Below are 41181 nucleotides of genomic sequence, written 5' to 3'. Positions count from 1 at the left end.
GAAAGCTGACACCGGCATTGCTTTGAAACCTTGAGCTGACTTAAGGATGGGGGCTAGGCGTGTCAATCAAGGCGCGCGGCTGAGCGGCAAGCGGAAAGAGCTCGATCGCCCAATGCTGACAAGAAATCTGATGACTTTTGCCGGGCTGTGTCTGATTGCCGCGCTTGGCGCCTGCGGTCCCCAGCCGCGCGAGACCATCCCGGATGTCGCCGACGCACCGGCCTTCTCACCGGATGAAGACAATCCGGTACTGGCCCGCGTTAATGGTTCACCGATCCGCCAGGACGATGTGCTCCGCGAGGCCATGGCCCAGCGCGGGCCTGGTACCGAACAGCCCGATCCGGTCTATGGCGATGAGGAATTCATGCGCGTGCTCGGTGAGCTCATCGATCAGCGCCTGCTGGCCCAGGAAGCGCGCAATCGCGGCCTGCATCGTTCCGAGGAAGCGCGCCGGCGTCTGGCCGCAGCGGAGGAGCGGATACTCGGTACTGTGCTGATTGCCGAAGTGCTCGAGAACGCGACCTCGGAGGAAACCCTGCGCGCGATCTACGAGCAGCAGGTCCGGCTGCTGCGCCTCGATGAAGAAGTGCGGGCCCGTCATATCCTGGTGGAAACCGAGGAAGCTGCCCAAGCGGCCAAGGCCCTGCTCGATGCCGGTGAAGACTTCCGCGAGCTGGCCATCCGGATCTCCCAGGATTATGCCACCCGGCTGGATGGCGGAGATCTGGGCTATTTTACGCGCGAGGGTGTGCTGCCCGCCTTCGGTGCCATGGCCTTTGCGACCCCGGAAGGGGCGGTGTCCGAGCCTTTCCGGACGCAGTTTGGCTGGCATGTCCTGCTGGTCGTGGACCGCCGCCGCCAGCCGCCGCCCTCCTATGAGGAATTGCGCCCGCGTATCGGCCAGTATCACGGCTATGAGCAGCTCGAGGAGCTTCTCACCGAGCTGCGCGCCGGGGATGCGGTGACGCGCTATCAACCCCCGCCGGTCGAAGTTGAAGCGCTTGAAAATCAAGACGAAGAAACCGATTAGTCCGGGATTAACCACGCTTGTGCACGGCGCTTTAAGGGAGATCGCGCATTATGTCTGATAGCCGCACCAAACCGGTCGTCCATGTGGCGGCCTGTGCGTTGCTCGACGCGGATGGGCGCATTCTTCTGGCGCGCCGCCCGGCGGGTAAACCGATGGCGGGGCTATGGGAGTTTCCCGGTGGCAAAATCGAGCCGGGGGAGACGCCGGAGCAAGCGGTGATCCGCGAGTTGAGAGAGGAGCTGATGGTCGAGCCATGCGAACGCTGTCTGCACCCCTTTGCTTTCGTGTCTCACCCCTATGACGATTTCCATATCGTCATGCCGCTCTTTGTGTGCCGGACCTGGGATGGTTTCCCGACCCCGACCGAGGGGCAGGAGATTGCCTGGGTGCGCAAGGAAAGACTGCGTGATTATGCCATGCCGGCTGCCGACCTGCCGCTGGCGGCTGAGCTGAGGGACCGGTTATGAGCACATTTATCAAGAGCTTCCTGGCCGACACGCGCGGCTCCACGGCGGTCGAATACTCGATTATCGCGGTCATCATTTCGATTGCCGGGATCGGGGCCCTGATGATTATCGGGCCGGCCGTCATGGGCATGTTCACTGACGCCCAGGCGCCGTTCTAGACCCTAGCTGCCGGCTTTCTCGCCCGCAGAGATTTCCTTTACCCCGAGCGCGTCGGCCAGGCGGTGCGTCGCCGAGCCGGGCCGCTTCGGCTTGGGCTGATCGGGATGCGGGGCCCAGCCACCGAAATGTACAATCTCGAATGTGGCGCGGATCCGGCCATCACTGTCCGCGAAGCGCTCGCCATAGATCTGGGCGGCGCGCATGAACAGGCTGCGCGTGGCCGGTTTGCGCGGCCGGTCAGTGAGAATGCTGGTTTCGCCCATACCGCGCAGATCGCGCATCAGGGCAAAGGCATTGTCATAACGCACCGTGGCCCGGTCGATATCGGCCACTGGAAGAGCCAGGCCGGCGCGCTGCAGCAGCGCGGCCATGTCGAACGTCCCGGCATAGGGTGAAATGCGTGCAGCCGCACCACCGGTCAGTTCACTTTCCGCCGCCATCAGGCATTGGCGGAATTCCGTCAGCGTTGCCCCGCCAAACAGGGCGCCGGCAAAGAAACCGTCCGGCTTCAGGGCCTGGCGGATCTGGACCAGCGTGCCCGGCAAATCATTGGCCCAGTGCAGGCCAAGCGGTGCGAGGATGAGATCGAGGCTGTGATCGGCAAAGGGCAGGCGTTCTTCATCGAGAACACAGGCCCGCGGCCCCAGCTGTTTGGCGACGTTCTCGGCCAGGTCCGACTGCATCCACCAGCCGATCTTCTCGGCCGCGGGCGAACGCGCCAGATCACTCATTACATCGGGTCCGCCGCCGAGAATCGCCGCCGTGTCGAAATCGCGGGTAATGCTCGCCACACGGTCGCATAAATCTTCGAATGCACGTTTTGCGAGAAAATTATAGTCTTGCATCCCGGCCGCTGCGCGATTGCGGCGGCGTTGCAACAAGGAGCGATCGAAAAGCTGTGGCGGCAGATCGGACAACATACTCCGGATATAAAGGTTTGCAGGCCGGAAGGAAGGGGCTGTGATGCGCCCGGGCCTCATCGCTCGGGCCGCGGACTGGCTCTGGCCGCCGGAATGCCCGGTTTCGCGGGTGCGGGTCGATACCCATGGCCGTTTCGCGGCCGGCGCCTGGGGGCGGCTCAGCTTCATCGCCGATCCGCAATGTATCCGCTGCGGCCGGCCCTTTCCCTATCCCGGCGGCACGATGAGCGGCGCCCTCGATACCTGCGCGCCCTGCATCGCCAGGCCGCCGCGTTATGACCGGGCGCGGGCGCCGCTGGCCTATGATGAAGCGGTCAAGCCGCTCGTCCTGGCGCTGAAGAATAACGACCGGCGCGACATGCTGGCGGCCTGCGCCCGCTGGATGGCTGTGGCGGCAGGTGATCTGCTGCAGCCCGGCAGTCTGCTTGTCCCGGTCCCGTTGCATTGGCGCCGCCTGATGCAGCGCCGCTATAACCAGTCTGCCCTGCTGGCCCGGGCGTTGGGCAGGGAGACGGGGCTGGAGGTTGAAACCGGTGCGCTGAAACGTCTCCGGGCCACACCGAGCCAGGCCGGCCGCAGCGCCGATGGCCGCAAGCGTAATGTCGCCGGTGCCTTTCAGGTCGACCAAGTCGAGCGCGTCCGGGGACGGCATGTCGTCCTGGTTGATGATGTTCTTACGACCGGCGCGACGGTTTCCGCTTGCGTGCATCAGCTCCGGCGGGCGCGGGCAAGCGGAGTCGACGTCGTGACACTCTGCCGTGTTGTACGCGAGGAAGATGTGACTATTTAGGAGCCAAAGGAGAATCCCATGGCTCAAGTCACCATCTATACCCGCCCGATGTGCGGCTATTGCGCCCGCGCCGTTTCGCTGCTGAAGAAGAAGGGCGTGGCCTTCAACGAGATCGATGCCGGTTTCAGCCGCGAGAAGCGCGCCGAAATGGTCCAGCGCTCCAATGGCGGCAATACCTTCCCGCAGATCTTCATCAATGACGATCACATCGGCGGTTGCGACGACATGATGGCGCTGGAACGCGCCGGCAAGCTCGACGCCCTGCTGGCGGCGTGAGGACGAGCCTCGACATTGCCCTGATCCAGATGCGCTCGGGAACCGACCCGCAGCGCAATCTGGATGAGGCGGCGGCGTTGATCCGCCAGGCCGCCGCTGACGGCGCACGCCTGGTGGCGACGCCGGAGACCACGCATCTGGTGCAAAAAGATGCCGATCAGGCCTTTGCCGTAATGCAGACCCAGGAGGATGACCCGGCGATCGGGTTTTTCTCCGCCCTGGCTGATGAGCTGGGTATCGACCTCTTGATCGGGTCGCTGGCGATCCGGATCGGCGAACGCAAGGCCGCCAACCGGTCCTTCCTGTTTGGTCCGGATGGCGCCCTCAAGGCGACCTATGACAAGGCCCACATGTTCGATGTCGGGCTGGGGCAGGGCGAGACCTATCTGGAAAGCGCCAATTACCGGGCTGGGGATGAGCTGGTGGTCACCCAGGCCGGCGGCATCAAGCTGGGCCTGTCGATCTGCTATGATTTGCGCTTTGCCTATCTCTACCGCGCTCTGGCCCAGGCCGGGGCGCAGGTTCTGACCGTTCCCGCCGCCTTTACCCGTCCGACCGGCCGGGCCCACTGGGAGGTGTTGTTACGCGCCCGGGCCATTGAGACCGGTAGTTTCATCCTGGCCCCGGCCCAGGGTGGGCTGCACGAGGACGGCCGCCGCACCTGGGGGCGCTCCATGGTGGTCGGTCCCTGGGGCGAGGTCATCGCCCAGCTCGACCATGATCAGCCGGGGGTTTTGCCGGCGCGCCTGGATATGCGAAAATCGGACGAGGCCCGGCGCCGAGTGCCGGCTCTTGAGCATGACCGCGCGCTGGCCTTTGCCCCAACCGGGACGACGAAAACGACATGATCAAATACGCGTTGCTATGTGATGAGGAGCACAAGTTCGAGGCCTGGTTCTCCAGCTCGGACGGCTATGACGAACAGGTCAAGCGCGGCCTGGTCGAATGCCCCCATTGCGGCTCAACGCAGGTCCGCAAGGCCCTGATGGCCCCGGCCGTCTCGACCTCGCGCAAGAAAGAGGCGAGCCCGCAGGCCCAGATGCAGGCCATGGCCGCCAAGGTCCGTTCGCATATCCGGGAAAACTACGATTATGTCGGCGAGGATTTCGCGACTGAGGCCCGTGCCATGCATGAGGGCGAAAAGCCCGAACGCCTGATCTATGGCGAGACCTCAGCGGCCGAGAGCCAGTCGCTGCAGGAAGACGGCGTGCCGGTGACGCCGCTGCCGGATGCGCTGGCGCCAACGCCGCCGAAGAAGGCGAATTAGGGTGTGCCGTTAGGTCTAAAACGGCAACTCCATGTCCTGATCATTAGCTCCCAGCGCGGTCACTGGTAGCGGCATGTTGGCCGCCACAAACTGATCGAGGATTTCATCTCTATCCATGAAAAGGATTTGGCTGCGTTTGGTCGCGTCCAGTTTTCCTCCCAGCCAGTTGCGGGCCGCTTTGGTAATCTCGCCGCCAGCCACGATGAAAGCGTGGTCTACGAGGACTCTTTTGTTCGAATCTGGGTCAAAAACCTCATGGCCGAGCATCATCAGGGCCTGATCATATATCTCTGCAATGTTGGCGTTTGAGCCCTTGCTACGACCCGCAGCGTCCAGTTTGCCCTTCTTCACTTGAAGGCCGAAGTAGAGGATATGCTGGGTTGGTAGGGTAAAGCGCATCCAAACGTCTTTGCCATACTCTAGCGCCTTATCCTTATGGCCGGCGGCAGTAACGCGTTCGAACCCGAGTTGCCGAAATAGTGGCAAAAGGATCAATTCGATCAGCTCGTCTTCAGAGCACTCGTTGAGGAACTCCGCTAACGCAGCGCGCTTCTCGCGTTCCGCTTGTGTGAACGCTCGATGTGGTGATCCGGGATTGGAAACGACGCTGCTACCCAAGTGCCTGACATATAGGATATCGTCGTCCCCATAGAAGGCTTCAAAACCTTCGCGCCCAAGCGGCTTGTTCAGTTCTGCAAGGGCTTGGGTTCGATCTGGATCGCCGTCCACAGCGTCGCCTCGCTGCATGAGAACCCGTAAAACCTGTACGAACCGAGGCGGAAGTTGGTTTTGTGCTGAACGCGGTTCGCTCAGCAGCTCAGCCAAACGATCAGCGGTCCAAGACCAACGTGTCGAGCCGTCGTGAACAAAGCTCAGACCGCATTCATCGAAAAACTCCGTTATGTAGCTGCCTGATCGATATATGAACGGCCCTTCGTCCCCAACCACGATACGTGCGATGGCGCGAAGATTTCTTTCTCGGAACTTCATTCCGACAACGTATGAGTTATTGGTAGCGTTTTGAAGTGCTGCCAGTTGCGGTAATTTGGAGCGAAATCCCAGCCGACGAGTTTCAGCCCGGTATCTAGCGTTGCCTAGCCCGCCTTCTCCGCCACCATCATGTAGTTCACCGACGCGTCGGAGCCGATGCGCCACTGGTCGCTGAGCGGGTTGTAGCTGACGCCGACCGGCGGGCGGACATCCATGCCGCCTTCGCTCAGGGCCGCGCGCAGCTCGCTCGGTCTGACCAGTTTTTCGAACCGGTGCGTGCCGCGCGGCAGCCAGCCGAGCACATATTCGGCCCCAAAAATGGCCAAGGCGAAGGCTTTGGGCGTGCGGTTGATGGTGGCCCCGATCATCAGCCCGCCCGGTTTGACCAGCCGGGCGCAGTCAACGAGGAAGCTGTGCGGATCGGCGACATGCTCCATGACTTCCAGATTGAGCACGACGTCGAAGGGCGGCTCATTCTCTTCCAGCAATTGTTCGGCAACGCCATGGCGATAGTCGATCTCAAGACCTTGTTCCTGCGCATGCACGGTCGCGGTCTTGATATTGGCTTCCGCCGCATCGACACCGGTCACCGCGGCGCCGAGACGCGACATGGGTTCGGAGACGAGACCGCCGCCACAGCCGATATCCAGCACACGCAGGCCTTCAAACGGGCGCTCGCCGCTCCGGTTGAAATGGGCGCAGATCGTGTCGCGGATAAATCCGAGACGGACGGGATTGAATTTGTGCAGCGGTTTGAACTTGCTTTCCGGGTCCCACCATTCCGCCGCAATACGCGAAAACTTTTCAACTTCTTCCGGATCGATGGACGGGCGGCTCATCGTTTCGGGCGCAGCAGCGCTGGACATGGCGTCTCTCCAGACTTCTCGTCGGTCTTCTCTTGTCGCGCGAACGCTTTGGCGATTGCGTTCGGGCGTTGCGATCTTTTTGGCGCCCGCGTAGGACATGGCCCAACACAGCGCACTTTCGCGTCACAATATGGCCTCGCTGGCGCTGCTAATCGAGGCCGGTGCGACATCTAGCGCAGCCATTTGTCAGGGCGCAGCAGCGAGGGACCGCCGCAATGACGCGAGTCGTGGCGAAATTTGGGGGCACATCGGTCGGTTCGCCGGAGCGTATCCGCCATGCCACCAAGCTGATCAAGGCCTCTGCCGACAAGGGCGAACAGCCCATTGTCGTCGTCTCAGCCATGGCGGGGGAAACGGATCGTATTCTGGGCCTGGCGGGAGAATTCGGTGCCGGGCTGGGTGATGTCGAAACGGATGTGGCCCTGGCCGCTGGTGAGCAGGTTTCCGCCGCTCTCATGGCCCTGGCGCTGCGCGATGAAGGCCTCAAGGCGCAATCGGTGATGGGCTGGCAGGCGCCGGTCGTGACGACCGGACCGGCCGGTGCGGCCTCGATCGCCGATCTGGGCACGGAGGCCTTCGAGGCGTTGCTGGCGGACGGTGTGGTGCCGGTGTTGGCCGGCTATCAGGGAATTGATGAAACAGCGCGAATCCAGACGCTGGGGCGTGGCGGCACCGATTTGTCTGCGGCGGCGCTGGCTGCGGCCCTGGGCGCGCGCTGCGACATCTATACCGATGTTGACGGCGTCTACACGACCGATCCGCGTATCGAGCCCGCGGCCCGCCGGCTTGATGCGGTCAGCCATGATGAAATGCTCGAGCTGGCCGCGCAGGGCGCCAAGGTGCTGCAACCGCGCTCGGTCGAGTTCGCCAAGGCGCGCGGCGTGCCGATGCGGGTGCTGTCCAGCTTTGCCAAACCGGGCGAGGCGAACGGCACCGATGTTGTTGCTGCCGATCCGATCGCGGAAAAGCGCCTGGTCAGCGGTATCGCCTATGCCCGGGAGCAGGCGCGGATTGCGCTGTTGGGCCAGGCCGATACGGCGCGCGTCGCGCCTTCGGTTTTTGAAGCCCTGGCCGAGGCCGAGGTGGGCGTCGACATGATTGTCCAGGCGCAGGCCCGCACACCCGGTGTCGCCAATCTGGAGTTCTCCGTTGCACATCGCGACCTGCAGCGTGCGCTCGATGCCCTGATGGCCTTGCCGGGCCAGAGCGATATCCGCTCGGAAACCGGCCTCGCCAAGGTGTCCGTTGTCGGTGCCGGTCTTCGTCAGCGGGCCGATGTCGCCCGGTCATTGTTCGGGGTGCTGGCGGGAGCGGACATCGAGGTCAAGGTGCTGGCGACCTCGGAGATCAAAATCTCCGCACTGATCGAAAATGATGCCGTCGAGCGAGCCGTTCGCGCCTTGCATTCGGCCTATGGATTGGATCAGGTGTAGCCATGCTGGAATCGAATCCGCCCTCGGGCTCAGATCCGCGCAGACTGCTTTCCCGCATGCGTGCCTTGATGGCGGCGCAGGAAAACGCGCAGGAACGGCTCGACCACCTGACCGATCTGATCGCGGAAGAGGCAGGCTGGGACGTTTGCTCCATCTATCTGGCGCGCCCAAGCCAAGCGCTGGAATTGTGTGCCACGCACGGGCTCAAGCCCGAAGCGGTGCACAAGGTACGGCTGCAGCCGGGCGAGGGCCTGGTGGGTTTTGTTGCCGGTTCGGTTCGGCCGATGTGGACGGCGAATGCGCGCGAACATGAGAATTTCTCCTACAAGCCGGAGACCGGCGAGGAACCCTTCAATACCTTTGTGGGCGTGCCGATCCTGCGCGGTGGCCGGCTGGTCGGCGTCCTGACGGCGCAAACCGAGGCCGAACGCGCGGTTGCGGAAGAAGAAATCGAGACACTGCAGACTGTCGCCATGGTCCTGGCCGAGATCGTCGCCTCCGGCGATATCGCCGAAGCCGAGGAAATGGCCGAGCTCGAATTGCGCCAGTCCAAGCCGGAACGCTTCCAGGGCGGGGCGTATTCCGGTGGTCTCGCCATGGGCGTGGCGGTCGTGCTGGAGCCGCATGTCGGTTCCGAACACCTGATCGCCGATGACAGTGAGCGCGAGATTGAACGCCTTGATCTTGCCATTGCAGCGCTTCGCGCCGGCATTGACGACATGCTGGAGGGCGGGCGGATCCCGTTTGGCGGACCGACGCGCGACGTATTGCAGGCCTATCGCATGTTTGCCCATGACCGCGGCTGGCTGAACCGGTTACGCGAGGCGGTCCAGCTTGGCCTCACGGCGGATGCGGCGGTCGAGCGGGTGCGAAACGAGAACCGGGCCCGTTTGATGCGGTCCAATGACCAGCTTTTCCGCGAACGCCTGCACGATCTGGAAGACCTGGCAAACCGGCTCCTGCGCCATCTTGATGACGCCCAGAGCCAGATGATCGAGCATCTGCCGGACAATGCCGTCATCGTGGCCCGTAATATCGGTCCGGCTGAGCTGCTCGAGCTGGATCGCTCCAAGCTGCGCGGCATTGCGCTGGAAGAAGGTGCAGCCTCATCGCATGCAGCCATTGTCGCCAAGGCTCTGGGGATTCCCCTGGTTGGCGGTATTGAAGGTGCGCTCGACAAGACCGAAGCCGGTGACACGCTGATCATCGATGGCGAGTTCGGCCTGTTGCATATCCGCCCGACCGACGATGTCGTGGCGACCTACAAGGAACGCATGCAGGCCCTGTCCGACCGCAGGCAGGCCTATGCAGAACTGCGGGGCCCCTCGGTGACCCGAGACGGCAAGCGCATCCAGTTGTCGATGAATGCCGGCCTGCTCATTGAGATGACGCAGCTGGAGGAGACCGGGGCCGATGGTGTCGGGCTGTTCCGCACCGAATTCCAGTTCATGGTCGCTGATACCCTGCCGCGTCTCGACGCCCAGGCCACGGTGTACAAATCCGTGCTCGATGCGGCCGCCGGCAAACCGGTTGTTTTCCGCACGCTCGATCTGGGCGGGGACAAGGTGGCGCCGTTTGCCCCCTCGACGGTTGAGCCCAATCCGGCCCTGGGCTGGCGCGCCATCCGCATGGGCCTCGACCGGCCCGGCCTGCTGCGCTACCAGCTGCGCGCCCTGATCCAGGCGGCGGCCGGCAAGCCGCTGCACCTGATGTTCCCGATGATCGCTGCGCCGTGGGAGATGCGCGCCGCCCGCGACATGCTCGACCGGGAATTACGTCACGCCAAGCGGCGGGGACATGACATGCCGACCGAGGTCAAGGTGGGCATGATGCTGGAAACGCCCGGCATGGCCTGGGCCATCGGCGAAGTCCTCGATACGCTCGATTTCGTCGCGGTCGGGGCCAATGATCTGATGCAGTATTTCTTTGCGGCGGACCGCCAGAATGCCCGGGTCGCCGAGCGCTATGACGTGCTCAGCCCTCCCGCTTTGGGACTGTTCAAGCAAATCCGTGACGCTTGCGCGGCGAAGAATGTACCAGTTTCGGTCTGTGGCGAGATCGCGGCCAAACCCTTGGAGGCGGCGGTGCTCATTGCCCTGGGTTATGACAGCCTGTCGATGGCCGCGGCACATATTGGCCCATTGAAAAAAATCGTTGCTGGCCTCGATGCCGGCAAGCTTGGCACCTGGCTTGCTAGTCACTTGAACGATCCGGTTAATTCGCTGCGGCCCGCCTTAACAGCGGCAGGCGAAAACGCCGGATTGCCCAAGGAGGCTGTTGAAAACACGGTTAAGATTTGATCTTATAAGGCTAAGCGGTGTGGGAAACTTCCCGTAAATCGCGTATTTTGAGGGTGAGATCGCTCTAAAACCAAAGGGCGATAGGTGGTTATGTCGAGTCACGCAACGAGCGCAGGTTTTGTGCCGGTGGATGCAGTCTTTTCAGAAGACGCAGCGGATGTGCTGTCGCTAAGTGCGGGGGAGAAACTCCGCGAAGCCCGGGCGCGAGCCGGTCTGACCCTTGATGCTGCCGCGGACCGGACCCGCATCCGGCGTGATTATCTTGAAGCCCTTGAAACCATGGACCCGCGCGGCCTCCCGGCCCGGGCCTATGCGATTGGATATCTGCGCACTTATGCCTCGGCCCTGGGCCTTGATGGCGGTGCCATTGTCGAACAGTTCAAGCGAGAGGTCGATACCGAGACCGGCCGCGCCCAGCCCAGTGCTGCGGCCAAGATGCGCAAGGAAATCAAGCTGCCGCGCGGCGTTTTCGGTGCGGTCATGATCCTGGCCAGCGTCGCCGCTGTCGCCATGTGGTATGCCGACCAGTCTGGCCGCTCGCCGGCGCTGAACAATCTGCCGTCGCCGCCGGATGCGGCGCCGGAATGGGCCCGGGCGGATTTCCGCGTCGACAGCCCGCTGCCCGGCGTCGACCAGATCTGGAACGACCTGCCGCTCGGAGCCGCGCAGGAAAGTGCTGTCCTCCGGGCGATTTCACCGACTTGGCTGGAAGTGCGCGATGCCTCCGGACGCGTCCTCTTCGGGCGTGAACTCATGGCCGGTGAGACCTATACCCTGTCCGAGCCGGGGCTGACGGTTTCAGCGGAGAATGCCGGGCTGATCCAGGTCGAGCAGGCCGGTGAGCCGGTCCGTAGCCTGGGCGAAGCGGGTATTGCGGTCGAGGGCCTCGCTGTCCTGGCCCAGGCCGAGACTGTGGACGAGCCGCAATAAATCGCCGCAGCGGCTCGCAAGCCTTCCCAAGAGACGCTATATCCCGCTCGAACAAGCCGGAGCGCGTGATGTCTGACCTGTCCAAAGATCCCCGTTCGGTGCGCCCCTGGCGCATGATTGATCGCCGCAAGTCGCGCAAGATCAATGTCGGCGGTGTCGAGGTTGGCGGCGATGCCCCGATCACCGTACAGACCATGACCAATACGCCGACGGCGGACGCGGCTGCGACGATCGACCAGATCAAGCGCTGCGAAGAGGCCGGTGCGGATCTGGTCCGGGTGTCCTGCCCGGACGAGGACTCCACCGCGGCCTTCAAGACCATCGTCAAGGAAACCTCGGTGCCGCTCATTGCGGACATCCATTTCCATTATCAGCGCGGCATCGAGGCTGCTGTCGCGGGCGCGGCCTGCCTGCGCATCAATCCGGGCAATATCGGCTCGATGGACCGGGTCAAAGAGGTGGTGCAGGCGGCGCGCGATCATGGCTGTGCCATTCGCATCGGCGTCAATGCCGGTTCGCTGGAACGGCACCTTTTGGAAAAATATGGTGAGCCTTGCCCGGAGGCCATGGTCGAGAGCGCGCTGGACCATGCCCGAATTCTCGAAGATCTCGACTTCCAGAATTACAAGATCTCGGTGAAAGCGTCCGACGCCTTCCTGACTGTGGCAGCCTATCAGCAGCTCTCGGAAGCAACCGATGCGCCGCTGCATCTCGGCGTGACCGAAGCCGGCGGCCAGCGCATCGGTACGGTGAAATCCTCCATCGGTATGGGCTCGCTGCTATGGGCCGGGATTGGCGATACGATCCGGGTCTCGCTTTCCGCCGAGCCGGAGGAGGAAGTCCGGGTCGGGTTCGATATTCTCAAATCGCTCGGCCTGCGCACGCGCGGCGTCAACATCATCGCCTGCCCGTCCTGTGCCCGGCAGGGTTTTGACGTCATTCGCACGGTGGAAACGCTGGAAAACCGCCTGGCGCACATTTCCGAGCCGATTTCGCTGTCCATCATCGGCTGTGTCGTCAACGGCCCGGGCGAGGCCCTGATGACGGATCTCGGCTTCACTGGCGGCGGCGCCGGACGGGGCAAGATGTATGTCTCCGGCCGTCCTGACCACAATGTCTCCAATGAGGAGATGGTGGAGCATATCGTCGAGATGGTCGAAGCGCGCGCTGCCGAGCTCAAGGCCGAGCGGGAAAACGGCGTCGCAGCCGAGTAGGCGGCCTCCGGGACGCTTATAATCCCCGCGTCGGGTTCGATTGAGAGCGCGGCGAGTGACGGGGCCGGGCCTGCCTCATTGCAAAAGTGTGTGATGAATGAAGCCGTGAGTGGTCCGGCCATTCTCGGAGTATTCGACCCCCACCCAGACCTGGTCGGCCGTCACGCCGACGGTTCGCACCCGTGCACCGGCCGGCACGACCAGGACCCGCGCACCACTCAGGTTCGGGGTCTGGCGCATATTGGCATGGGTGCGCACGGTCATGACGGGGTCCAGTTCACGCATCGCCTGACTTGCGGGCTGGAGGCGAATGCCATTGACGCTGCCCATCTCCCGGCTGGCTGAACCGGTCGGCGGTGACGGGACCATGCCCCAGGCATCACCAATCGTGCGGTTGAGCACAATGTCCGAACAGATCAGCAGGAATGCGGCGATCAGGGTTGCGATCAGCACACGGGGATAAAACAGCACCATGGCGGCTGAAGCGATCAGGATCAGCGAGGAGGAGATAAACAGGACGATCCCGAGCATGAGATCGGGCCATGTCGTGTTCGCCTCAACGGTCTTGTTGATACCGGCGAGAATGTCGCTCAGTGCGAGCAGCGGGATCAGAACAATAAGCGCAATGCCAATACCCAGCAGGGTCGAATAGACGAGTCGCGTGCCAATCGTATCCGTCTCTTCGTTTCTAAGCTCCCGACCGCGCTTGCTGGACCAGTGGAAGATATCGTCGGCGCCGGTGAAAATACCGCGGATCAAAAGGCCCAGCGAAAGTACCAGGATCGTCATGTATTCCGCGATCATGCCGGGCAGGGGCAGGTTCAGGAAATCGAACCATAAAAGCCGCGCCAGAATATCGATATTGAAAGCGATGAAGGCGAAGAACGCCCAGTTCAGCGAATAGTTGAACGTGGCCAGAAAGCCGATAACGCCGATTATGGACAGAAACAGAAGCCACCCGTCGCTCCAGACGCGACCGATCTCTCGTATCACCAGCATAATCTGACCCCCCCAGGTCAAAGAATTACCGTGAATGATAATATACGCGGAGGTTGTGACAAGCCGTTGTCAGAGTTTAATGATGCGCCGCGCCCGGGTTTTACTGGGCGTCCGCCGTCGGCAGCGGCCCGCCCCAGCAGCTGGGATCTTCCGCCGGGGCCTCGCGCACACCGAGCGCTTCAAGCCGCGCCAGGACATTGTCGATCGCGTCTTTCTGGCGTTCATCATTCGCTTGCGAAGAACGATGGAGGTTGTGCAGATCTATCAGGGTATTGCGGATGCCCGGCTGCGCGCGCATGGCCTCAAAATCGACGCCACTGGCGACAAAGAAACCATTTTCCTCGCTCAGTGTCCGCTCGGTGAAGCCGTCAATGCGGGGCATGACCAGAAGAAAATCATGTATCTGGGACATGCTGGTAACGGTGCTGGTTGAGATGCTTTGCGCCGCCAGGATCAGCCCGCGCAATTGATCGTCCGAGATGGATTCGATCAGATCGCCGGCGACGAGAGCGCTCGTATTGCCCTCTAGGGGAAGTCCGGGCTGTGAGACCTGGCTCATAGTGATGGCGAACAGGGCCCGCTCGTACTCGCGCTCGGAGAGTTCGGCTCCGTCGACGGCATCGAGCAGGTGCACCAGGCCGCGGCGGATCTCTGCTTCCACGTCGATGCGGCAGATTATGATGTTCTGATAGATCGTGTAGTCCGTGGCGATACCTTGCAGATATTCCGCCTCGCGCGCCGCGACTTGCGCCTGGTCATAGCGCTGGGTCAGCTGGAAGCCGACCGCGACACCGATCACGACGATGAAGAATTCAAGCACGACGGCGAACCAGTTCTGTTCGCGGATGGCCTTGGTCAGACGGGACAGGATCATGGCGCCAATCTAGAGGCTGCGACGCGTATTGTAACCGGCCAATACACGCCCAGGGCGCAGGCCGGGACGATAAGCCGATTTTTCCCCCTATAATGTTGCGTGAACAAAAGCTCATTTGCGAGCGGTCCCAAATCCGTAGGAGAATTGGGACGGGTACACATTTGCGGGGACGCGGCGGCAAAGCGCTGCGACAGAAACATGCTAGAACTTTCCGGACTGACAAAGACTTACGGCAATAAGGTGCGCGCTCTTGATGGCGTCAGCCTGTCCATCCCGAAAGGGATGTTCGGATTGTTGGGGCCCAACGGGGCCGGCAAATCCTCGCTGATGCGCACCATCGCGACGCTGCAAGCCCCCGATCAGGGCAGTTTGACATTCGGTGATATCGATATCCTCAAGGACCCGCAGGCCCTGCGCGCGACGCTCGGCTATCTGCCGCAGGATTTCGGCGTCTATCCGCGCATGTCCGCCCGCGCCATGCTTGACCACCTCGCCGTCCTCAAAGGCCTGTCCAACACCAAGGAACGCAAGAATATCGTCGAGACCCTGCTGGAACAGACCAATCTGACCCAGCATGCCAACAAGGCCGTGGCCAGCTATTCCGGCGGTATGCGCCAGCGCTTCGGTATTGCCCAGGCGCTTCTGGGTGACCCGCAACTCATTATCGTCGACGAACCCACCGCCGGTCTCGACCCGGAAGAACGCAACCGTTTCCACAACCTGCTCTCGGAAATCGGCGAGAATGTCGTCGTCATTCTCTCCACCCATATCGTCGAGGATGTGTCCGACCTTTGCCCCAATATGGCGATCATGAATCGCGGTCGCATCGTCTCTCACGGCGCACCGGGTGACCTGATTGCCGAGCTGGAGGGCAAGGTCTGGGCAAGGATGATTGAAAAGTCCGAGCTCGCCGGTCTGCGCGACCGTTTCCAGATCATCTCCGAGCGTCTGACCATGGGCCGGGTTCGTATTCACGTCCTGTCCGACGAGAACCCGGGCGAGGGTTTTGAAAGCGTCACCCCGGATCTGGAAGACGTCTATTTCGCGACGATCCGTGGTGGCGTCGCCGAAGCCGCAGCAGCCTGATCCTCCAACCCGACAGAAAGGAGCACGTCATGCTCTCCAAAATTGCCGGGTTCGAGGTGCGCTATCAGCTCTTCTCACCCGTATTCATCGCGGTCTTCGCAATCTTCTTCCTGCTGGTATTCGCCGGTGTCACCATCGACAATGTCCAGGTCGGTGGCGGTGGCGCCACCAATATCAACTCGCCCAATGCACTGACGATCAATATCGCCATCTTCTCGCTGATCGGCGGATTGATCCCGGCGGCATTCCTGTCCTCCGGCGTGATCCGCGACCGGAGTTTCAAGACCGAGGAACTTTTCTTCTCCCGCCCGGTGAAGGAATTCGATTTTGTTCTCGGCCGCTTTATCGGCGGTTTCGTCGCCACGGCGCTGTGCTTTATCTCGGTGCCCCTGGCCTTCCTGCTCGGCTCATGGATGCCCTGGCTTGACCAGGAATTGATCGGGCCGACCAATCTGGGCTGGTATCTGTATCTCTACGCCTCGCTCGGCCTGGTGAATATGTGGGTCGTGGGCACGGTATTGTTCACCGTGGCCAACTTCACCCGTTCGCAGATCTTCGTCTGGGTCGCCTTCCTGGGCCTTCTGGTTCTGTATTTCGTCGGCAGCGCCATTGCCGGTCAGGAACCGGAATTGCGTGATGAACTGGCCCTGATCGATCCGTTCGGCTTCAACACTTTTGCCGAGGTGACGCGGTATTGGACCGCCTTCGAGGCCAATTCCCAGGTGATCCCGTTTGAAGGCCTGTACATGGCCAACCGTTTCATCTGGATCGGTGTCGGGCTTGCCCTTCTGGCGATCAACCTGGCGACTTTCCGCTTCCGCAAGGGTGGCTCGGCCGGTGCGTCCAAGAAGAGCAAGGCGCAGACCAGCACGGGGCCGAAAAGCGCGATTTCCGATCTCGACCTGCCGCGCATGACGCCGGTCCTGAACGGGGCATCCACCCGGCAGCAATTCTTCGCCCGCCTCAGCTTCGAGGTGAAAGGTGTGGTCCTAAATGTGGCCTTCTGGGTGATCCTGGCCTTTGGCCTGTTCAACACCGTGCCGGGCTTCTTCTTCGCCAACGGGCTCTATGGCACGGATAATTATCCGGTCACGCGGGTGATGATGGATATCATCGCCGGGGCGTATTCGATCATCCCGATTATCATCGTGATCTATTATGCCGCCGAGCTGATGTGGCGCGAACGCCGCTTCCGCTTCAACGAGATCACCGATTCAACGCCAACCGCGAGCTGGGTTTTCATCACCTCGAAATTCCTGGCGATGATGGTGGTGATTGTCTCCCTGGCCCTGGTCGCGGTTATCGCTGCTGCGGTGTCGCAGCTGATCATGGGCTACACCGTGTTTGAGTTCGACCAGTACACGATCCGCGCGATCATGGAGATCATTCTGCCGGCAGCCTTGCTGGCGGCGCTGGCGATCTTCCTTCAGGTGCTGATGAACAACCGCTGGCTCGGCATGGCGGCGATGCTGGTCTTCTTTGTCTTCTCGCTGGTCGCCAGCCAGATGGGCTTCGACCATAATCTCTACCAGTACGGTTCAGCACCAGGTGCGCCGTATTCCGACATGAACGGGTATGGCCATTTCCTGGGCATTTCGCTCTGGTTCTCGCTTTACTGGTCGTTCTGGGCGCTGTTGCTGATGGTCCTGGCCTATCAGCTCTGGTCGCGCGGAGCGCTGACGCCGATTACGACGCGTCTGCGCCGTCTCTTCGTCGGTTTCACCCCGGCGACGGCCAGCCTGGCGCTGGTCGCCCTGGTGGGCGCCGGTGCGACGGGAAGCTGGATTTTCTACAACACCAATATCCGCAATGAGTATATCTCGGGACCGGACCAGCGTGCGCTCGCAGCGGAGTATGAGCGGACCTATTGGCATCTTGTTGATGAGCCGCAGCCGACCGTCACCGATACCGCCTATGAGGTCGACATCTATCCCGATGAGCGCCGCTATACGGCCACTGGCCAGTATACGGTCCAGAACAAGACCGATGTCGCCATCGAGACGGTGTGGATCTCATACGGGCAGGGTACGGATGTGCTCTCGCACGCACTCTCCGGCGCGACCCTGGCGAGTGAGGACGAGCGTTTCCTGCTCTACAGCTTCGAGCTGGATCAGCCGCTGCAGCCGGGTGAGAGCCTCGTCTATGACTTCTCGGTCGAAAACGGCAATCCGGGTTTCCGTAATTCCGGCAATGTCACCACGACCAATTACAACGGCACCTTCTTCAACAATTTCCAGTCCATGCCGGTCATGGGGATCAATACCAATCTGCGCCTGACCGACCGGTCGCAGCGGCGGCAGCAAGATCTGGAACCGGTTGAACGGGCCTTCCCGCTGGAAGACGAACACCGGCATTTCGAGAATGGTATCTCCAATGCCGACTACGTCACTTTCCGCTCGATTGTCTCGACCAGTAGCGACCAGATCGCTATTGCGCCGGGTTATCTCGAGCGGGAATGGGAAGAGGGTGGCCGCCGCTATTTCGAGTATGTGATGGATCGTCCGATCCTGAACTTCTACTCGTGGATGTCGGCGGACTACAGCGTGGCGGAACGTGAAGTGGACGGGGTCAATCTCCAGGTCTTCTATCACGAGCCGCACCACTGGAATGTCGAACGCATGCTGGAGGCCTCGGCGGATTCGCTGGCTTACTTCTCGGAGAATCTGAGCCCCTACCAGTACCGCCAGTTCCGCATTCTGGAATTCCCGGCCTATCAGAGCTTCGCCCAGGCTTTCCCGAATACGATCCCGTACTCGGAGGGTATTGGTTTCATTGGTGACCTGCGTGACCCGGACGATATCGACTATGTCTACTACGTCACCGCGCACGAAGCGGCGCACCAGTGGTGGGCGCACCAGGTGATGGCGGCCAATGTCCAGGGTGGCACCATGCTGATCGAGACCTTCGCCCAGTATTCCGCCCTGATGGTGATGCGTGAGGAGTATGGCGAGGATGCCATGCGCCGCTTCCTCAAATACGAGCTCGACCGCTATCTCGGCGGTCGCGGTTCCGAGGCCATCGAGGAGCAGCCGCTCTACCGGGTCGAGAACCAGCAATACATCCACTACCGCAAGGGTTCAGTGATCATGTATGCGCTGCAGGACTATCTCGGCGAGGAAACGGTCAACCGCGCCATGCGCCGCCTGATCGATGACCGGGCCTTCTCCTCTGAACCTTACGCCACCACGCTGGATTTCCTGAATATCCTGCGTGAGGAAGCCGGTCCGGAATGGGAGACCATGATCCACGATTTCTTCGAGCGGATCGTGCTGTTCGACCTGCAGGTCACCGAGGCGACGGCGAGCGAGCGTGAAGACGGCCGCTGGGATGTCGCCATCGAGGTGGAGGCGCGTAAATTCTCCGCCGATGGTGAAGGCCAGCAAACCGAAGAGCCGATCGATTACATGATCGATATCGGCGTCTTCAATCGCGATCTCGAAGGCGCGATCTCCGGCTCTGACCACGTGCTCTACATGGACAAGCACCAGGTCAATGAGACCACGATGCGTTTCGAATTCACCGTCGACGAAGAGCCGCAATATGTCGGCATCGACCCCTATAACAAGCTGGTCGATCGTAATTCGGACGACAATCTTTCGCGCGTGACGATCCAGTAGATCACCCGCCGGAAGGCTTGAAATCGAGAAAGGGAGCGGGCCTAGTTCCGCTCCCTTTTGATTCCCGCAACGGAGCGCCCATGACCAAGCTGTTCGGCCTGAAAAACTGCGATGGCTGCAAGAAAGCGATGAAGGCGCTCGACGCTGCCGGCATCGCCTATGACTTTGTCGATATCCGCGCTGAGGCGGATCTTCCCGCCCGGCTCCCGCTCTGGCTCGACAAGGCCGGCGCCAAGGCCCTGGTCAATACGCGCTCGACCACCTGGCGCGGTCTCGATGAGGTACAGCGGGCCCGCGCCGAGAGCGATCCGGCCGGCCTGCTGGCGGAAAACCCGACCCTCATCAAGCGTCCGGTGGTGGAAACCGGCGAGCAGGTGTTTGCCGGCTGGTCGGACAAGGTTCTGGCGGCCTGTCAGCCATGACCAACCCGCTGCGCCGCGCCTGCACGGTCGATCTGGCTTACCCCTACCACCCGGCGGATACACCGGCCGGGCGCATGCGGGCGGTGGCTGAATTCATGGAGGCCGAAGGGCTTAATGACGACGCCTCACTTGCCGGCCCGGCCGCGCAGCGCCTGGAAGGCAAAATCGCTGAGCTGACCGGCATGGAGGCCGCGGCCTGGTTCCCCACCGGGGTGATGGCCCAGTGCGCGGCGGCGCAAATTCATGCCGAACGCACGGGCTCACGCACGATCCTGCTTCATCCCAGTTCCCACCTCGAACTGCACGAGGAGGGCGGCCCGCGCCATCTGCACCATCTCGACCCCCGGCAGATCGGTCGCTGGGGCAAGCCATTACAGGCGGAGGATCTGAGCGCGGATGCGGCCTGCGCCTTTGTCGAGCTGCCGCAGCGCCATGATGGCGGCGCCTTGCCGGACTGGGAGGCGTTGCAGGCGCTCAAGGCACGCGCAGCCGGGTTGGGGCTGGCGCTGCACATGGACGGTGCCAGGCTCTGGTCCTGCCGGCCCTTCTACGGCAATCGCAGCTACGCCGAGATCGCCGAGGGTTTTTCCTCGCTCTATGTCTCGCTCTACAAGGATATCGGGGCGCCGATCGGGGCAGTGCTGGCCGGCTCTGCGGATTTCATCCGGCAAGCGCGGATCTGGCGGGTACGCATGGGAGGCGCGCTGGTCGCGCCCTGGCCCGCTGTGCCCGACGCCCTGCGATTGCTGGACAAGCGGTTGGCGCAAATGCCCGGCTTTGTGGCCCGGGCCTGCGCCCTGTCGAAGCTGTTTTCAGGCATTGAAGGCATCACCGTGGAGCCGAGCCCGGCGCACACCAACATGATCAATCTGCGTCTCGATTGTACTGGCGACATGGCGCGGGAAGCGCGAGATGATGTCGCCCGTGTCCACGGTGTCTGGCTGGGCAATAATGTCTGGGATCTCGAGGGCGGCCGGTCGGTAGTGCTGGAGATTACCGTCGGGGAGTGCGCCCAGCTGGCCCGGGATGAGGTCTTGCTCGCCGCAGTGAAACACCTGGCTGACCAGATCGCCCGGGCTAGCTAAGAAACAGGCTGATAAGAGGAGGCCGATGTGAAATCTGTCTGTGTTTATTGCGGCTCCAATCCGGGCGAGAACCCGGCCTTTGTTGATGCGGCGCGGCATGTCGGCCGGCTCCTGGCCGAACGGGAGCTGACACTGGTTTATGGCGGTGGCCGGGTCGGGCTGATGGGTGAGGTCGCCGATGCGGCGCTCGCGGCCGGCGGCAGGGTGATCGGGGTCATCCCGCAATTCATGGCCGTCAAAGAAGTGGCTCATATGGGGTTGAGCGATCTGCATGTCGTGCAGTCCATGCATGCCCGCAAGGCCAAGATGGAAAAACTCTCCGACGCCTTTATCGCCTTGCCCGGCGGTATCGGGACGATGGAGGAATTGTTCGAGATCTGGACCTGGGGTCAGCTGGGCCAGCATGCAAAACCCGTCGGCCTGCTCGATGTCGACGGCTATTACGCCCACCTGGTGGCTTTCCTGGAGGAAATGACCGGTCAGGGCTTCCTGCAGCGCTCGCACCATAATGCGCTGCAGGTCTCCGACCGGGCCGAGAGTTTGCTCAGTGCCTTCGAGCGCTATCAGGCCCCGGAAGCCGATGTTCGCCTCAAGACGCAGCAGACCTGAGCGTCTTCACAGGTCCCGGGCGGCAATAGAAAAGCCTCGCCACAACTCCCCGAAACACCCTAGCGTCCCTGCCGATTAGAAGGGGAGGACGCTATGTCGTCGATTTTGACGCCGGTTCTGGCGCTGATCATCTGGACCATGATCATGTATCTGTGGATGTACGCGACGCGTATTCCGGCGATGCAGAAGGCGGGCATCAATGCCGCCAAGATGAAATCCAAGTCCGAAATGGATGTGCTGCCGCGTGAGGTCAGCCGCATCGCGGACAATTACAACCACCTGCACGAACAGCCGGTGATTTTCTACGCGCTGGTTTTCTACATCCAGCTCGCCGGCCAGGCCGACACGCTCGCTATTCAGCTGGCCTGGGGCTATGTCGCCCTGCGCATCATCCACAGCCTGATCCAGGCCCTGTGGAATTTCATCCCGGCGCGCTTCGGCGTCTTCGCCCTGTCCTCGATCGTGCTGATCGTGCTGGCGGTGAAGTCGGCGCTGGCGCTGGGCTAGCAGCGCTCAGGCATTTTCAAGGTTCGCGGCGGGTGATAGGTCAGGCATATGCACGCACCTGAAGCCCGCCTCGAACAAGTCATCGACCGTTTCGACCAGGTCGAAGCCCGTCTCGGCGCTGCCGCCGACGCGGATGAAATCGTCAAACTGTCCAAGGAGCACGCCGAGCTCAAACCGGTCGCCGACAAGGCCTCCGAGCTCAAGGCGGCGCGCCAGGAACTCCTCGATCTCGAGGAGATGATGAATTCCGACGATGCGGAAATGGCCGAGATGGCCAAGGACGAATTCTACGAGCTCAAGGAGCGCCTGCCGGGGCTCGAGCACGAGATGTCGCTCCTTCTCCTGCCCAAGGACAAGGATGACAGCGCCGACGCCCTGATCGAGATCCGGGCCGGTACCGGCGGGGATGAAGCCGCACTCTTTGCCGGCGATCTTTACCGCATGTATCAGCGCTACGCCCAGCTGCGGGGCTGGAGCTGGGAGCTCGACAGTGCCTCTGAAGGCGAGCATGGCGGCTATAAGGAAGTCATCGCCTCGGTCTCCGGTAATGGCGTGTTCGGGCGCATGAAGTTTGAAAGCGGCGTGCACCGGGTGCAGCGCGTTCCGGCAACGGAAAGCCAGGGGCGTATCCATACCTCCGCCGCCACCGTCGCCATCATGCCCAAGCCCGATGCGATCGAGGCCGGGCTGGACATGAGTGATGTCCGCGTCGACACGATGCGTGCCTCCGGCGCCGGCGGCCAGCACGTCAACAAGACCGAATCGGCTGTGCGCATGACCCATATCCCGACCGGGATCATGGTTGTCTGCGCTGAGAAGTCCCAGCACCAGAACCGCGCCAAGGCGCAGGAGCTGCTGGCGGCCAAGCTCTACGACATGAAGCGTGAGGCGGCGGCCGCTGAACGCGCGGCGGAACGCAAGGGTCAGATCGGGTCCGGTGACCGCTCCGAGCGCATCCGCACCTATAACTACCCCCAGGGCCGGGTCTCCGACCACCGCATCAATCTGACGCTCTACAAGCTTGAAAGCATTGTTGCCGGTGATGAGCTGGACGAGGTCATCCAGGCGCTGATCGCCGAAGACCAGGCCTCGCGCCTCGCTGCGCTGGAAGAAGGCTAGGGCGCGGCGAAGCCGTAAGCCACGCCCCTCTCGCCCAGACCGCTGGCCACCGCTATACCCACTCCATGTCCGACCCGTTCGAGAAAATGGTAGCCGACGCCCGCACGGTGTTTGAAGCCAGCGCGTCCAAGCCCTTGCGTGATGCCTGGGCCGGCCTGTCCTTGCCGCAAATACGGGCGGATCTGATCGAACGCCTTAGCGCGGCCGGGATTGAAGAGGCCGGCAGCGATACCCGTTTCCTGCTCGCCCATGTCCTCGCCCCGGCCAGCTATGCCGACGCTGTCGCCGACCCGGCGCTGTGTTCCTGGCAGCAGATGAGCTGGCTCGCGGATCTCGCCTGGCAGCGACTGGATCGCCGGCCGTTGTCGCAAGTCCTGGGCAGCCAGCCCTTCTGGACCCTGGACCTGCAGGTCACCGAAGACGTGCTCACTCCGCGTGCTGACAGTGAGACTTTGGTGGAGTTGGTGTTGGAAAAGTGCGGGCCTGCGGTGGCGAATCTGGCCGATCTCGGCACGGGTTCGGGGGCGCTTTTGTTGGCTCTGCTCAGTGAACGGACGCAATGGACCGGCACCGGTGTCGATATCAGCGCGGCCGCGCTGGACGTTGCCGGCCAGAATGCACGCCGTTGCGGGCTGGATGACCGGGCGCACTTTGTCGAGGGCAGCTGGGGCGCCGCCCTGGCTCCTGAAAGCGTGGATATCCTGGTCTCCAATCCGCCCTATATCCGCACCGATGTCTGGCGCGAACTGGCTCCGGAAGTGCGCCGGTTCGAACCGCGCCGAGCGCTGGATGGCGGGCCGGATGGTCTGCGCGATTACCGCGCCCTGTTGGCGGATGCGGTGCGCATTGTGCGTCCTGGTGGACTGGTGGCGGTGGAGATCGGATATGACCAAGGCGAGGTGGTGGCCGACTTGTTCGATCAGGCCGGCCTGGTCGAGACCGGTGTGAAACGCGATCTGGCCGGGCATGACCGTGTCGTTTTTGGCGCAGTGGTAAGCACAAACGGCTAAAAGGGCTTGGAAAGCCGGGGGTCTCGGTCTAGGTTCCGGCTATCAGGTGGATCGCGCCACTCTGGGGATGAGCGCGGCCGGATAGGCCACCTGATTGATCCGGCCAATTCAACACCTCCAGTGCGCAGGGCGCATAGATGAGTATCTGCACATTGGCAGCGAGGCTGCGGAGAATTGTCCGCAAGCCGGGAAAGCTGGACACAGGCTGGACACAGGGAAGACGAGATGAAGCGTCAGCGCGGTCGAGGTCGGAAATCGGGTGGTAATCCCGCAAACCGGTCTTACGAAAGCAATGGCCCGGAAGTGAAAATCCGCGGCAATGCCTCTCAGATCTACGAAAAATACCTGACCCTGGCGCGCGATGCGACGTCGTCGGGCGACCGGGTGCGGGCAGAAAATCTGTACCAGCACGCCGAGCACTATTTTCGCATCGTCCAGGCCAACCAGCCGAAGCGCGATCCGGAAGCCGAAGACGGCGCCGAGAATACCGAGGCGCAGGGCGAGGATGGCGAGGGCGAGCAGCAGCCGCAGCGCGAAGAGCGCGGCCGTGGCCGTGGCCGTAATAATCGCCGTCGCGGCGGTGACGCCCCGCAAGCCGATACGAGCTCCGAGGATGGCGCCGATCCGCTCGGCGTTGTAACCCCGGAAGGTGACGCCGCTTCCGACGGCGAAGCGCCCAGCGCTGAAGCCGGTGAGGGTGAGGAAAACGCCCCGCGCCGTCGCACCCGCCGCCCGCGCCGCCCGCGTCAGTCCAGCGATGAGGGCGCTGCCGAGGCATCGTCCGAGAACGCCGATGCGACGCCGTCGGAAGGATCCGATTCGGAAAACGAAGCGGCCTGAGCCCAAACTGGCAGGTAAATTGAAAGACCCGCGTGGTAGTCACCATGCGGGTTTTTTCATGCCTGCAAGGCAGGGTGCGAAATTGTCGCGGAATTTGCTTTCCCCGGCCCCTTGTGTGGCCTCTTCGCCACACCTACATGGCTCATGAAGGCGGCGCACCGTGCTTGATCAAGGCGGTAAGTCGCTCAAGTCTCGCCATTAATGGGAGATCGATATGGATTTTGAGACCTATACCGACCGCGCCCGCACGATTGTGCAAGCGGCCCAGGGGCTGGCGCTGAAGTCGAGCCATCAGCAATTCGCACCCGAACATATTCTCAGGGCGCTCCTGGATGATGAAACCGGCCTGGCCAGCAATCTGATCCAGGCCGCTGGCGGGCGTATCCGCCAGGTCAGCGATGCCGTGGACCAGGCGCTGGCTGCCCTGCCCAAGGTCGAGGGCGGCGAGGGCAAGCTCTATCTCGCTCCGGCCACCGCCCGTGTATTCCAGGCCGCTGAAGACGCGGCCAAGAAAGCGGGCGATCAATTCGTCTCCGCCGAACGCATATTGCAGGGCCTCAGCCTCACCCCTGACAACAAGGCCTTTGATGCGCTCAAAGCCTCCGGCGTGACGCCCCAGGCGCTGAACTCCGCCGTCAATGATCTGCGCGCCGGACGCACGGCTGACAGCCAGTCGGCGGAAGACAGTTATGAGGCGCTGAAGAAATATGCCCGCGACCTCACCGAGGTGGCGCGTGAGGGCAAGCTCGATCCGGTTATTGGCCGTGATGAGGAGATCCGCCGCGCCATCCAGGTGCTCTCGCGCCGGACCAAGAATAACCCGGTCCTGATCGGTGAACCGGGCGTCGGCAAGACCGCCATCGCCGAAGGTCTGGCCTTGCGCATCGTCAATGGCGATGTGCCTGAAAGCCTTAAGGACAAGCGCCTGCTTGCACTTGATATGGGCGCGCTGATCGCCGGTGCGAAATATCGCGGCGAGTTCGAGGAGCGCCTCAAGGCCGTGCTCGGCGAGGTCGAGAGCGCCAATGGCGAGATCATCCTCTTCATCGACGAGATGCATACCCTGGTCGGCGCCGGCAAGACCGATGGCGCCATGGATGCCTCCAATCTCTTGAAGCCGGCCCTGGCGCGCGGTGAGCTGCACTGTGTCGGCGCCACCACGCTGGATGAGTACCGCAAGCATGTCGAAAAAGACGCGGCCCTGGCCCGTCGCTTCCAGCCGGTCATGGTGGAAGAGCCGACCATTGAGGACACGGTCTCCATCCTGCGCGGTCTGAAGGAAAAGTATGAGGTGCACCACGGGGTGCGCATCGCCGACAGCGCCATCGTCTCGGCGGCCAACCTGTCCAACCGCTACATCACCGACCGTTTCTTACCGGACAAGGCCATCGACCTGATGGACGAGGCCGCTTCGCGTCTGCGCATGCAGGTCGACAGCAAGCCGGAAGAACTCGACGAGATCGATCGCCGCGCCATCCAGCTCAAGATCGAGGCGGAAGCGCTGAAGAAGGAAAGCGATGACGCCTCGAAAGAGCGGCTGGACAATCTCGGCAAGGAAATTGCCGAGCTGGAAAGCCGTTCCGCCGAGCTGACCGCGGCCTGGCGTGCCGAGAAGGACAAGCTGGCCTCGGCCACCACGATCAAGGAAAGCCTCGACCGTGTGCGTCAGGAATTGCTCGACGCGGAACGCCGCGGCGATCTCGCCCGGGCCTCCGAGTTGAAATACGGCCAGCTCCCGGAACTCGAGCGCAAGCTGGTGGAAGCGGAAAGCCAGGGCGATGCTGGCTCAATGGTGCAGGAAGTCGTCGACGAGGAGCAGATCGCCCATGTTGTTTCGCGCTGGACCGGGGTTCCGGTCGATAAAATGCTCGAGGGTGAACGCGAAAAACTCCTGCGCATGGAAGAGGCGTTGCGCGGCCGTGTTGTCGGGCAAGGCGAAGCGCTGGTCGCCGTCTCCGACGCTGTGCGCCGGGCGCGTGCCGGCCTGAAAGACCCCAATCGCCCAATCGGCTCTTTCCTCTTCCTCGGGCCCACCGGGGTCGGCAAGACCGAGCTGACCAAGGCGCTGGCGGAATTCCTGTTCGATGACGAGACGGCGGTGAGCCGGCTGGATATGTCGGAATATATGGAGAAACACTCCGTCGCCCGCATGATCGGCGCGCCTCCGGGCTATGTCGGTTATGAAGAGGGCGGGGCGCTGACCGAAGCGGTACGCCGCCGGCCCTACCAGGTCGTGCTGCTCGACGAGGTCGAGAAAGCCCATGCCGATGTCTTCAACGTGCTCCTGCAGGTGCTCGATGATGGCCGTCTCACTGACGGGCAGGGGCGCACAGTCGATTTCCGCAATACGATCATCATCATGACCTCCAATCTCGGTTCCGAGCATTTGCAGCTGGTTGAGGACGTCAATGAGGCCCGTGACGGGGTGATGGCCGTGGTGCGCGGTCACTTCCGGCCGGAATTCCTCAACCGGATCGATGAGACCATTCTCTTCTCCAAGCTCAAGCCGGAGCATATGGGCGCGATTGTCGACATCCAGCTCGGCCGTCTGGCCGGCCTGTTGGAAGACCGCCGCATGACGATCGAGCTCGACCAGGCCGCCCGCGACTGGCTCGCCACCAAGGGCTTCGACCCGGCCTATGGTGCGCGGCCCTTGAAGCGCGTGATCCAGAAAGAGGTCCAGGATCCGCTGGCCCGTCTGCTGCTGGAAGGTTCGATCAAGGATGGCGATGAAATCCGCGTCACCGCTGAAGCCGGCGTGCTGGTCATCAACGGCCTCGCCGTCGGTGAGAAAGTGCCGGAGAGCGCGGTGGTGAATTGAGGCTCTTGAGCCTTGCCAGATAAAAAAGGGGCCAGTTAAGACCGGCCCCTTTCTTGTTACAGATCCAGCTCGAGCACGGGTTGACCGTCACTGGTCTTGTCCCAGCTGGCGCCATTGCGTTCCAGCACGCCGGAGACCCGGCGGCGGTGGGAGGAGAAGTGCTCGGAGGCGACCACATCGATCGGTTGATCGAATTCGATCACAACCTGGCGCCGCTCGCCTTTCATCACCTGCAGACCCAGCAGGGTGCCGGTGAAAGCGTGGCCGAGATAATGACCGGTGACACGGCCGCCGACGCTGAGCGGGCGCGGAACGGTATGGTCGAGCCTGGCGCTGAGCGTATTCCAGTCGCGATAGCCAAACTGTTTCGCCGTCAGTTCGAGGGCTTCGCCATGGCTGACGAAATTGCCCTCGGCGACGAGGGATTGGCGCAAGCGCTTGGCCAGGGCTTTCGCCGTGGCACGATCGGGCAGGGTAAGGGTTTCAGACATCGTCTTCCTCATGCGTTACAGGGCATGCAGGTCTTCGTGACGGGGCTCGCCTTGCCATCATCTCCGCATGTCGCTGTCGCGATGAGAGAAGGATGTATCTCCGGGCTTTCACCATCGCCAAAAGGCGCGCGAGCGGCAGGCAGTCCGGGGCCGGGCGTCTATTTAGGGATCAGCGCGGGAAAGATCAATGGTGCGCTTTGTGCGTCGGTGAAGGATAAGGAATGCCGGCCTCCCCCGCGGGCGGGGGAGGTGTCCCGAAGGGGCGGAGGGGGGACGTGAGGGCAAGCGCTATACCTTGCCCTTCCCCCCTCAGACCTTGAGCCCTGAGGTCTGAAGCGCAGCTCCCCCGCCGCGGAGGAGCCCGGCGGTATGCGTAGGGTTGGTGCTTGGGCCAGGTACGGAACGGCGGTGCCGGACTTGTGTCAGTGACTACTGCGCGCCGCCGTTGGACGCGTCGGCCATGATCGGGGCCTCGCCCGAGCGGGCGTCGACGGCGCCGTCGCGGATCGCCAGGATACGGTCGCGTTCCGCTTCAAACAGCGGGATCTCGTCGGCATTGAGCTGGCGGCCGGTCGGCAGGTCCAGCGTCATCGGGTTCACCGGGCGGCCATTATGGTGGACTTCATAATGCAGGTGCGGGCCGGTGGAGCGGCCAGTGGTGCCGACATAACCGATCACCTGGCCCTGGGTCACACGCGTGCCGGAGCGGATGCCGCGGGCAAAGCCGTTCAGGTGGGCATAGGCCGTCTCATAGCCATTGGCATGACGCAGGCGGATATAATTGCCGAAACTGCCGAAACGGTTGGCACGCAGGACGACGCCATTACCGGCGGCGAAGATCGGTGTGCCGGTCGGAGCGGCGAAATCGGTGCCGTTATGATTGCGGGTATAGCCCAGGATCGGGTGGCGGCGCCGGCCGAAATGCGAAGACAGGCGCGCGCCATTGATCGGGGTCAGCATCAGAAGGCGCTGGGCGCTGGCGCCATCGCCGGAATAATAGCCGATAATGCCGTCTTCCGTTTCATAGCGGAAGAATTCCTTGGGCTCGCCGCGGCCGGCATAGCGGGCATAGAGAATATCGCCGGTGCGGGCCGTATTGCCTTCATCATCGATATGGCGTTCGAACAGGATATCGAACTCATCGCCGGCGCGGATCGAGCGCTGGAAATCGATGGCATAGGCCAGCACGCCTGCCAGTTCGACCACGACACGGTCTGTGGCGCCCGCATCGAGCGCGTCGACATAGAGGGATTGCGAGATCGTACCGCTGGCGCGGGCCATCTCGACCTCGAACTCGGCAATGGTCTCGCGGGCGCGGAATTCATCACCGAAGGTCCGTGCGACGGTGATGGCGCGATCGACATCGGGGCGGAAGGAGAGGCCGTTGAGGGCCACGTCGCGGCTCTCTTCCGGGCGTGTCTCCAGATAAAGATTGATGCTCTGACCGGCGCGAAGCTGGCGCAGGTTGAAGACATTACCAAGCGCAGCAATGGCGCGCGCGGCTTCGACATTGCCGATACCGGCATCTTCGAGCACGCCGGCCAGCGTGCCGCCGCGGGGCACACGGCGCTCAACCTGGATGATGGTGGCACAGCTGGAGCAATCGCGGAAAGCGGCGGCGTCGAGGGCGGCGGCGTCGGCGACGGCGGCATAGACGAAGTGTTGATTATAAAGCGCGCTGGCGGCGGGTGCTGTTGAGCGTTCCAGGACGGGCTCGGACGGTGCAGCCTCTGCGGTCAGGGCGCTTTCCAGTTCGGTGCCGCTGGCCGTTGCGGCTTCACTGGCAGCGAGGGCGGCGGTGGCGATAATCGGTTCTGACGTGTCCAGGCTGGCAGCTTCGCTGGAACTGTTTTGCGTCGACAGCAGCGCAAAGAGCAGCGCCGTGGACAGGCTCAGACTGGCGAAGGCGACAACGCCGCGGGCGCGGTGCTTGTCGGCTCGGGTTACATCAAATCCTGACATCGCTTTGTCGATACTCCGGTCGGTCACATTCGGACACGTCTGTTTCGGCAATCGCTTGCATTAAGCAGACACGCTGGCTCTAGCAAGTACCGCACCGTTTCGCATTGCCAGTGCGTTACCGTGCAAGACGGCCCCCCGACCCGTCCCGAATCATGTCCTGTGCTGATCCGGTTGCCAAGTCCTTTCCACGCTGGAAATTGCTGCACAGATGTCAAAACGCGCTCTTGCGGGGAAGAATCGTGTATCGGTAGCGCCATGACAGCTGAACTTCCTGCCGAACTGGCCTCCGACCAACTCGCCGCCCTGCTTTGCGCGCGCCTGTGCCACGATCTTGTCAGCCCGGTGTCTGCGCTCGGTGCAGCGCTCAGCGTGCTTGATGATCAAGACTCCTCTGACATGCACGATGATGCGATGGAGCTGGTGCGCGAAAGTGCACGCCAGGCCCAGGCCAAGCTGGAATTTGCACGCCTGGCCTTCGGGGCCGGCGGTTCAGCGCCGGCCATGCTTGATACGCGCGAGCTGCAGCGTCTGACCGAGGCGATGTTCTCGGCGGTCAAGCCGCAAATCGTCTGGAAGGTCGAGGCGGCAGGACTGGAAAAGACCTCGGCCCGCCTGTTGCTGAATCTCGCCATCATGGGCGTCGATGCGGCCCCGCGCGGCGGTACGGTGACCATTGAGGCCACCGATAATGGCGGCAATGCCCGCATCCGTGTGGTCTCTGAAGGTCCGCGCGCGCGCCTGGAAGAAGCGGCCGGTGTGGCGCTGGATGGCGGTATTCCGGAAAATGGCCTCGATGGCCGGTCTATCCAGCCGTTTTATACCGGTCTGATCGCGCGCACTGCAGGTGGTCGCGTGTCCGGACGGGTCGATGAGGAGCGGGTTGAATTCGCCGCCCTGGTTGATGCGCCGGAAGGTATGATTGGCTAATCCGGGCCAGCTCATATCCTATAACTGAATGAGGGCTGTTTGGTTTCGTTGAGCCAACAGTCCGTTAACCAAGCACATGTCAGGTTCGTGGCCGATTTCGCACCAATGGGTGCACACGCCACAATGACGGGACCTGCCATGGATGATCTTATCAGCGAGTTTCTGACCGAGACTGCAGAAAGCCTGGACGTCATCGACTCCGAACTGGTGCGGTTTGAGAACAACCCGGATGACCGGGCCATCCTCGACAACATCTTCCGCCTTCTGCACACCGTGAAAGGCACGTGCGGCTTCCTCGGCCTGCCGCGCCTGGAAGCGGTCGCACATGCCGGCGAGACCCTGCTGGGCAAGTTCCGCGATGGCGAGCTCAAGGTGACGCCGCCGATGGTGACCCTGGTTCTTGAGTCGATTGACCAGATCAAGGTTCTGCTGGACGCGCTGGAAAATACCGGTGTTGAGCCGGCCGGTGACGACAAGCCGCTGATCAAGCGCCTGGAAGATGCCGCCATGGGCGTTGCGCAGGAGCCGGCTGCTGTTGCTGAACCGGAAGCCCCGGCCGAGCCGGAAGTTCCCGAGGGCTTTGACGTTGATCTGGGCCGTGAACTGCGCCCGGGTGAAGTGTCCCTCGCTGACCTGGAAGCAGCATTCCAGAATACCGAAGTTGAAGGTGTTGAGCCGGACGCTCCGGCCGAAGAGCCGGTGGCCGAGACCGCAGCGCCGCTGGGCGTCGGCGATTTCGATCCGGAGCTGGGCCGCGAGATCCGCCCGGGTGAAGTCTCCACTGCTGAGCTGGAAGCCGCCTTCGCCTCGGCAGAGCCGGATCCGGGCATGGCCCCGCCGAATATCATCACCGAAGACATGAGCGCTGAAGAGGCGCTGCAGACTGCTGTGGCCGAACTGTCCGGCAATGATGCCGCTGCCGGAGGCGAAGGTGGTCCGCGCGTGCAGCAGACGGTCCGCGTTGGCGTCGACGTGCTGGAAGCGCTGATGACCACGGTCTCCGAGCTGGTGCTGACCCGTAACCAGCTAATGCAGACCGTTCGCGGTATCGAAGACGACGAAATCAAAGGTCCGCTGCAGCGTCTGTCCGCTGTCACCGGCGAGCTGCAGGACGGCGTCATGAAGACGCGTATGCAGCCGATCGGCGACGCTTGGCGCAAACTGCCCCGGATTGTCCGTGATGTGTCCACCGAGCTCGGCAAGAAGATCGAGCTGGTGATGGACGGCAATGAGACCGAGCTGGATCGCCAGGTACTCGAGCTGATCAAGGATCCGCTCACCCACATGGTCCGCAACTCCGCCGACCATGGCCTGGAAATGCCGGCTGACCGTGTTCAGGCAGGAAAGCCGGAGAAGGGCACGATCAAGCTCTCCGCCTATCATGAGGGCGGCCATATCATCATTTCCATTGCCGATGACGGCAAAGGCCTCGACACCAAGCGGATTGCCGAGAAGGCGATCGAAAAGGGTCTGACGACGACCGAAGAAGTGTCGCGCCTGACCGAGCAGCAAATCCACCGCTTCATCTTTGCAGCGGGCTTCTCCACGGCAGCGAAAGTCACCAACCTGTCCGGCCGCGGTGTCGGCATGGACGTAGTGCGTACCAATATCGAGCAGATTGGCGGCGTCGTGGACGTCTCCTCCCATGCCGGTCGCGGGACGCATTTCTCGATCAAGATCCCGCTCACCCTGGCCATTGTCTCGGCCCTGATCATCGGTTGCCAGGATCAGCGTTTCGCGATCCCGCAACTGGCGGTTCGCGAGCTGGTCCGCGTCGGTGCCGGGTCCGAGCATTCTGTCGAAACCCTCAACGAGGCCCGCGTCATGCGTCTGCGTGATCGCCTGATGCCGATCGTCGATCTGCACGAAGTGCTCGGCGTCGGTGACCGCCTCGACACGGAAGAAACCGCCGCCTTCGTCGTCGTTCTCGATGCCGGCGGACGCAATGTCGGCCTCGTGGTCGACAATGTCCTCGACACCGAAGAGATCGTGGTCAAGCCGCTCTCGGAAAGCCTGCGCGGCGTGCAGGCCTATTCCGGCGCCACCATTCTGGGCGACGGCTCGGTCATCATGATCCTCGATCCGAACGGTTTGGCCGGTGAGATCATCTCCACCATGGATGATGAAGCCACGGCCGAGGCCGAAGCGACCAAGGTCAGCGAAGTGCAAGAGACTCAAAGACTGCTGCTGGTACGCGCTGGCGGCGAGGAGCCGAAAGCGGTTCCGCTCTCCCTGGTTACCCGCCTGGAAGAATTCGATCCGGCGACCATCGAACGCACCAACGACCGTGATGTGGTCCAGTATCGTGGCCGCCTCATGCCGATCGTGCCGATGGGGGCCCAGATGCAGTGCGCCGAAGGGCAGCGCCAGCCGGTCCTGGTCTTCTCCGAGAACCACACCTCGATTGGCCTGGCCGTCGACGAGATTGTCGATGTGGTCGAAGAGCGCGTCGACCTGCAGATGGGTTCTGATCGCCAGGGCGTTATCGGATCCGCCATCATCAAGGGCAAGGCGACCGATGTCGTCGATATCGCCTGGTATCTCGATCAGTCGCGTGCCGGTGATGTGCAGCGTCGTAGCTCGCAGCGCCGTCGTCGCCTGCTCCTGGTCGATGCCGATGCCTTTACCCGCCGCATGATCGCACCGCTCCTGGCGGCTGCCGGTTATGACGTCACTCCGGCCGGCGGCATGCACGAAGTGCAGCGTATCGCCGAGGCGGACGACCAATTCGATGCGCTGGTCGGTGACCCGGCTGCGCTCGACCGGATCCGGGCTCAGGGCTATTGGCCGGATCTGCCGACCATCGCCGTGACCGACTGGCCGGAAGACACCCAGGCCGAAGGTCTCACCGCGGTGCTGCCGCGATCTGACCGCAGCGCCCTGATCGCAACCCTGGACGAAGTTTCTCAAGAGGAGAAAGCGGCATGAGCAACGATAGTTCCGAGCTCGGTACCGAAGAAATCAACGAATACGTCTCTGTTCGTATCGGCGATCAGCTGTTCGGCGCCCCGGTCAATGCGATCCGTGAAGTCTTCACGCCGCAATCGGTGACCTCGGTCCCGCGTTCTCCGTCTGAAGTGGCCGGTCTGCTCAATCTGCGCGGCCGTATTGTCACCGCGATTGATGCCCGGACCCGCCTGGGTCTGCCGCCGCGTTCCGCTGATGAGACGGGAATGGCACTTGGTGTCGAGCGTGGTAGCGAAATCTTTGGATTAATCGTGGACAGTGTCGGTGAAGTGCTTCGCCGCCCTCGCGCAGAGCTGGAACCGGTTCCTGCGCATGTCGACGCCAGCTGGCGTTCCATGGTGACCGGCGTGCACCGACTGGAGAAAGAACTACTGGCTGTTCTCGACGTCTCCGCCGTGATCGGAAGCGCGGCAGGACACGAAGCGGCCTAGGGGAGTAGAGTGGATGAAAACCTGTTTGGTCGTTGATGATTCCCGCGTCATTCGAAAAGTTGCGCGGAAAATAATCGAAGAAATCGGCTTCGAATGCGTCGAAGCCGCCGATGGCGCCGAAGCGCTGGAAGCCTGCCGCAAGCAGATGCCGGATGCGGTGCTGCTGGACTGGAACATGCCGGTCATGAATGGCCTCGATTTCGTCAAGGCGTTGCGCCGCGAGGAAACCGGTGATCAGCCGGTCGTTGTGTTCTGCACGACTGAGAACGACATGTCTCACATTACCGAAGCGCTCCGCGCCGGTGCTGACGAGTACGTGATGAAGCCGTTCGATGGCGACATCATTGAATCGAAATTCCAACAGACAGGTCTGTTGCGAGCTTCTTAAGGGGGGCGACCATGTCAGGACTCGCCTCTTCTTCTGCGGCCAGCCAATCTATCGCCAGGGTGCTCGTCGTCGACGACAGCGCGGTTGCGCGCGGTCTGATGACGCGCTGGATCGAGGAAGACAGTGATCTTTCCCTCGTCGGCTCTGCCGTGGACGGAGAGCAGGGCTTGGCCAAGGCCAAGGAACTCAAGCCCGATCTGATCGTCCTCGACGTCGAAATGCCGAAAATGGACGGGCTTGCGGCCCTGCCATTGCTCCTCAAGGCGGTGCCGAGCTGTAAGATCGTGATGGCGTCCACGCTGACCCGCAGGGGCGGTGAGGTCACTATCCGTGCGCTGTCCATGGGCGCAGCCGATTACACGCCGAAACCGCAAGCCGGTCGTCTCGCCGGGGCTGAAGAATTCCGTCAGTCACTTCTGGGCAAGCTCAAGGCGCTCGCGCCGCGGCCGATCCCGCCGGTTCCGTCTTCGCGGGATATTCGTCCCGCAGCGCCAGTGGCCCGTACATTGCGCCCGAGCTCCGCGCCGTCTGCTCCGGCAGCGCCGGCCGCACGTCGCCCGCTGACCCAAGCGCCGGCCGGCCGTGGCCCGGTAACCCGCATGCGCGGCAAGCCCGAGATCATTGCCATCGGCTCCTCTACCGGTGGTCCTCAGGCCCTGCGTGATGTGATTGAGAAAATTCCGGGCGACGCCCGTGCACCGATGGTGCTGGCACAGCACATGCCGGCCCTGTTCACCAAGATCCTGGCTGAACACCTGACCAAGGCGGGCAAAATTCAGTGTAAGGAAGCGGCCGACAAGGAGCGTCTCGCTCCCGGTACCCTCTATATCGCCCCGGGCGATTTTCACCTGACGGTGCGCAAGGATGCGGGGGGCTTTTACGCCGTCCTCGACCAGTCGCCGCCGATCAATTTCTGCCGTCCGGCCGTCGACCCGCTGTTTCAGTCGGTAGCCGAAGCCACCAATGGTGCAGCGCTTGGCGTTGTGCTGACGGGCATGGGGCATGACGGACGGGATGGAGCACGTACGCTCCGCAATATGGGCGGCACCGTGATCGTCCAGGATGAAAAAACCAGCGTTGTCTGGGGTATGCCGGGCGCTGTCGCCGAGGCTGGCCTGGCTGACGAAATACTGCCGCTGGCGGAGATCGGCACAGCCGTCGCCCAGCGGATGAAAGGTGGGATGTAAAATGATCAAACAAGACGACATTACCTTCGTCGCCGCAGAAGCATTCAAGCGTTCCGGCCTCGTCCTGTCGGCCGACAAGGGCTATCTGCTGGAAAGCCGACTGGCTCCGCTGGCGCGTGCTGAAGGTTATCCCTCTATCGAAGCTTTGATTGCTGCGGCCCGCCGTGACCGCTCCGAGCGTCTGCTCTGGGGTATCACCGAAGCGCTGGCCACGCATGAAACCTTTTTCTTCCGGGACAACACCCCGTTTGACCTGTTCAAGCAGGATATTCTGCCCAATCTGGCGCGGGCCCGCGGCCTTAATGGATCGATCCGCATCTGGTGCGCGGCCTGTTCCTCTGGTCAGGAGCCGTATTCGCTGGCCATGCTGCTCGACGAAGAGCGTGCCCGCCTGGGCAATCTCAAGATCGATATCGTGGCTACCGATATGGCGCCGCGCGTTCTGGAAAAGGCCAAGGCCGGCATCTATTCCCAGTTCGAGGTTCAGCGTGGTCTCGCTATTCAGCGTCTGGTCCGGCATTTCGAGCAGACCGGCGATCAGTGGCGCATCAAGCCGAATATTCGCCAGATGGTGACCTTCCAGAAGCAGAACCTGCTGGAAAGCTTCAACGCCATGGGCACGTTTGACGTCGTCTTCTGCCGCAATGTGCTGATCTATTTCGACGCGGAAACCAAGAAACAGGTCCTGGCACGCCTCGCCAAGCAGACACCGAATGACGGTTATCTGATCATGGGCGCTGCTGAGACGGTTGTCGGCCTGTCCAAGGACTTTGAGCCCGTCGAGGGTCGCCGTGGCCTCTATGGCCGTACAGACGCCGCTGCGGGCAAGCGTAGCGCTGCAGCCTGACGCTGCTCCTGCAATCAGTAAGAAAAGAGCCCGCTGGACCACCAGCGGGCTTTTCCTATGGGGGCGTCCAGCGCGGTGTGTCAGGCAAGAAAAAGCCCGGGCCATGAAGCCCGGGCTTTTCTTCAGAAGATGAGGCCGGTTTTTAGGAGGCGGCTTTTTCTTCAACCGGATCGCGCAGCACATAGCCGCGGCCCCAGACGGTTTCGATATGGTGTTCGCCATCGGTGGCCGCTGCGAGCTTCTTGCGGAGCTTACAGATGAAGACGTCGATGATCTTCAGTTCCGGCTCGTCCATGCCGCCATAGAGGTGGTTGAGGAACATTTCCTTGGTGAGCGTCGTACCCTTGCGCAGGGAGAGCAGCTCGAGCATCTGGTATTCCTTGCCCGTCAGGTGCACGCGCTGGCCTTCGACCTCGACCGTCTTGGCGTCGAGATTGACGGCGATGGCGCCGGTGCGGATGACAGACTGGGAATGGCCCTTGGAACGGCGGACGATGGCGTGGATGCGCGCGATCATCTCATCCTTGTGGAAGGGCTTGGTCATGTAGTCGTCGGCGCCGCAGCCCAGTCCGCGCACCTTGTTGTCGATGTCCGCATTACCCGTGAGGATCAGGATCGGCGTGTCGACCTTGGAAACGCGCAGCGTCTTGAGCACGTCAAAGCCCGGCATGTCGGGCAGGTTCAGGTCAAGCAGGATGATGTCGTAATCATACAGCTTGCCCAGATCGACGCCTTCTTCGCCCAGATCCGTGGTGTAGATGTTGAAACCTTCTGATTTCAGCATCAGCTCGATGGACTGGGCCGTGGCCCGATCATCTTCAATAAGAAGAACCCGCATTGGTTCGCCTCCGGTTTTAAATACCAGGCGACTCGCTGCGCCCGGCCTCAGTTCTGAATTAACCTTATTTGGACGCTATGCGGAAACCCTTAACGAAAGTTAACTGCGCCTTGACCGAGTACCGGAATCGCAGTGCCCGGAAACCTTCTTGACACGATCCGATTCGAAATCCGCGTTAACCATTCGGGGTTTAGTGCGGAGGTCATTGATCATACGGTATAAATCGGGGCGCGCTTATAGATTATAAAGCGCATAAAGTATGCTGAATAAGCGCAGTTTCAGGGCCGGATTCCAACGAAAACGGCCCGCAGCGGGACTGCTGCGAGCCGTTGATAACAGGTTTTCCACAGCTCGATGGTTACTCGGCCGCGACCAATTCGGGTTGGACGAGGGCCAGGAGCGGCGCGATTTGCTCGTCCGCGACCTGTTTACGACCGTCAAACAGGATGCGGTCTTCATAGCCGCTGATCCACAAAGCCTGCGGATTGCGGCGGGCGATAACGAGATCGCCTTGGCGATCCTGATAGGGCGTGCGGTGCAGGCGGAAAATGATCAGACCGTCGGCCAGCGCCTCACCAAGCGGGCCCATCAGGCCGCGCAATTGCGGCTGCGGATCGGTCATGCCGACCACTTCCATTTTGCCGGCCTCGGTAGACAGCGCAAAACGTGAACGCTCAATGCCTGACAGGGCATGCTGGCTTTCACGGTGCAGGGCAAAGGCTTCTTCCACCGGTACGGCAAAGGCGCGGTGGCCCTCGATCTCGCGGCACTGGAAGAAATAATGATTGTTGATGCCCATGCGCTTCATCTCGCGCTGGAGCAGGCGCAGATCATCAACATCATCATTGACGCTATCGATGATCGGGGTCTGGTTTTCCAGATTCACAAAGGAGCGGGCGCGAAGCTGGCTGACAGCCTTGGCAACCTTCGGATTGCGCAAAGGACGCCCGTGCTCGTCGTGGAAATAACCACCGTCCTCGTCGAGCAGCAGAACCTCGTCCGGGTGGGTGAAGTGAACCATGAATGAGACCAGGACCTGCGGGTGTAGTTCATGGAACAGGTCCAGCATGGCGAAGAAATTCTCGTCAAAGCGCTCGGGGAAGAAGGCGAGCTCCTTGGTGCCGATGCGGATGACGTCGAGACCGGCTTCCGCCAGGCCATTGAGGTAGTCGAACAGATTGCGGTTCGACAACACCATCGGATCACCGCCCGACAACAGGGCCTCGCGGATTTTCGGACGCGAGGTCAGGCCGGCGTCGACCTTTTTGTTGTGACCGGTGATGTAGTCGACGATCTCATGGATCGAGGCGGTGTCCTTCTCCGTCTTTCCGGTGAGGAAATCAGAGCGGTAGCAATAGCGGCACCAGGCCGAACAGGTGCGGACCACGTACAGCAGGACCAGCTCATACTTGTGCAGCAAGCCCGGGATCGGGCTGTAGGAAAGCTGGTTGGACGGATCGCTCTCACCGGACAGGTCATCGGTCTCCTCCGGGCGCGCCTTGATCAGGTTGCGTACGGCCTCCGAGCGCTTGGCCAGGTCGAGATAATACCCGGTGGCGCGCGGCGGCAGGCGATCGGAAATACCGGCATCGGCGAGCGCGTTGAGCTCGTCGGCAGAGTAGATCGCGGCACCGCCATCATCGAGATAGGCTTGGTATTGAGCCAGGTCATGCTGGATGTAGCGGCGGAATTTGGTTTCCCGGATCTGACCGTAAAGATTGCTCTTGTGCTGCCGGCTGACAGCTTTCTTTTTCGGCCTTGAACCAGCGATGAGAGTGCGGGACTTGGCGGGCGGCATAGGCTGTCTCCCGTCAGCGTTTGTAGCGGTGCAGCGTCGTCGGGCGCACCGCGAAGTGATACATTTGGGAGGATGTGGCGGATCAAACCCGGCCAGGTTCAATCGGCGGGCATGAACTTTCATGCGCGATTGAACGCCCCTCCAGTTCGCCGGCGAACATAGCGCCGATATCCCGCTTGTGAACCGCTGGCGCCTTAAAAACTTCACCCTGCAGAAATTGCCGGGTGTTTACGCGTGAGCAACCGCGTTGCGCTAAAGTGTTTGAGAATCGGGTCTGGGCGCCGCGCCAAGACCCCGCCAGGAGTGCCTTACGGCAATGATGCAAAGCCTCATCGACCGCATTGAACGAGCTGATGCCCGCGTGCTGGAAGGCCGCGTGACAGCGCTCAACGGTCTGCTCATCGAAGCGGAAGGGCCCAAGGCCGGTCTGTGCCTGGGGGCGCATGCAGTGATCGAGACCCTGCGCGGTCCGGCGGAATGCGAGATTGTCGGCTTTCGTGGGGAAACCGCGCTGATGATGCCGTTTGGCCCGCTTGAAGGTGTTCGGCCCGGGGCCAAGGTTCGCCTGCAGCCGGAACCGGCCCGGGTGCGTCCGTCCAATAGCTGGCTCGGCCGCGTCCTCGATGGCTTTGGCCGTCCACTCGATAATGGTCCGCCCCTGATGGATGGGGCGCATCCCTATCCGCTCAAGGGGGATCCGCCGAGTGCCCATGGCCGCGCCCGCCTCGGGACCCGGCTGGATATGGGCGTGCGGGTTCTCAATGCGTTTGTACCCATGCGGCGCGGGCAGCGTCTGGGTATTTTTGCAGGCTCCGGCGTTGGCAAGTCCGTACTGATGTCGATGCTGGCCCGCGCCTGTGAAGCCGATGTCATCGTCATCGGCCTGATCGGCGAGCGGGGCCGCGAAGCGCGCGAGTTTGTGGAGGATGTGCTGGGGCCGGAAGGCCGGGCCCGTTCGGTGGTCATCACCGAGACCTCCGATGCACCGGCTCTGGCACGGCGCCAGGCCGCCCATCTGACCCTGTCGGCGTCCGAGTTTTTCCGCGATCAGGGCCTGGATGTTTTATGCCTGATGGATTCCGTCACCCGTTTCGCCCTCGCACAGCGCGAAATCGGGCTGGCGGCTGGCGAACCGCCGACCACGCGCGGTTATACGCCATCGGTATTTGCTGAATTACCACGGCTACTTGAGCGCGCCGGTCCGGGCCCTGAGCGCATGGACGGCGGAAAACAGGGCTCCATTACCGGACTTTTCACTGTTTTGGTGGATGGTGATGATCATAACGAGCCGATCGCCGATGCCGTTCGCGGGATTCTCGACGGGCACGTGGTGATGAGCCGGGCAATTGCAGAACGCGGACGCTACCCGGCGATTGATGTTTTGAAGTCCGTCAGCCGGACGGCGCCAGAGGTTTTCGAACCGGATGAGCGGCCGCTGGTGGCAGAGGCGAGGAAGGTTTTGTCGGCTTATGCCGATATGGAAGAATTGATCCGACTGGGGGCTTACACTCAGGGATCAAACCCGGCGGTAGACCGGGCAATCGCCCTCAACGATCCGTTGGAGGCGTTCCTGGGCCAGTCAAAAGACGATGCGGCGGACATTCCGTCGACATTCGCAAGTCTGGCCGGGATACTTGGTGGTGGTGAAGGAGTAGCGTCATGACACGCTCGCACGAACCTTTGATCCGGCTGGCCCGGTTCAAGGTGGAAGAAC

General features: G+C 62.2%; 37 protein-coding genes. 28 read left to right on the top strand and 9 right to left on the bottom strand.

Going from position 1 to position 41181, the window contains the following annotated elements:
• The first annotated feature begins 112 nt into the window (after positions 1-112).
• From Q1V57_RS05325 to Q1V57_RS05315, 3 genes are read left to right on the top strand one after another with little or no spacing between them, the layout of a single operon-like run.
• Positions 113-1030, top strand: a complete 918-nt coding sequence (locus tag Q1V57_RS05325) for a peptidylprolyl isomerase (RefSeq protein ID WP_300528320.1) — start codon at positions 113-115, stop codon at positions 1028-1030.
• Between the two features lie 50 nt (positions 1031-1080).
• Positions 1081-1497 carry an 8-oxo-dGTP diphosphatase MutT gene (gene mutT, locus Q1V57_RS05320; protein WP_300528318.1) on the top strand — a complete coding sequence of 139 codons (417 nt, stop codon included), beginning with the start codon at positions 1081-1083 and terminating at the stop codon, positions 1495-1497.
• Positions 1494-1655, top strand: coding sequence for a Flp family type IVb pilin (locus Q1V57_RS05315; protein WP_300528315.1), 162 nt, complete (start codon positions 1494-1496; stop codon positions 1653-1655). The genes mutT and Q1V57_RS05315 overlap by 4 nt, the downstream gene beginning before the upstream one ends.
• 3 nt (positions 1656-1658) lie before the next feature.
• On the opposite strand, the gene Q1V57_RS05310 is transcribed toward Q1V57_RS05315, so the two are convergent.
• Positions 1659-2576 (bottom strand): methyltransferase domain-containing protein, encoded by a 918-nt coding sequence (locus Q1V57_RS05310; protein ID WP_300528312.1) that lies wholly within the window; start codon positions 2574-2576, stop codon positions 1659-1661.
• A gap of 43 nt (positions 2577-2619) precedes the next feature.
• On the opposite strand from Q1V57_RS05310, the gene Q1V57_RS05305 reads away from it, so the two are divergent.
• From Q1V57_RS05305 to Q1V57_RS05290, 4 genes are read left to right on the top strand one after another with little or no spacing between them, the layout of a single operon-like run.
• Positions 2620-3366 carry a ComF family protein gene (locus Q1V57_RS05305; RefSeq protein ID WP_300528310.1) on the top strand — a complete coding sequence of 249 codons (747 nt, stop codon included), beginning with the start codon at positions 2620-2622 and terminating at the stop codon, positions 3364-3366.
• Positions 3367-3384: 18 nt separating this feature from the next.
• Positions 3385-3642, top strand: coding sequence for a glutaredoxin 3 (gene grxC / locus Q1V57_RS05300; RefSeq protein ID WP_300528307.1), 258 nt, complete (start codon positions 3385-3387; stop codon positions 3640-3642).
• Positions 3639-4490, top strand: coding sequence for a carbon-nitrogen hydrolase family protein (locus Q1V57_RS05295; protein WP_300528304.1), 852 nt, complete (start codon positions 3639-3641; stop codon positions 4488-4490). Before grxC ends, Q1V57_RS05295 begins: the two co-directional genes overlap by 4 nt.
• On the top strand, positions 4487-4909 hold the full coding sequence (locus Q1V57_RS05290) for a DUF1178 family protein (protein WP_300528302.1): 423 nt from the start codon (positions 4487-4489) through the stop codon (positions 4907-4909). Before Q1V57_RS05295 ends, Q1V57_RS05290 begins: the two co-directional genes overlap by 4 nt.
• 15 nt (positions 4910-4924) lie before the next feature.
• Here the strand turns inward: Q1V57_RS05290 and Q1V57_RS05285 are convergent, their stop codons facing one another.
• Together Q1V57_RS05285 and ubiG are read right to left on the bottom strand one after the other, a co-directional pair.
• Positions 4925-5899, bottom strand: coding sequence for a hypothetical protein (locus Q1V57_RS05285; RefSeq protein WP_300528300.1), 975 nt, complete (start codon positions 5897-5899; stop codon positions 4925-4927).
• Positions 5900-6003: 104 nt separating this feature from the next.
• Positions 6004-6765, bottom strand: coding sequence for a bifunctional 2-polyprenyl-6-hydroxyphenol methylase/3-demethylubiquinol 3-O-methyltransferase UbiG (gene ubiG / locus Q1V57_RS05280; protein WP_300528298.1), 762 nt, complete (start codon positions 6763-6765; stop codon positions 6004-6006).
• 215 nt (positions 6766-6980) lie between these two features.
• On the opposite strand from ubiG, the gene Q1V57_RS05275 reads away from it, so the two are divergent.
• The 4 genes from Q1V57_RS05275 (at position 6981) to ispG (ending at position 12642) form a co-directional block, all read left to right on the top strand.
• Positions 6981-8198: an aspartate kinase gene (locus Q1V57_RS05275; RefSeq protein ID WP_366145083.1), complete on the top strand. Its 1218-nt coding sequence runs from the start codon at positions 6981-6983 to the stop codon at positions 8196-8198.
• Between the two features lie 56 nt (positions 8199-8254).
• Positions 8255-10498, top strand: coding sequence for a phosphoenolpyruvate--protein phosphotransferase (gene ptsP, locus Q1V57_RS05270; protein ID WP_300528294.1), 2244 nt, complete (start codon positions 8255-8257; stop codon positions 10496-10498).
• Positions 10499-10588: 90 nt separating this feature from the next.
• Positions 10589-11428, top strand: a complete 840-nt coding sequence (locus Q1V57_RS05265) for a helix-turn-helix domain-containing protein (protein ID WP_300528293.1) — start codon at positions 10589-10591, stop codon at positions 11426-11428.
• Between the two features lie 68 nt (positions 11429-11496).
• Positions 11497-12642 carry a flavodoxin-dependent (E)-4-hydroxy-3-methylbut-2-enyl-diphosphate synthase gene (gene ispG / locus Q1V57_RS05260; RefSeq protein WP_300528291.1) on the top strand — a complete coding sequence of 382 codons (1146 nt, stop codon included), beginning with the start codon at positions 11497-11499 and terminating at the stop codon, positions 12640-12642.
• Positions 12643-12717: 75 nt separating this feature from the next.
• On the opposite strand, the gene Q1V57_RS05255 is transcribed toward ispG, so the two are convergent.
• Entirely contained in the window at positions 12718-13641 is a 924-nt protein-coding gene (locus Q1V57_RS05255) for a hypothetical protein (protein ID WP_300528290.1), read from the bottom strand.
• Between the two features lie 100 nt (positions 13642-13741).
• A complete protein-coding gene (locus tag Q1V57_RS05250; protein WP_300528289.1) occupies positions 13742-14515 on the bottom strand; it encodes a hypothetical protein in 774 nt (257 codons plus the stop codon).
• Positions 14516-14713: 198 nt separating this feature from the next.
• Between Q1V57_RS05250 and Q1V57_RS05245 the strand changes: the two genes are divergently transcribed.
• The 10 genes from Q1V57_RS05245 (at position 14714) to clpB (ending at position 27631) form a co-directional block, all read left to right on the top strand.
• Positions 14714-15601, top strand: coding sequence for an ABC transporter ATP-binding protein (locus Q1V57_RS05245; protein ID WP_300528288.1), 888 nt, complete (start codon positions 14714-14716; stop codon positions 15599-15601).
• Between the two features lie 29 nt (positions 15602-15630).
• Positions 15631-19218 (top strand): M1 family aminopeptidase, encoded by a 3588-nt coding sequence (locus tag Q1V57_RS05240; protein WP_300528287.1) that lies wholly within the window; start codon positions 15631-15633, stop codon positions 19216-19218.
• A gap of 80 nt (positions 19219-19298) precedes the next feature.
• Positions 19299-19640 carry an ArsC/Spx/MgsR family protein gene (locus tag Q1V57_RS05235; protein ID WP_300528286.1) on the top strand — a complete coding sequence of 114 codons (342 nt, stop codon included), beginning with the start codon at positions 19299-19301 and terminating at the stop codon, positions 19638-19640.
• Positions 19637-20725 (top strand): beta-eliminating lyase-related protein, encoded by a 1089-nt coding sequence (locus Q1V57_RS05230; RefSeq protein WP_300528284.1) that lies wholly within the window; start codon positions 19637-19639, stop codon positions 20723-20725. The genes Q1V57_RS05235 and Q1V57_RS05230 overlap by 4 nt, the downstream gene beginning before the upstream one ends.
• Positions 20726-20752: 27 nt before the next feature.
• Positions 20753-21334 carry a TIGR00730 family Rossman fold protein gene (locus Q1V57_RS05225; protein WP_300528281.1) on the top strand — a complete coding sequence of 194 codons (582 nt, stop codon included), beginning with the start codon at positions 20753-20755 and terminating at the stop codon, positions 21332-21334.
• A 93-nt stretch (positions 21335-21427) separates the two neighbouring features.
• Positions 21428-21841: an MAPEG family protein gene (locus Q1V57_RS05220; RefSeq protein ID WP_300528279.1), complete on the top strand. Its 414-nt coding sequence runs from the start codon at positions 21428-21430 to the stop codon at positions 21839-21841.
• Between the two features lie 48 nt (positions 21842-21889).
• The gene (prfA, locus tag Q1V57_RS05215; protein WP_300528276.1) at positions 21890-22960 is read left to right on the top strand and encodes a peptide chain release factor 1; all 1071 of its coding nucleotides are present in this window, start codon (positions 21890-21892) and stop codon (positions 22958-22960) included.
• A 65-nt stretch (positions 22961-23025) separates the two neighbouring features.
• The gene (gene prmC, locus Q1V57_RS05210) at positions 23026-23970 is read left to right on the top strand and encodes a peptide chain release factor N(5)-glutamine methyltransferase (protein ID WP_300528274.1); all 945 of its coding nucleotides are present in this window, start codon (positions 23026-23028) and stop codon (positions 23968-23970) included.
• A gap of 225 nt (positions 23971-24195) precedes the next feature.
• A complete protein-coding gene (locus Q1V57_RS05205; protein WP_300528272.1) occupies positions 24196-24810 on the top strand; it encodes a DUF4167 domain-containing protein in 615 nt (204 codons plus the stop codon).
• A gap of 214 nt (positions 24811-25024) precedes the next feature.
• Positions 25025-27631 (top strand): ATP-dependent chaperone ClpB, encoded by a 2607-nt coding sequence (gene clpB, locus Q1V57_RS05200; RefSeq protein ID WP_300528269.1) that lies wholly within the window; start codon positions 25025-25027, stop codon positions 27629-27631.
• A gap of 56 nt (positions 27632-27687) precedes the next feature.
• Here the strand turns inward: clpB and Q1V57_RS05195 are convergent, their stop codons facing one another.
• Both Q1V57_RS05195 and Q1V57_RS05190 read right to left on the bottom strand, forming a co-directional pair.
• A complete protein-coding gene (locus Q1V57_RS05195; RefSeq protein ID WP_300528267.1) occupies positions 27688-28122 on the bottom strand; it encodes a glyoxalase superfamily protein in 435 nt (144 codons plus the stop codon).
• Positions 28123-28551: 429 nt separating this feature from the next.
• On the bottom strand, positions 28552-30084 hold the full coding sequence (locus Q1V57_RS05190) for a peptidoglycan DD-metalloendopeptidase family protein (RefSeq protein ID WP_300528265.1): 1533 nt from the start codon (positions 30082-30084) through the stop codon (positions 28552-28554).
• A 255-nt stretch (positions 30085-30339) separates the two neighbouring features.
• Here Q1V57_RS05190 and chpT point away from each other — a divergent pair, with 255 nt between their 5' ends.
• The 6 genes from chpT to Q1V57_RS05160 all read left to right on the top strand — a co-directional run bounded on the left by chpT (position 30340) and on the right by Q1V57_RS05160 (position 36831).
• Positions 30340-31011 (top strand): histidine phosphotransferase ChpT, encoded by a 672-nt coding sequence (chpT, locus tag Q1V57_RS05185; protein WP_300528263.1) that lies wholly within the window; start codon positions 30340-30342, stop codon positions 31009-31011.
• A gap of 138 nt (positions 31012-31149) precedes the next feature.
• Positions 31150-33939 (top strand): chemotaxis protein CheW, encoded by a 2790-nt coding sequence (locus tag Q1V57_RS05180; RefSeq protein ID WP_300528262.1) that lies wholly within the window; start codon positions 31150-31152, stop codon positions 33937-33939.
• Positions 33936-34409: a chemotaxis protein CheW gene (locus Q1V57_RS05175; protein ID WP_300528260.1), complete on the top strand. Its 474-nt coding sequence runs from the start codon at positions 33936-33938 to the stop codon at positions 34407-34409. The genes Q1V57_RS05180 and Q1V57_RS05175 overlap by 4 nt, the downstream gene beginning before the upstream one ends.
• Before the next feature lie 13 nt (positions 34410-34422).
• A complete protein-coding gene (locus Q1V57_RS05170; RefSeq protein ID WP_300528258.1) occupies positions 34423-34797 on the top strand; it encodes a response regulator in 375 nt (124 codons plus the stop codon).
• Between the two features lie 11 nt (positions 34798-34808).
• Positions 34809-35984, top strand: coding sequence for a chemotaxis response regulator protein-glutamate methylesterase (locus Q1V57_RS05165; RefSeq protein ID WP_300528256.1), 1176 nt, complete (start codon positions 34809-34811; stop codon positions 35982-35984).
• Between the two features lies 1 nt (position 35985).
• Positions 35986-36831: a protein-glutamate O-methyltransferase CheR gene (locus tag Q1V57_RS05160; RefSeq protein ID WP_300528254.1), complete on the top strand. Its 846-nt coding sequence runs from the start codon at positions 35986-35988 to the stop codon at positions 36829-36831.
• A gap of 142 nt (positions 36832-36973) precedes the next feature.
• Here Q1V57_RS05160 and ctrA read toward each other — a convergent pair whose 3' ends face one another.
• Together ctrA and Q1V57_RS05150 are read right to left on the bottom strand one after the other, a co-directional pair.
• Positions 36974-37669: a response regulator transcription factor CtrA gene (gene ctrA / locus Q1V57_RS05155; protein ID WP_300528252.1), complete on the bottom strand. Its 696-nt coding sequence runs from the start codon at positions 37667-37669 to the stop codon at positions 36974-36976.
• Between the two features lie 358 nt (positions 37670-38027).
• Positions 38028-39467, bottom strand: a complete 1440-nt coding sequence (locus Q1V57_RS05150; RefSeq protein WP_300528250.1) for a hypothetical protein — start codon at positions 39465-39467, stop codon at positions 38028-38030.
• Between the two features lie 319 nt (positions 39468-39786).
• On the opposite strand from Q1V57_RS05150, the gene fliI reads away from it, so the two are divergent.
• Complete coding sequence (gene fliI, locus Q1V57_RS05145; protein WP_366145084.1) at positions 39787-41130, top strand: flagellar protein export ATPase FliI; 1344 nt, start codon at positions 39787-39789, stop codon at positions 41128-41130.
• The last annotated feature ends 51 nt before the right edge of the window (positions 41131-41181 follow it).

The organism is Maricaulis sp., assembly GCF_030149425.1.
Classification (GTDB): Bacteria; Pseudomonadota; Alphaproteobacteria; order Caulobacterales; family Maricaulaceae; genus Maricaulis.
This window is presented reverse-complemented; position numbering and strand designations above follow the sequence as displayed.

Coding starts and splice junctions, on each gene's coding strand:
- ctrA (WP_300528252.1), bottom strand. CDS start 37,669: ATGCGGGTTCTTCTTATTGAAGATGATCGGGCCACGGCCCAGTCCATC.
- Q1V57_RS05175 (WP_300528260.1), top strand. CDS start 33,936: ATGAGCAACGATAGTTCCGAGCTCGGTACCGAAGAAATCAACGAATAC.
- prmC (WP_300528274.1), top strand. CDS start 23,026: ATGTCCGACCCGTTCGAGAAAATGGTAGCCGACGCCCGCACGGTGTTT.
- Q1V57_RS05235 (WP_300528286.1), top strand. CDS start 19,299: ATGACCAAGCTGTTCGGCCTGAAAAACTGCGATGGCTGCAAGAAAGCG.
- Q1V57_RS05160 (WP_300528254.1), top strand. CDS start 35,986: ATGATCAAACAAGACGACATTACCTTCGTCGCCGCAGAAGCATTCAAG.
- ubiG (WP_300528298.1), bottom strand. CDS start 6,765: ATGTCCAGCGCTGCTGCGCCCGAAACGATGAGCCGCCCGTCCATCGAT.
- Q1V57_RS05240 (WP_300528287.1), top strand. CDS start 15,631: ATGCTCTCCAAAATTGCCGGGTTCGAGGTGCGCTATCAGCTCTTCTCA.
- Q1V57_RS05290 (WP_300528302.1), top strand. CDS start 4,487: ATGATCAAATACGCGTTGCTATGTGATGAGGAGCACAAGTTCGAGGCC.
- ptsP (WP_300528294.1), top strand. CDS start 8,255: ATGCGTGCCTTGATGGCGGCGCAGGAAAACGCGCAGGAACGGCTCGAC.
- fliI (WP_366145084.1), top strand. CDS start 39,787: ATGCAAAGCCTCATCGACCGCATTGAACGAGCTGATGCCCGCGTGCTG.
- Q1V57_RS05170 (WP_300528258.1), top strand. CDS start 34,423: ATGAAAACCTGTTTGGTCGTTGATGATTCCCGCGTCATTCGAAAAGTT.
- Q1V57_RS05310 (WP_300528312.1), bottom strand. CDS start 2,576: ATGTTGTCCGATCTGCCGCCACAGCTTTTCGATCGCTCCTTGTTGCAA.
- prfA (WP_300528276.1), top strand. CDS start 21,890: ATGCACGCACCTGAAGCCCGCCTCGAACAAGTCATCGACCGTTTCGAC.
- ispG (WP_300528291.1), top strand. CDS start 11,497: ATGTCTGACCTGTCCAAAGATCCCCGTTCGGTGCGCCCCTGGCGCATG.
- Q1V57_RS05180 (WP_300528262.1), top strand. CDS start 31,150: ATGGATGATCTTATCAGCGAGTTTCTGACCGAGACTGCAGAAAGCCTG.
- clpB (WP_300528269.1), top strand. CDS start 25,025: ATGGATTTTGAGACCTATACCGACCGCGCCCGCACGATTGTGCAAGCG.
- Q1V57_RS05305 (WP_300528310.1), top strand. CDS start 2,620: ATGCGCCCGGGCCTCATCGCTCGGGCCGCGGACTGGCTCTGGCCGCCG.
- Q1V57_RS05275 (WP_366145083.1), top strand. CDS start 6,981: ATGACGCGAGTCGTGGCGAAATTTGGGGGCACATCGGTCGGTTCGCCG.
- Q1V57_RS05195 (WP_300528267.1), bottom strand. CDS start 28,122: ATGTCTGAAACCCTTACCCTGCCCGATCGTGCCACGGCGAAAGCCCTG.
- Q1V57_RS05150 (WP_300528250.1), bottom strand. CDS start 39,467: ATGCCGCCCGCCAAGTCCCGCACTCTCATCGCTGGTTCAAGGCCGAAA.
- chpT (WP_300528263.1), top strand. CDS start 30,340: ATGACAGCTGAACTTCCTGCCGAACTGGCCTCCGACCAACTCGCCGCC.
- Q1V57_RS05230 (WP_300528284.1), top strand. CDS start 19,637: ATGACCAACCCGCTGCGCCGCGCCTGCACGGTCGATCTGGCTTACCCC.
- Q1V57_RS05325 (WP_300528320.1), top strand. CDS start 113: ATGCTGACAAGAAATCTGATGACTTTTGCCGGGCTGTGTCTGATTGCC.
- Q1V57_RS05250 (WP_300528289.1), bottom strand. CDS start 14,515: ATGATCCTGTCCCGTCTGACCAAGGCCATCCGCGAACAGAACTGGTTC.
- Q1V57_RS05205 (WP_300528272.1), top strand. CDS start 24,196: ATGAAGCGTCAGCGCGGTCGAGGTCGGAAATCGGGTGGTAATCCCGCA.
- Q1V57_RS05285 (WP_300528300.1), bottom strand. CDS start 5,899: ATGAAGTTCCGAGAAAGAAATCTTCGCGCCATCGCACGTATCGTGGTT.
- Q1V57_RS05165 (WP_300528256.1), top strand. CDS start 34,809: ATGTCAGGACTCGCCTCTTCTTCTGCGGCCAGCCAATCTATCGCCAGG.
- grxC (WP_300528307.1), top strand. CDS start 3,385: ATGGCTCAAGTCACCATCTATACCCGCCCGATGTGCGGCTATTGCGCC.
- Q1V57_RS05190 (WP_300528265.1), bottom strand. CDS start 30,084: ATGTCAGGATTTGATGTAACCCGAGCCGACAAGCACCGCGCCCGCGGC.
- Q1V57_RS05220 (WP_300528279.1), top strand. CDS start 21,428: ATGTCGTCGATTTTGACGCCGGTTCTGGCGCTGATCATCTGGACCATG.
- Q1V57_RS05255 (WP_300528290.1), bottom strand. CDS start 13,641: ATGCTGGTGATACGAGAGATCGGTCGCGTCTGGAGCGACGGGTGGCTT.
- Q1V57_RS05245 (WP_300528288.1), top strand. CDS start 14,714: ATGCTAGAACTTTCCGGACTGACAAAGACTTACGGCAATAAGGTGCGC.
- Q1V57_RS05315 (WP_300528315.1), top strand. CDS start 1,494: ATGAGCACATTTATCAAGAGCTTCCTGGCCGACACGCGCGGCTCCACG.
- mutT (WP_300528318.1), top strand. CDS start 1,081: ATGTCTGATAGCCGCACCAAACCGGTCGTCCATGTGGCGGCCTGTGCG.
- Q1V57_RS05265 (WP_300528293.1), top strand. CDS start 10,589: ATGTCGAGTCACGCAACGAGCGCAGGTTTTGTGCCGGTGGATGCAGTC.